The 57,671-nt window shown below is 46.1% G+C and carries 46 protein-coding genes (2 of these 46 only partly in view); 29 read left to right on the top strand and 17 right to left on the bottom strand.

Translation table 11 applies throughout. The features are described 5' to 3' along the window. Positions 1-1,556, bottom strand: the 5' portion of a protein-coding gene (locus MHI12_RS06585; RefSeq protein WP_405171904.1) for a helix-turn-helix domain-containing protein. 499 nt of this gene lie to the left of the window's left edge; the window shows 1,556 of its 2,055 coding nt (coding positions 1-1,556); it begins with the start codon at positions 1,554-1,556; its stop codon lies off the left edge, out of view. Positions 1,557-1,818: 262 nt separating this feature from the next. On the opposite strand from MHI12_RS06585, the gene MHI12_RS06590 reads away from it, so the two are divergent. The 7 genes from MHI12_RS06590 to MHI12_RS06620 all read left to right on the top strand — a co-directional run bounded on the left by MHI12_RS06590 (position 1,819) and on the right by MHI12_RS06620 (position 7,961). Beyond that, positions 1,819-3,039 (top strand): amidohydrolase family protein, encoded by a 1,221-nt coding sequence (locus tag MHI12_RS06590; RefSeq protein ID WP_405171905.1) that lies wholly within the window; start codon positions 1,819-1,821, stop codon positions 3,037-3,039. 61 nt (positions 3,040-3,100) lie between these two features. Next, positions 3,101-4,267, top strand: coding sequence for a hypothetical protein (locus MHI12_RS06595; RefSeq protein WP_339785611.1), 1,167 nt, complete (start codon positions 3,101-3,103; stop codon positions 4,265-4,267). A 256-nt stretch (positions 4,268-4,523) separates the two neighbouring features. Beyond that, positions 4,524-5,459, top strand: a complete 936-nt coding sequence (locus MHI12_RS06600) for a helix-turn-helix domain-containing protein (protein ID WP_405171906.1) — start codon at positions 4,524-4,526, stop codon at positions 5,457-5,459. Between the two features lie 27 nt (positions 5,460-5,486). Next, a complete protein-coding gene (locus MHI12_RS06605; RefSeq protein ID WP_036668991.1) occupies positions 5,487-5,975 on the top strand; it encodes a DinB family protein in 489 nt (162 codons plus the stop codon). A 188-nt stretch (positions 5,976-6,163) separates the two neighbouring features. Continuing rightward, entirely contained in the window at positions 6,164-6,451 is a 288-nt protein-coding gene (locus MHI12_RS06610; RefSeq protein ID WP_339785605.1) for a hypothetical protein, read from the top strand. 176 nt (positions 6,452-6,627) lie between these two features. Further along, complete coding sequence (locus tag MHI12_RS06615; protein ID WP_405171907.1) at positions 6,628-7,320, top strand: hypothetical protein; 693 nt, start codon at positions 6,628-6,630, stop codon at positions 7,318-7,320. Positions 7,321-7,439: 119 nt separating this feature from the next. Then, positions 7,440-7,961 carry a GNAT family N-acetyltransferase gene (locus MHI12_RS06620; RefSeq protein ID WP_405171908.1) on the top strand — a complete coding sequence of 174 codons (522 nt, stop codon included), beginning with the start codon at positions 7,440-7,442 and terminating at the stop codon, positions 7,959-7,961. 35 nt (positions 7,962-7,996) lie between these two features. Here the strand turns inward: MHI12_RS06620 and MHI12_RS06625 are convergent, their stop codons facing one another. The 3 genes from MHI12_RS06625 to MHI12_RS06635 are packed head-to-tail and all read right to left on the bottom strand — an operon-like array spanning position 7,997 to position 9,607. Beyond that, complete coding sequence (locus MHI12_RS06625; protein WP_405171909.1) at positions 7,997-9,025, bottom strand: hypothetical protein; 1,029 nt, start codon at positions 9,023-9,025, stop codon at positions 7,997-7,999. Between the two features lie 53 nt (positions 9,026-9,078). After that, the gene (locus MHI12_RS06630; protein ID WP_405171910.1) at positions 9,079-9,240 is read right to left on the bottom strand and encodes a hypothetical protein; all 162 of its coding nucleotides are present in this window, start codon (positions 9,238-9,240) and stop codon (positions 9,079-9,081) included. Positions 9,241-9,256: 16 nt separating this feature from the next. After that, positions 9,257-9,607 (bottom strand): hypothetical protein, encoded by a 351-nt coding sequence (locus MHI12_RS06635; protein ID WP_341010113.1) that lies wholly within the window; start codon positions 9,605-9,607, stop codon positions 9,257-9,259. Between the two features lie 437 nt (positions 9,608-10,044). Between MHI12_RS06635 and rhaD the strand changes: the two genes are divergently transcribed. From rhaD to MHI12_RS06670, 7 genes are all read left to right on the top strand, one after another. Continuing rightward, entirely contained in the window at positions 10,045-10,890 is an 846-nt protein-coding gene (gene rhaD / locus MHI12_RS06640) for a rhamnulose-1-phosphate aldolase (protein ID WP_405171911.1), read from the top strand. Positions 10,891-11,151: 261 nt separating this feature from the next. Continuing rightward, a complete protein-coding gene (locus tag MHI12_RS06645; RefSeq protein ID WP_076216918.1) occupies positions 11,152-12,969 on the top strand; it encodes an APC family permease in 1,818 nt (605 codons plus the stop codon). A 344-nt stretch (positions 12,970-13,313) separates the two neighbouring features. Next, positions 13,314-14,276 (top strand): carbohydrate ABC transporter permease, encoded by a 963-nt coding sequence (locus MHI12_RS06650; RefSeq protein WP_405171912.1) that lies wholly within the window; start codon positions 13,314-13,316, stop codon positions 14,274-14,276. After that, a complete protein-coding gene (locus MHI12_RS06655) occupies positions 14,273-15,094 on the top strand; it encodes a carbohydrate ABC transporter permease (RefSeq protein WP_036669010.1) in 822 nt (273 codons plus the stop codon). The genes MHI12_RS06650 and MHI12_RS06655 overlap by 4 nt, the downstream gene beginning before the upstream one ends. Before the next feature lie 425 nt (positions 15,095-15,519). Beyond that, positions 15,520-16,878: an ABC transporter substrate-binding protein gene (locus tag MHI12_RS06660; RefSeq protein ID WP_405171913.1), complete on the top strand. Its 1,359-nt coding sequence runs from the start codon at positions 15,520-15,522 to the stop codon at positions 16,876-16,878. A gap of 429 nt (positions 16,879-17,307) precedes the next feature. Further along, positions 17,308-22,473, top strand: coding sequence for an S-layer homology domain-containing protein (locus tag MHI12_RS06665; RefSeq protein WP_405171914.1), 5,166 nt, complete (start codon positions 17,308-17,310; stop codon positions 22,471-22,473). A 192-nt stretch (positions 22,474-22,665) separates the two neighbouring features. After that, a complete protein-coding gene (locus MHI12_RS06670) occupies positions 22,666-22,884 on the top strand; it encodes an immunity 17 family protein (protein ID WP_405171915.1) in 219 nt (72 codons plus the stop codon). 610 nt (positions 22,885-23,494) lie between these two features. Here the strand turns inward: MHI12_RS06670 and MHI12_RS06675 are convergent. Both MHI12_RS06675 and MHI12_RS06680 read right to left on the bottom strand, forming a co-directional pair. Further along, the gene (locus tag MHI12_RS06675; RefSeq protein WP_405171916.1) at positions 23,495-26,083 is read right to left on the bottom strand and encodes a glycine betaine ABC transporter substrate-binding protein; all 2,589 of its coding nucleotides are present in this window, start codon (positions 26,081-26,083) and stop codon (positions 23,495-23,497) included. Continuing rightward, a complete protein-coding gene (locus MHI12_RS06680; RefSeq protein ID WP_341010098.1) occupies positions 26,049-27,278 on the bottom strand; it encodes a glycine betaine/L-proline ABC transporter ATP-binding protein in 1,230 nt (409 codons plus the stop codon). Before MHI12_RS06680 ends, MHI12_RS06675 begins: the two co-directional genes overlap by 35 nt. A gap of 501 nt (positions 27,279-27,779) precedes the next feature. Between MHI12_RS06680 and MHI12_RS06685 the strand changes: the two genes are divergently transcribed. Beyond that, positions 27,780-28,355, top strand: a complete 576-nt coding sequence (locus MHI12_RS06685; RefSeq protein WP_036611216.1) for a GbsR/MarR family transcriptional regulator — start codon at positions 27,780-27,782, stop codon at positions 28,353-28,355. 128 nt (positions 28,356-28,483) lie between these two features. Here MHI12_RS06685 and MHI12_RS06690 read toward each other — a convergent pair whose 3' ends face one another. Both MHI12_RS06690 and MHI12_RS06695 read right to left on the bottom strand, forming a co-directional pair. Then, the gene (locus MHI12_RS06690; protein WP_405171917.1) at positions 28,484-30,115 is read right to left on the bottom strand and encodes a helix-turn-helix domain-containing protein; all 1,632 of its coding nucleotides are present in this window, start codon (positions 30,113-30,115) and stop codon (positions 28,484-28,486) included. Between the two features lie 186 nt (positions 30,116-30,301). Further along, complete coding sequence (locus MHI12_RS06695; RefSeq protein WP_405171918.1) at positions 30,302-31,588, bottom strand: DUF5050 domain-containing protein; 1,287 nt, start codon at positions 31,586-31,588, stop codon at positions 30,302-30,304. A 242-nt stretch (positions 31,589-31,830) separates the two neighbouring features. On the opposite strand from MHI12_RS06695, the gene MHI12_RS06700 reads away from it, so the two are divergent. Together MHI12_RS06700 and MHI12_RS06705 are read left to right on the top strand one after the other, a co-directional pair. Beyond that, positions 31,831-32,844, top strand: coding sequence for a Gfo/Idh/MocA family oxidoreductase (locus MHI12_RS06700; RefSeq protein ID WP_405171919.1), 1,014 nt, complete (start codon positions 31,831-31,833; stop codon positions 32,842-32,844). A 32-nt stretch (positions 32,845-32,876) separates the two neighbouring features. Next, positions 32,877-33,863 carry a Gfo/Idh/MocA family protein gene (locus MHI12_RS06705; RefSeq protein WP_405172947.1) on the top strand — a complete coding sequence of 329 codons (987 nt, stop codon included), beginning with the start codon at positions 32,877-32,879 and terminating at the stop codon, positions 33,861-33,863. Positions 33,864-33,866: 3 nt separating this feature from the next. Here the strand turns inward: MHI12_RS06705 and MHI12_RS06710 are convergent, their stop codons facing one another. The 3 genes from MHI12_RS06710 to MHI12_RS06720 all read right to left on the bottom strand — a co-directional run bounded on the left by MHI12_RS06710 (position 33,867) and on the right by MHI12_RS06720 (position 36,529). Then, positions 33,867-34,661: a MurR/RpiR family transcriptional regulator gene (locus tag MHI12_RS06710; protein ID WP_405171920.1), complete on the bottom strand. Its 795-nt coding sequence runs from the start codon at positions 34,659-34,661 to the stop codon at positions 33,867-33,869. 136 nt (positions 34,662-34,797) lie between these two features. Further along, entirely contained in the window at positions 34,798-35,631 is an 834-nt protein-coding gene (locus MHI12_RS06715; protein ID WP_405171921.1) for an ABC transporter permease, read from the bottom strand. Beyond that, positions 35,624-36,529, bottom strand: a complete 906-nt coding sequence (locus MHI12_RS06720; RefSeq protein WP_405171922.1) for an ABC transporter ATP-binding protein — start codon at positions 36,527-36,529, stop codon at positions 35,624-35,626. The genes MHI12_RS06715 and MHI12_RS06720 overlap by 8 nt, the downstream gene beginning before the upstream one ends. 444 nt (positions 36,530-36,973) lie before the next feature. Here MHI12_RS06720 and MHI12_RS06725 point away from each other — a divergent pair, with 444 nt between their 5' ends. Continuing rightward, complete coding sequence (locus tag MHI12_RS06725) at positions 36,974-38,809, top strand: HSP90 family protein (RefSeq protein WP_405171923.1); 1,836 nt, start codon at positions 36,974-36,976, stop codon at positions 38,807-38,809. After that, a complete protein-coding gene (locus tag MHI12_RS06730; protein WP_341010088.1) occupies positions 38,809-39,858 on the top strand; it encodes a hypothetical protein in 1,050 nt (349 codons plus the stop codon). The genes MHI12_RS06725 and MHI12_RS06730 overlap by 1 nt, the downstream gene beginning before the upstream one ends. Positions 39,859-40,009: 151 nt before the next feature. On the opposite strand, the gene MHI12_RS06735 is transcribed toward MHI12_RS06730, so the two are convergent. From MHI12_RS06735 to MHI12_RS06745, 3 genes are read right to left on the bottom strand one after another with little or no spacing between them, the layout of a single operon-like run. Next, positions 40,010-42,217: a serine hydrolase gene (locus MHI12_RS06735; protein WP_405171924.1), complete on the bottom strand. Its 2,208-nt coding sequence runs from the start codon at positions 42,215-42,217 to the stop codon at positions 40,010-40,012. 50 nt (positions 42,218-42,267) lie between these two features. Continuing rightward, entirely contained in the window at positions 42,268-43,038 is a 771-nt protein-coding gene (locus MHI12_RS06740) for a DUF3169 family protein (protein WP_405171925.1), read from the bottom strand. A 1-nt stretch (position 43,039) separates the two neighbouring features. After that, a complete protein-coding gene (locus MHI12_RS06745; RefSeq protein ID WP_017690042.1) occupies positions 43,040-43,249 on the bottom strand; it encodes a helix-turn-helix transcriptional regulator in 210 nt (69 codons plus the stop codon). 257 nt (positions 43,250-43,506) lie between these two features. Here MHI12_RS06745 and MHI12_RS06750 point away from each other — a divergent pair, with 257 nt between their 5' ends. Beyond that, on the top strand, positions 43,507-43,746 hold the full coding sequence (locus MHI12_RS06750; protein WP_405171926.1) for a hypothetical protein: 240 nt from the start codon (positions 43,507-43,509) through the stop codon (positions 43,744-43,746). Positions 43,747-43,800: 54 nt separating this feature from the next. Here MHI12_RS06750 and MHI12_RS06755 read toward each other — a convergent pair whose 3' ends face one another. Then, positions 43,801-45,285 carry a serine hydrolase gene (locus MHI12_RS06755; protein WP_405171927.1) on the bottom strand — a complete coding sequence of 495 codons (1,485 nt, stop codon included), beginning with the start codon at positions 45,283-45,285 and terminating at the stop codon, positions 43,801-43,803. A gap of 248 nt (positions 45,286-45,533) precedes the next feature. On the opposite strand from MHI12_RS06755, the gene MHI12_RS06760 reads away from it, so the two are divergent. The 6 genes from MHI12_RS06760 (at position 45,534) to MHI12_RS06785 (ending at position 54,398) form a co-directional block, all read left to right on the top strand. Next, positions 45,534-46,733, top strand: coding sequence for a DUF4367 domain-containing protein (locus tag MHI12_RS06760; protein ID WP_405171928.1), 1,200 nt, complete (start codon positions 45,534-45,536; stop codon positions 46,731-46,733). A gap of 393 nt (positions 46,734-47,126) precedes the next feature. Beyond that, positions 47,127-48,314 (top strand): alanine racemase, encoded by a 1,188-nt coding sequence (gene alr / locus MHI12_RS06765; protein ID WP_405171929.1) that lies wholly within the window; start codon positions 47,127-47,129, stop codon positions 48,312-48,314. A 260-nt stretch (positions 48,315-48,574) separates the two neighbouring features. Next, positions 48,575-48,856 carry a CopG family ribbon-helix-helix protein gene (locus tag MHI12_RS06770; RefSeq protein WP_017690037.1) on the top strand — a complete coding sequence of 94 codons (282 nt, stop codon included), beginning with the start codon at positions 48,575-48,577 and terminating at the stop codon, positions 48,854-48,856. 3 nt (positions 48,857-48,859) lie between these two features. After that, the gene (locus MHI12_RS06775; RefSeq protein ID WP_024630714.1) at positions 48,860-49,210 is read left to right on the top strand and encodes a type II toxin-antitoxin system PemK/MazF family toxin; all 351 of its coding nucleotides are present in this window, start codon (positions 48,860-48,862) and stop codon (positions 49,208-49,210) included. 235 nt (positions 49,211-49,445) lie between these two features. Beyond that, entirely contained in the window at positions 49,446-51,635 is a 2,190-nt protein-coding gene (locus MHI12_RS06780) for an alpha-galactosidase (protein WP_405171930.1), read from the top strand. Positions 51,636-52,175: 540 nt separating this feature from the next. Then, complete coding sequence (locus MHI12_RS06785) at positions 52,176-54,398, top strand: Tex family protein (protein ID WP_260632584.1); 2,223 nt, start codon at positions 52,176-52,178, stop codon at positions 54,396-54,398. Positions 54,399-54,578: 180 nt separating this feature from the next. On the opposite strand, the gene cmpA is transcribed toward MHI12_RS06785, so the two are convergent. Together cmpA and MHI12_RS06795 are read right to left on the bottom strand one after the other, a co-directional pair. After that, positions 54,579-54,722, bottom strand: a complete 144-nt coding sequence (gene cmpA, locus MHI12_RS06790; RefSeq protein WP_017690033.1) for a cortex morphogenetic protein CmpA — start codon at positions 54,720-54,722, stop codon at positions 54,579-54,581. A 182-nt stretch (positions 54,723-54,904) separates the two neighbouring features. After that, positions 54,905-55,261, bottom strand: a complete 357-nt coding sequence (locus MHI12_RS06795; protein ID WP_036669053.1) for a hypothetical protein — start codon at positions 55,259-55,261, stop codon at positions 54,905-54,907. A gap of 119 nt (positions 55,262-55,380) precedes the next feature. Between MHI12_RS06795 and MHI12_RS06800 the strand changes: the two genes are divergently transcribed. From MHI12_RS06800 to MHI12_RS06810, 3 genes are all read left to right on the top strand, one after another. Then, complete coding sequence (locus tag MHI12_RS06800; protein ID WP_017690031.1) at positions 55,381-55,842, top strand: SprT family protein; 462 nt, start codon at positions 55,381-55,383, stop codon at positions 55,840-55,842. A gap of 137 nt (positions 55,843-55,979) precedes the next feature. After that, a complete protein-coding gene (locus MHI12_RS06805; RefSeq protein ID WP_127551303.1) occupies positions 55,980-56,687 on the top strand; it encodes a response regulator transcription factor in 708 nt (235 codons plus the stop codon). After that, on the top strand, positions 56,665-57,671 hold the 5' portion of the coding sequence (locus MHI12_RS06810) for a sensor histidine kinase (RefSeq protein ID WP_405171931.1). 610 nt of this gene lie beyond the right edge of the window; only the first 1,007 of its 1,617 coding nucleotides appear in the window; its start codon is at positions 56,665-56,667; its stop codon lies off the right edge, out of view. The genes MHI12_RS06805 and MHI12_RS06810 overlap by 23 nt, the downstream gene beginning before the upstream one ends.

Below are 57,671 nucleotides of genomic sequence, written 5' to 3' on the forward strand. Positions count from 1 at the left end.
CTGCTGATGATCCAGTGTCTGACCTTGGGCTCGGATGCAGCAGCCAGAATCGTAATTTTGTGATGTGCACTGAACAATAGATGTTCGCGGGTGCCCAGCTCCTTTTCGATAAATCCAATCAACTTGCGCACCCAATTTTCAGTTGTTTTCATATCGGGATGTTCCCCATAGAGCTGCAATTGAGCGACGAACAAGGACTGATGGGCTGGCAACCGAAAGCTGGAAAGTCGTGCCTCCAACTGCTGTGGTTCTCTATATTGCACGAGATCGCTGAAGAAATCATGGTTTTTCCGATAGGACATCTCGGTGATTGAGTAGGTATTCACCATCTCCAGCATCACAATAGCTCCGCCTTGTTCCAAAATCACATGATCCAACTGACCTAACGGATGATCTAATTGGATGGCAAAACAGCCAAGCACCAGAGATCCGTTCACAATGGGATAGAGGTAATAATCGCTATGATCCGTTCCACTGGATAAGGTGATGGGGTTAAACTGACTGTCCAGAGCGGTATAGATATCGAGCTCACTTAGCAAGACACTTTCCGGGATGAGCGGGTACCAGTCATTTCTCGCCATGTCCACATAATAGGTGGGAAGTTTCAGCATCGACCCAACCGTCTCAATGATATGTCCGAGGCTCACATGTTCAATGGAAAGTGCCGTGAATTGATTATGAATTTCATTGCGGCTAACGAGATATCGGTTCGTTTCCAGCAGTTCTGAATACATGGTGGCGTTAGAGATGGCAATGGCTGCCTGATCTGCAAATCCCTGCATCACATTCAGATCATGTGGGGCAAATCGTCTGTTTTGTTCAAATTGGTATACCAACATTACCCCGATTTTGTGGGTGTTCATTGTCACGGGAACGGCGATAAGTCCTTTTGCCATAATACCGTCAGGCAGTGAACTTACAATGATATTCGCATTCTCCTGACTAACATTGCCCATATCTTTAAAGGCATCATCCGGTGTGCTATACATTCGGCCAATGCCTTCCTCGTATACTTTTCCCGTAATGCCCTCATCCAGCTCGCCCTGATATTGATACACGCTATCCTGAAAACCAACTTTGGCTCTAGGAATCATCTTGCCAGAGTCCGGATCAACCATCATGAACAGTCCGCAGGAAAGGGAGGGGATGACATGGAGCGCATTTTCCATGATTTTGAGTAACAAATCGTTCAGCTCTAGGGAACAGGTCAGCTCCCGCAGTCCGGTCAACCATCGATCATTGTGTGCACGTTCCTTCTCAATCTGTTGCTTCAGCAGTCCTTCCCGAATCAAAGACTCCAGACGTTCACTCTGTAGCAGGGTAAGTTGCTTCTGGGTATCGATAACCACACGAATGTTGATGTTAGACAAAAAAACAAACGTATACCTGAGAATCTTCCAGGATGACTCAATCTGTTCTTGATCTATATATTCAGGTAACTCTCCTTCACGCAGCCAGTTATTCCACTGGAAATCATATTCATCCTTGATCCAGATTCCGTACGGAACAGACCCAAAGACTTGAACCATAAATGAGCGAACCGCTTCATGAATCATAGCAAACGTACTCCTTTTGTGTTCACATGGCAAAATGCTTACATATATAACATGATCTTCACTATGCTGTGTGATTTATATTTTATATTGTGTATATCACCATAATTAATATCAAAATGCTGTTGTTATCAACAATGACATTATACATTTGCAACTTATATAATGTCATTAACTTTAACACGATACAATTTCATCGTAGTACAACAGTAGAGCTGTAAATAGTTGAACTTGCAACCAAGTCTGAAAATGAGGTGGAGTACAGATGAGTCAAATTACTGCTTTTGTAGGTGCATTGTTGATTGATGGACAAGGTGGAGAGCCTGTTTCCGATAGTGTGGTCCTGGTTGAGAACGGGAAATTCATAGCTGCGGGTGCGAAAGCAACCGTTCCAATTCCGGAACATGCCGAGCTTGTTGATGTATCAGGCAAAACGGTGATGCCAGGATTAATCGATGCCCATGTCCATGTACACGGGGCCAAAAATCTAAATATGGCTGCGGTGGCGCTGGAAGCCAATGAACTCCAGATGGGGAGAGCACTTCAGGATCTGCCGAAGCTGATCAACGCAGGATTTACAACCGTCAGGGATGTCGGTAGCCATGTTGCTGTATACATTCGTGATCTGATCAAGGAAGGTGTGGTGAAGGGGCCGCGGGTTAAAACTTCCCGTCATATGCTCTCTCAGACGGGTGGGCATGCAGATATCCATATGATTCCAACGGAACTGAATATCTTCACCGTGTGTGACGGGGTTCCGGAAGTCATTAAGGCAACACGCACGCAGTTCCGTGAAGGGGCGGATTTCATTAAAGTGTGTTCCACAGGCGGGGTACTTTCGGAGAAAGATGACCCTCGCTGGTCGCAATTCCGCATGGATGAGCTGAAGGCGATCGTATATGAAGCGGAAGCGGTACAGTCTTATGTGGCTGCACATGCGCAAGGTGCACAGGGGATCAAAAATGCGTTGGAAGCGGGCGTACGCACCATTGAACACGGGATCTACATTGATGAAGAAGGCATTGGCATGATGCTGGATCAAAAGGCGGTTCTGGTTCCAACGCTGGCCATTGTACATCGGATCATCAAAGAAGGGCATAAATACGGTGTTCCCGAATTTGGCATCCGCAAAGCCAAAAGTGTATATCAGGAGCATATTGAGAACATGATTATCGCGCGTGAGGCAGGCGTAACCATTGCAGTAGGGACAGACTTCTGCACGTGTGCACCTGTTGAGCATGGCGGGAATGCACTCGAACTTCGATTGCTTGTTGAAGATGTTGGATTTACGCCGATGGAAGCGATCGTAGCCGCAACAAGAGATGCGGCGAGAGCGATGCAGATGGAAGCGGAGATCGGTACGATTGAGCCTGGCAAAGCTGCTGATCTGCTGGTACTGAATGTGAATCCATTGACGGATATTGGGCTGCTCGAAAACACAGAGAATATCGAACAGGTCTATTTATCAGGTGAACGCTTGAAATAAGAAAGATGGTTCTACGTGAACTGAACTGCACTGACAACATAGAGAATGGGGAGAAGTCACCATGTTTAGTCAACCGATATATATCGCCACAGTATTACTAGTTATTTTAGCTATAGGGGAACTGGTTTCGATCTGGTCCAAAGCGCGAATTCCTTCCTTGCTTGTTATTCTGATCGGATATTTGCTGCTGAACTGGGCGGGGTTATTTCCTAAAGGAGTGGTATCCAGCTCTGCTCTGACGGCGTTCGGGGCTCTCATGGTGGCTCCGCTGATTGTACACATGGGAACATTAATACCGCTGAAATTAATACGTTCCCAATATAAAGCAATACTGATCTCATTGTTCGCATCACTCACGGCGACAGGTCTTATCCTGTTAATCGTATCACCGTTCTATGGTTATCCTACGGCTGTTGCAGGATCAAGTCCGGTTGTCGGTGGCATTATCTCTTATCTGATCACAACAACGAAGCTGCAAGAGATGAACCTGGGTCATCTGATTACAATTCCGGCTGTTATTCTGGGTATTCATTCCCTCGTGGGGATGCCGATTGCAACCAATATGTTGCGCAGATATGCGCTGAAACTGCAGAAGCAGGGTGCTTTTGAGAACAAGGTTGCAGGGGAAGGACATGTGAACATTAAAGAAGAGAATGCCAAAACATTCCTTCCACAGCGATTCCAGACCGCACCTATCCTGCTGTTGCTCTTGTTCATTATGGGTAGTCTCTCCATTTATCTAGGCAATGTAACCGGACTTAGCTACAGTATCTGGGCTCTGTTGCTCGGGGTTCTGGGACATCTGATCGGACTGTTCCCATCTCGTATTCTGGATAAAGCAAGTACATCGGGAATTGCCATGATAGGTCTGATCGTAGTCGTTATGACAAGTATGGAGTCGATCACTTTTGATGCGGTGGTTAGTTCCATTATTCCAGTGTTGTTCATTATCGCAATCGGTGTAATCGGGGTGCTGATCGGTGGATTTGTTGGCTCCAAGCTGTTCAAATGGGACCCGCTTAAAGGTCTGCCTGTGGCACTGACTGCACTATTCGGTTTTCCGGGGGACTACATTATCTGTGAGGAAGTAAGCCGTTCAGTTGGACGTGATGAAAATGAACGCAAAGCCATCCTCGATGAGATTTTAACGCCGATGCTGGTAGGTGGATTCACAACGGTCACAACAGCATCCGTGTTAATTGCGTCCATACTGATCAAGACACTTTAAGAGGTTGTTCAAAAACGTTCTTTTCGGACATGCACTATAAGAAAAATTGATGTTTTTTTCATCCCAATTTCAGTTTCCATTAAGGTTGGGAAGGTAAGATAAGTCTTGTAAACCCCTTCTCGTGTTAAATAGATGTGTGACTGGCCCTATCGGATTGTCCTCCGGTAGGGCACTTTTTTTCTTCATTTCCTCGGTTGATGGTATGATAGATAAATACATAATGTGTAACCAACTCTAGTGACCGGAGGATGGAATTGTGGATCACAGTTTGCACCCGTTGTTTAAACCTATTCAGATGAATGGAACGTACCCTAACAGTTATTATGTTGAGAAAATACCTGTTGCCGGTCTGATGGCTTACGTGGCCTGTTATTGGGAATCAGGATCTCTTCCGAACACATATGCGGATGTTGCTAAGAGAGAATGTCCAGAGCGATCGATGACGACTGTACCTGCCCGGGTATTGCCGGATGGTTGCACGGACATGCTGATTACATACGACCCAGTCTGTTCAGAGCACTCCTATGCTTACTGTGGCAATTATACACAGCCGTTCGCTGTACCTGAGCCATCCGATGATGGTTCCCCTGCTGGAGACTACACCTTTGGTGTCCGGTTTTTCCCGGGTGGAGCGCATGTCTTCCATGGCATGCCTCTGGAGTGGTTTACGGATAAGCGAATTGCACTTCAGGAATGTTGGCCGGAGAAGCTGAACGCGCTTCAGGAACGGATGGCCGAAACGAATAGTTTTGCAGAGCGAGTAGAGGTTATGAATGCGTACTTGAGTCCGTTTCCCGTGCAGGCAAGCACATCTGAGAACAATTTGATGAAAAACGTGCTGCACCGCATCTTTATAGATGGGGGACGTATGAGTGTCCAGGAGCTGGCGATGCGTGAAGTGATCAGTGAACGGCAGCTGCATCGCAAGTTCTCGGAATGGGTAGGAATCAGCCCCAAGCGATTCAGTGAGGTGGTTCGTTTTCATCGTGTGCTGAGCGATATTCATCAGGGGAACACGGCAGACTGGGCAATGCTTGCCCAGAATCATGGATTTTTTGACCAAGCCCATCTAATTCGGCAATTTCGCAAGTTTTATGGAGAGACTCCGTTGACGGCAGCCAGGGAGCATGGCAGGATGTTGTCCGATTTGTACAATAGATCTGCAGCACCTTCGGTTATACTGAAGTCGTGAGAATAAAAGATAAGGGAGACATCATATATGAATGGAACATTGCAGATTCGGGATCACTTGTTAAATGAATTGGAAACAGGCGTACGGACGGGGGCTTCGTTAATTCGCTTGATCCGTTCGGAGGATTGGTCGTATCGTCCACAGGAGAATATGCGTTCATTGGTGGAGCTTGTGCATCATTTTATCCAGATTACCGCATCCGATCTTGCCATTATGCAGGAAAAAGGTGAAGCTGAGGTTGGGCTGGTAGAGAATAGCCTGTCGGGGATTGAGGATATCGAGAAGCTTGAAGCAACATTATGGAGCAATTTCGAATCCTACAAAGCGTATATCAAAGGATTGAGCGAAGACGACTTTTTGAATCGTTCAACAAAAGCTTTTTATATGGAACATGGTCACTTGCAGGTTCAATGGCAGATTGAAACGGTAACGCATGTATTCCATCACCGTTCGCAGCTGTATAACTATCTCAAGCAGCAGGGCCATGAACTAAACTTTTTCATGCTGTATGCGTAATTAAATCTGTAATACTAAAGTAAGCTTAGTTGGCTTCACCGGATGGTCCGGTGGGGCTTTTTTGCGTACATTCGTCTATCAATCTATGGAGTCTATCAAAATTGGACATTATGACGCTGGTAATTCACCGTTGCTTTAATAGATTTCAAGCATAGAATACCGTATCACAGCAAAAGGAGGTGATTTCGATGGCCATCCTTTTACCGCAACAGTTTTACAATCTTCCAGCAGGTGTAGGTAAGTCTTACTACGAAAACTTGGCTGGAGGCACCAATGCCAGCGCTACAGTGAACAACTTTGGACCTTTTCCGGTATCTCTCGTGATTACACGTGTTAATGCACCAGTAGTCACTTACGTTGTTCCTGTAAACAGCAGTCTTACCATTTCTGCAGGTGGAGTTCTGGTGTTTGCCTTGTTAGCTAACCTTGGAGGCGCAGCTTCCGGAACAATTCAATTTGCCACAGCAGATTTGTAATTGATGTGGACTGGATTGGAATGGCCTCTGTCGGACATCTTGTCGACGGGGGTCTTCTTTTTTTATGTGGAACCTTCTGGATTGAAAGTGATATTATACTAGAGTCTTATTATTTGATTTATTAATAGGTTGTTATAAGAATGAATTTCTTATACAGCGAGAGAAAGGGAGATTTGATGTTTAGAAAGATGTTCATCTGTATTTTGGGGATAACCTTAGGGTTGTCTGTAATTCTGTTACCACATGTTGCTCAGGCTGCGACTGAGTTGGCTACTCTGGAGTATGGCAATGGGGCTACATATTATGGAGAGACCAAAGATGGAAAACCTCACGGGAATGGAACCATGACCTGGGGGAAAACCAAAACCTACAAAGGAAGCTGGGCACAGGGGAAACGTTCGGGACATGGTGTATATAAAGTTATAACACGCAGTGAGGACAGAATTACAGAGTCCAAGTATGATGGGAACTGGAAGAATGACAAGAAAGATGGTAAAGGTAAACTTCATGTTAACGAAATAGCTTTGACTGGATATATGCTGGAATCGCGAATCCAAACAGGGACATTTGCAAAAGATCAGTGGATTGCAGGCTATGATGTACGAAATGGAGAATATGATCCGCCATATTCGTTTCTTTACAAAGATTCGAAATTGAGACTCGAAATTTGGGGAGATATCGGAAATATTTTGAATGGATTAAAGAATAACTATTTTTTCTTGTTTACATACCAAAAGGGAAAAGTATATAAAAGTGTTGGTGTTGGAGATGAGTATAATCCTAAGCAATTTAGTTCCTTCATAAAAAGTGTAGAGAAAGAGATCAAGCCTCACATCAATCAATTTGAGGAATTGGCTAAGCAATTATAAGTGTAATTAGAAGGTATGAACGTATACAGATTATAAATGTTGTTTATCCTGACGGTCATTCGATTAATTTAAGGTATAGGCGGCACGCAGATTGGTGTTGGCATACAGGAGGTTAGTGGATGATGAATAGAACAATCTTATTTGAAACAGAACGGTTGGAATGTGCGACTTGGAACGAAGGAGATCGTGCGCTGGCGTTTGCATTGTGGGGCGATCACGAGGTTGCAAAATGGATTAGCAGCAAGGGATTTCTGAGTGAGGATGAAGTAGAAGCGCGATTAACACAGGAGATTCAAAGGCAGAAGGAAGCGGGAGTGCAATATTGGCCCCTTTTTGAGAAAGAGTCGGAGGTGTTTGTCGGTTGCTGTGGCCTGCGTCCGTATTCTTCAGAAGAGGATATGTATGAATTGGGATTTCATCTAACCCGGGATCACTGGGGCAAAGGGTATGCGCAGGAAGCGGCACGGGCGGTAATTGGTTATGCCTTTGACACAATGAATGTGAAGGCACTGTTTGCCGGGCATCATCCGGATAATGAAGTGTCACGTCACATCTTGATCAAGCTGGGATTTGAGTATACAGGTGATGAACGTTATGAACCGACAGGAAAGATGCATCCATCGTATGTGCTGCGAAAATAAGAAACCCCCGACCAGTGAAGGACAGGGATTACATGTTAGGCGATACTGAATAATACGGTTTTGGTTCCCACAAGTATAGATCCGCTGTTAACAAAATAATAGTTGGAGGCGGCATCCAGCGTTAAAGGTCCTGTCCAGGTGATCGTAGCAAACTGACTACTGAATATGCCTGTTGGAGGGACGTCACTTAAGGCGAGTGTAACGGTCACATTGCCATTAATCGTGGAATTGGTAATGTGGGAGTATCCTCTTACATTAATGGTACTGTCTGAAGTACTATCTACCATCCGTTGAATATTCAAACCGTTATGAACCATGGTGTTGATGCGACTGTGATACAGGTACGTATTCAGATTACCCATATGACCCGATTGTACAATATTTCCTACGACTCTGGCATTGAGCAGTTGAAATTCAATGGTCGTGAACGGGTCACCCACAGCCACGTTCTGAAAAGTGACGTCACCGCTTATAATGGCGCCGTCCGTGTAGTTGGTATGCGTACTGACGGACGTGCCGTCATTAAACGTTCCTATAACCGTAACAGGACGAGCATCAAATGCAGGTCCCTGAACCAGATAGACATCTTCTGCAGCCTGGCTTGTCTGGATCGTGACATTGCGGGGAATGGAAGAAGCGAAGTTGGCCAGATCCGAATTTCCGAGTTGCCAGGGGCCAAGTCCCAAAATTTGCACATGTCTTGCGGGAGGAATAACAATGTCTTCATTGAAGGATGAATTGCCGGCAATTAGAATAATCAACCGGGCTCTCATGCCAAAAGTAACCGCAAGAGGGCTGTTCGTGGCTGCGTCGATAGCAGCCTGCAGAGAATTAAATGGATCAAAGGGTGATCCGGTACCCGGTCCAGGAGCACTGGAATCCGCCCAGTAAATTGTCTGTCCCCACTCGAAGTCGGGAGTGCCACCTTCAGCACCCAGCAACTCAGAAGTCACTAGTCGATGGGCAGCGACCAATTGTCCTGTGGCATTTTTGCCCCACATGGAAACGTCGGTTAAGCTCTCCGCCAAGCCACTGGTAGTGAAAATAAATTCGAAGCCATCCAAGTTTGCAAAATAACTCTTGGTGAAGACTTCATTGGGCGCAAGCGAGATAGATTCTAGTACATAAAGGTCCGCGTTCCGTTCAGCGCATATCCTTCGATAAGAACATTTGAGGCGTTGATTGGATCTTCGTTATCTATTTTGACAGTAACCGATTGGGTGAGTCTTGATCCGGATACCAGATTGTTCTCAATGGGTCCGGATGAGATTGTGGCCATCTTTGTTTCCCTCCTTTTATAGAACTAGTTCATTCGAAACAATGCGATGTGCGGTGACGATTTGCCCGTTACTGTCTTTTCCCCACACTGAAATTTCAGTTGATGCAGCTGCGCCTCCACCCGTTGTGAATACATATTCGTATCCATCCAGGTTGGCAAAGTAGGTTTGAGAGAAGACTTGCCCGGGGGTCAGATTAACGGATTGAAGCACATATAAGGTCCTCGTTCCATTCAGGAAATAACCTTGAATGAGTACATTGGACGTATTGATGGAATCGGTGTTGACCATTTTGATGGTGACTTGTTGTGTAGGCCTGCTGCCACCGGAGAGATTGTTCTCGATCGGGCCTGTAGAAAGGACTGCCATAGGTTCATCTCCTTTTTTATGAATGTCTTTTCCTGAGAAAAGCTAGAATAGCATATGTTAGAATTGACGAAAGCGTTTGGACAGAGAGATATATGTACTGACGGAAAAGAAGGCACTCAAATTTCTGTCCAGAGGGGATATATGTTTTCATGCTTTTTTTATTTCGCTTTCAGCTTCTATTAAGGTAGCGGAGGTATGATAACTCTTGTAAACCCCTTCTCGTGTTAAATAGATGTGTGACTGACCCCGCCGGACGCCGGTGGGGTATTTTTTTGTTTTATTTTCAAATAAACAAAACTAAACAAAAATAAATAAAAGTGTATTTCTGTGTTTTTTATTGACTATCAAAGATAAACAAAGGTATAATGAATGTGAAATAAAGAACTTACTATGTACGTGGCAAGCCATATGATTTTCAATATAAGGAGAGATTGATCATGAACGTGACCCTTACGAATGACACAACACAGGTTGCAGGTTTCCATATTCCATTTGTCCGTGAGATGGCTGAGATTACACAACATATGTGGAAAAATGGCTGGGATGAGCGTAATGGTGGTAATGTCAGCTATCTGCTGGAGGAAGAGGAAGTTGCCCAATATATTGATATCAATCATGTGATTCGCAAGATCAAACCGGCATTTTCGGTGCAGGAGCTGGCAGGCAAGTATGTTATCGTGACCGCATCGGGCAAATATTTCAAAAATGTACTCGCTGATCCCGAGAGTAATCTGGGGGTGCTGCGTGTATCGCAAGATGGACAGGAGTTGGAAGTGCTCTGGGGATTGAAGTCGGGCGCGAATCCAACAAGTGAGTTGCCTACACATTTCATGAGCCATATCGAACGTCTGAAATTGGACCCCAACCACCGGGTTGTCATGCACAACCATGCCACTCATGTATTGGCGATGACGTTTATACACGAATTGGATGAAGCAAAATTCACCAAGACCCTCTGGCAGATGTGCACGGAGTGTGTGGTTGTATTCCCGGATGGGATCGGTATTATTCCATGGATGATTCCTGGATCGAACGAGATTGGCCGCGAAACGGCTGAGAAAATGAAAGAATATCACGCGGTCATCTGGCCGCAACATGGCATCTTTGGAACAGGTACAACGATTGATGAAGCTTTTGGTCTGATTGAGACGATTGAGAAGGCAGCCCAGGTGTTTATGCTGGTTGCCGGTCACGAGATCCGGCAGAGAATTACGGATGAGCAGCTGACCACACTGGCGCAAGCGTTTGGTGTTACCCCTCGTCCCGGCATTCTGGGCAGTTAATATAGTCAACGCATAGATCAAGGAAGTGGTCTTTGGTTCACTGAACCAAAGGCCATTTTCTGTTTTTCGGCTAACAAACGTCGTTTTGGTTCAAAATAGTTCAAAATACTAAACAAGAATGGCTTTGTTATCGATTATTGAATCGTAGAATGCATTATCACGCGCTGGCGAAATTCGGGTGAAATGACGTATTGTCAACGGCTCTGCGATTTTGCATAATAACAATGCTTCACAGATGAGAGACGGAAGGAAGTTATGATCATGCTTGGCAAAATGAAGAGAATCTTAATAGGCAAGCCAATGAAATCGGCTGAACTGGATGGAGAAAAATTGGGGAAATGGAAGGCACTCGCCATCCTGTCCTCGGATGCCCTATCCTCCGTTGCCTACGGTACGGAACAGATTTTGCTGGTGCTCGTTGCGGCCGGATTCGCCGCCCTGTGGTACTCCGTTCCGATTTCCATCGCCGTGCTGGGATTACTCGTCATTTTAATTTTTTCTTATCGCCAGACGATATTTGCTTATCCAACAGGGGGCGGCGCTTATATCGTAGCCAAGGATAATCTAGGTACAACATCCAGTCTGATTGCCGGAGGATCTCTGCTGGTCGATTATATTTTGACCGTTGCGGTAAGTTCGTCCGCAGGGACGGATGCGATTACGTCGGCTTTTCCTATGCTGCATGACTACAGTGTTGTGATTGCTCTGATTATGATTGTTTTTCTAACGATTATGAATTTGCGGGGAGTGACGGAGTCAGCATCTGTGCTGGCGATCCCCATCTATCTGTTTATCTTTTCGATTGCGGTTCTGATTATCTCGGGCGGAATCAAATTTCTTGCCGGGGGAATGGAAGCAGCTGCACCTGAATTCGGAACAAGTCTATCCCATGTGAGTATGTTTCTGTTATTAAAAGCATTCAGCTCCGGATGTTCGGCCTTGACCGGTGTGGAAGCGGTAAGTAACGCGATCCCGAACTTCAAGCAGCCTGCCGAGAAAAATGCCGCGGGTACATTACTGCTCATGGGTTGTATATTGGGAGCCATGTTCATCGGTATCACCTTACTGGCTTATGGATACGGAGTGAAGCCTGATCCCAAAGCAACGGTCATTTCCCAGATTGCTGAAGCAACGTTTGGCAGGGGCACGATGTATTTTATTATCCAGGGTGTAACGGCACTGATCCTGTTCCTGGCAGCCAACACAGCGTATTCGGCTTTTCCACTATTATCCTTCATGATGGCAAAGGATAAATACATGCCGCATGCATTTATGGTCAGAGGAGACCGCCTTGGTTTCTCGAACGGGATCATTTTCCTCAGTGTGATGTCTGCGCTGCTGGTGGTCGGGTTCAAAGGCAATACGGAAAGCCTGATTCCGCTCTATGCGGTAGGGGTGTTCATTCCATTTACCCTGTCACAGCTTGGCATGATGATTCGCTGGATCAAAGTCAAACCGTCTGGCTGGCAGATGAAATTGCTGGTCAATACCGTCGGTATGCTGACTACATTATCGATTACCCTGATCTTTATTTTCACCAAGTTCACACAGACATGGGTCATCTTTATCTTTTTACCACTCGTTGTTTATGTGTTCATGCGTATTCACCGTCACTATTGCAACATTGCCGATGAGCTGCGGATTGATATTCAGGTTGATAAGCCAGCCAAAAAAGGCAATACGATAGTCATTCCTGTTGCGGGCATTACCCGGGTCGTTATGAATACGATCAGTTACGCCCAGACGATGTCGGATCACGTGGTCGCGCTGTACATTGGCTTCGATGATGAGGCGATACGCAAGATGGAGCAGAAGTGGGAAGAGTGGAATCCAGGCGTTCGTCTGGTCGTGATCAAATCGAGATACCGTAGCATTATGGGGCCGCTGAAGAAATTCATTGATACCGTAGAGTGGAAAACGGCCGAGACCGATCACATCACCGTATTGATTCCACAATTCATCACCAAGCACTGGTGGCAAAATGTACTGCACAACCAGACCAGCTTCATGATCCGGGCCTATCTGATCAATTACAAAGATGTGATTGTCACCACGGTACCTTATCATCTTAATCGTTAACTCGAACGGTTAATCGCTTCACCTTGTTTGGAAGATTTACTGATTATTGTAAAATGAGTCGCGTTTATTAATAGGCAAACGTTCATATTCCATTTACACATCGAACCGCAGGGATATCTCCAAAAAGGGGAGTTCTTGCGGTTTTTTTGTTTTGAAATCCGGTCTGGATACCGCTTTCGAATAGATACACATTTGCGTAAAGTCCCTTGTCCATGATTAACGTTACGTTGATTCAGAATGAATTTTGCTGTGACATTCGACTCTTACACTAGATAACGTGGTGCTGAAGTTGATGTAACATTTCACACACACTGAATGCGTGAAACAAGGGGGAAGAAAATCCGATGAGTGAGCTTGATAACCGGATCAGCTTGCCCGCCGCCAAACGGCGCGTATCCGGTACGAGTGAGCGCCGGACAGCCTCGCTGCGTGTGCAGCGAATGCGGGAGAATCTGCTGGCCTATGGTTTCCTGGCACCATCGCTGCTTTTGTTTGCAGTGTTTCTGTTTTACCCGATGTTTAAGTCCGTGTATCTCAGTCTGCATTCCACAGATCCGACGGGGCAGATTGCGGCTTATGTAGGACTGGATAACTTCAAGGCGGTGTTCCAATCAGGACTGTTTATGCAAGGGATGAAAGTGACAGTACTATTTGTCCTGTTTACAGTGCCTACGGGTATGCTGGCTGCTCTGATTCTGGCTGCACTGACTCACAACCGGTTCAAGGGAATGCGTGTGTTCCAATTTGTATTCTCTCTGCCCGTGGTGTTATCCGTGGGTTCGTCCGCGGTCATCTGGAAGTTTCTGTTCCATCCGACCCTGGGCATGCTGAATTATCTGCTTGGCAAAGTAGGCATCGAACCAGTTCCTTGGCTTACCAGCCCGGATTGGGCATTGATCTCGATCTCCATCATGACAATCTGGATGAATCTTGGATTCAACTACATTATTCTATCCAGTGGTTTGGCAGGCATCCCGGATGAGATCTACGAGAGCGCCAAGATTGACGGTGCAGGACCCTTGCTGACGTTTCGCAAAATTTCGATGCCGCTACTGTCACCAACGTTATTCTTTGTTACGGTCGTATCGATCATTGGTGCTTTTCAATCGTTCGGTCAGATCAACATTCTAACCCGGGGTGGTCCGATGGACAGTACAAATGTTTTTGTATATTCCATCTATCAGGAAGCCTTCGTTAATTTCCGCTTTGGTACAGGTAGTGCACAGGCACTGATCCTATTTGTGGTGATTATGCTGCTGACCCTGATCCAGTTCAAATGGGTAGAAAGGAAAGTGCATTACCAATGAGTGCGACATGGACCAAAACGCTGTTGTATGTATTACTGACGATCTGTGCAGCACTTGTGTTGTATCCGGTGATGTACACCTTTTTCATGGCCGTCATGACGCCGGAAGATGCGAGCGCTTATCCGCCGCATATCATTCCAAATTCAATCGATCTGTCCAACTTTAGCGAAGTATTTGATATTGTTCCGATCGGTCGATTTATCGGCAATACCTTTCTTGTCGCAGGACTGACAACGCTTGGTCAATTGATTACAGCGAGTATGGCAGCCTATGCTTTTGCAAAAATGCAGTTCAAAGGCAAAAACGTCATCTTCAGCATGTTTGTCGCAACGATGATGATTCCATGGGAAGTAACGATGATCCCCAACTACCTCACGGTTCGTAGCTGGGGCTGGCTGGATAGTTATCAAGGGCTTACAGTGCCGTTTCTGGCAACGGCATTTGGTACATTCCTGCTGAGACAGTTCTTCATGCAGCTACCCAAGGAACTATTCGAGGCAGCTAGGATCGACGGTTGTGGTCATATTCGCTATTTTATATCGCACGTCTTGCCATTGTCCCGTCCGGCACTTGGAACACTGGCAATCTATTCATTCTTAAGCATGTACAATTCGTATCTCTGGCCGCTGCTGGTGACAAATACACCGGAAATGAGAACCGCACAGATCGGGATCTCAATGCTGGAGTTCCAGGAATCCACAGCGTGGAATCTGGTATTTGCCGGAACAGCCATGGTCATTCTACCATCCTTACTGTTATTGATTTTCGGGTTGAAACAGCTTGTCCGCGGAATGGCCGCAGGCGCGCTGAAGGGGTAAGAAGAGAAAGTTTTACAAGTGTTTAAGTGAAATGGAAGCTCTGAAGGTTTTGATCTAAAGATTTTGATCTAAAGATTTTGATCTAAAGATTTTGATCTAAAGATTTTGATCTAAAGATTTTGATTTAGAGGTTTTGAATAAACCATGTATCAGGTCTTAAGGTCTGGATACCAGGAGCGAATAAAATGAGGCTCGTGCTTCAAATAAGATGTTGAAATGAACGACGGTAGTAGTGGAGGGGACGAAATCGATTCTGCAGAAGCAAAGCGTTCGCCTTTATCCCCGGATTTCCCCCTTTGAAAGGGGATGAAAAGAAATCCGGGGATAACAGCGATCAAAAGAACGATTCGTAACCGTAACGGCCACACCGCGTCATCCCCAAGATTTTATTGTACGCGAGCCATATAAAAGGAGAGCGATTTCGTTTGAAAAAAAGAGGAACATTCGCATTAATGCTGGCTGCACTCATGTTGGTCATCTCCGCTTGCGGAACAAAAGCTGAAACAAGCAGCCCGGCAAGTGGAGCTCAAGCAGAAGCAGCCGCAGTCGAAACAACACAATTGACGTGGTGGCATTCCATGTCTGGCGCTGGGGAGAAAGCCATTAACCAACTCGCTTCCGACTTTAACGCTAGCCATCCGGACATTCAAGTGAAGCCCATCTATCAAGGGAAGTATGATGAGAGTCTGAATAAACTCAAAGCATCCATGGGCTCAGACAGCGGTCCTGACATTATCCAGGTTTACGAGATTGGCAGCAAGTTCATGATCGATTCGGGCATGATTACGCCAGTACAACAGTTCATCGACAAGGACAAGTTTGACCTGTCCCAACTGGAGCCAAACATCATCCGATACTACACCATCGATGGCAAGTTGAACGCGATGCCGTTTAACACATCCAACCCGATCCTGTACTACAACAAGGATATGTTCAAAGCAGCAGGTCTGGACCCGGAGAACCCGCCAAAGACGTATGAAGAGTTTGAGCAAGCGGCAAAAGCACTGGCGAAAGACGGTAAGCCAGGTGCATCCATGGCGATCTATGGCTGGTTTATGGAACAGTTCTTTGCAAACCAGAATGCAGATTATGTAAACAATGGAAACGGAAGAACTGAAGCAGCTACAGAGTCTCTGCTGAACTCCGAAGCTGGAGTGAAGACATTAACGTGGTGGAAAAAGATGATTGACGAGAAAACCCTCTCCAATCTGGGGCGTAGCACAGACGATACAACGGCAGCATTTACCGCTCAGCAAATCGGTATGACCCTGGATTCCACGGCTGGCCTGCGTAAAATCGTAGAAGGTTCAGGTGGCAAGTTTGAACTGGGAACAGGCTTCCTGCCTCGTCCAGCGGATGCCAAAGAAGGCGGCGTTGTAGTTGGTGGAGCAAGCTTGTACATCATGAATAACAAATCGGAAGCACAACAACAAGCGGCATGGGAATTCATCAAGTACTTGGCTACACCAGAGGTACAAGCGAACTGGAGTGTTGCGACAGGATACTTCCCTATTACGACAGCAGCCTACAATGAGCAAGTATTAAAGGATAATATGGCGAAGTACCCGCAATTCCAGACAGCAGTCGACCAATTGCACGCTTCCGCAGATTCGACAGCAACATCCGGGGCATTAATGGGTGTATTCCCGGAAGCCAGACAACTTGTCGAAGGAGCGATTGAAACGGTCTTGAATGGACAAGGTACACCACAGGAAGCATTGGATGCAGCAGCTAAACAAATTACAGACAAGATTGCGCAATATAACAGCACGGTGAAGAAGTAATTGTAGGCTAAACTCAAAATAAAGATGCGGCGATCAATCCTGATCGTCGTATTGTTATGCCTTTGTCTTGAAATTCTATAAGACTTAAGTCTGATTTTTCTTAAAAAGGGATAGATAGATGCTGTTATTAAATGTCGAAATAATAAACGATTCATATCTTTTATGTTAGTTTATGTGACGTATATGGTTTAATGTGCACATAAATGTGACTCAAAAAGATCAAAAAGACATGATTTTGATCTGAAATTAGTCCTAATTAGCTTTAGATAATAGAAAATGATTTCTTTTTGTAATGTATGTGTTCTATTTTATTTCATAACGAAGAAATATTGTTTACACAATTCTGTTATTCAGTTATCTTATATTTGAACTAATGTACAAGCTGGCTGAACAAATGATTGCCAAGTTGAAAACATGGGGGTAGGACGAATGAACAACAAGCAAGTGAAACGTTGGGCACAAGGGTTTCTGGTTTTCGTTCTTGTCGTTACAGGTGCGGCACCAATAGGTGGATTAAGTAGCACCGCATATGCTGATGAGAAAAGTGTAGTAACGGAAGAGCCGCACACAAGTGATCAGGAGACTTCCATACCGAATACTGTCCCAACTGAAGAATCGTCAGACCTGGAGGGGACAGAGTCGCCGAGCAACGAAGATGGTGTTCTTGATGGAACTGAAAGTGAAGAACCAGCTGAGACGGATAATGCAGAAGCGCAGGAAGCAGACGGGACTGGAATCATAACCATTGCTGATGCGAGAGTCCTTGCACCAAATACAAATGTAGCCGTTTCAGGTGTCGTAACGTACAGTGAACTCTCCGGAGAATTCACGAATTATTATATTCAAGACGAAGAAGCTGGCATTGTAGTCCGAGCGAAGAATCAAGTTGATGTGGGGGATCGCATTGAAGTGTATGGTCCAATTACCCACTACAGCGGACTCGTCCAGATCGAGAAGGATAAGTCAGGTTTTACCGAAGGATACATGAAGGTAACTGAGCAAAATGTAACACTCCCCGGACCCAAAAATATGGTGTCCACAGACTTTGTCAGACCAGCAGACCAAAGTAACAAAGGTCCGGGCGAAAAGTATGAGGGAATGTTTGTCGAAGTAAGAGATATTCAGGTAACACGGGGCAGTAGTTCGACGTTTTACGCTACGGATAGTCATGGTGCTGAGATGACGATTTATGCCAAAAACTCTCCTACCGCGCTAACTGTTGGCAAAACCTACGAATATGTGCAGGGTGTTCTGACCTTCAACAGTAATTACGGATTAGAGATTTTGCCTAGAACAGCCGCAGATGTTGTAGAAAATAGCCTGTCTGTGATGGCAAGTGTTCCATCTGGCGGGATTCCCCGGAACAATGAAGTCACATTAACCTCTCCAGCCAAGGATGCAATTGTACATTACACAACGGATAATACAGAGCCTACTTCTTCTTCCACCGTGTACAGTAGTCCAATAGTGATTGATCAAGACATTGTAATCAAAGCTGTTGCCATTTTTAATGGACAATCAAGTGCAGTTTACACCTTTACGTATAAAATACTTCCTGATAAAGAAAACGTGCGTATCCATGATATTCAGGGCGCAGGACATACCTCTGTTTTTAACGGCTACGATGTTAAGGATATCGAAGGTATAGTTACCTCCGTCAGTACAAGCAGTTTTTACATGCAAGAGCTTCCGGATAAAGTCGATGCGGATGAACGCACCTCCGAAGCCATTCAGGTATATAAACCGAGTCATGGAGTTATCGTTGGCAACCAGGTGAAGGTATCTGGCAAAGTTACGGAATATGGGGCGGTTAACGAATTAGCCACCACGCAAATTACGGCGAGTACCATTTTAAAAGTGTTAGATAAAGTCGATCTACCTGCACCTGTGAAGTTGGGTGTCAATGGACGAATCATTCCTACAGTCATTGACTCGGACTCTTTTGCAGAATTTAATCCCGAGACGGATGCTATAGACTTCTATGAAAGTCTGGAAGGCATGCGTGTTGAACTGGAAAAGCCTGAAATTATAGGTCCTTACTCCAGTCAACCGGGTCTGGCCGTTGTTGTGGATAATGGTGAGAACAATCCACTTCGCACACCTCATGGTGGTGTTATTCTGACCGATAACAAGAAAGGTATGAAAGAGAGTGATCTCAATCCGCAGCGTCTATTTATCAGCAAGAAACCTTCCAAAGCAGTTAAAACAGGCGATAAGTTGGATGGGAATGTAATCGGAGTAATGACATACTCTAGCGGCAATTTTAAGGTGAGTCCTGAAGGGAATTTGCCAGCAGTTATCCCTGGAGAAACGAAACAAGCGACTACTTCCATTGAACAAGCGGCAGATAAACTGACCATTGCTACGTTTAATGTGGAGAACTTCAGCAAAAAAGATGCAACACGAGCCAATAAAATCGGTAAAATCATCGTGGATAATCTGAACACGCCAGACATCATTGGTATCATGGAAGTTCAGGATAACGATGGCGATGCCGACACGGGCTCAACAGCGGCCAATGAGAGTTTTCAGACGCTAATTGATGCAATCAAAACGAACAACGGACCAACATATCGATATAGTGAGATTTCTCCGGAAAATAACAAGGATGGCGGGGCACCTGGTGCCAATATTCGTGTAGGATTTCTGTATCAACCGAACCGTGTATCGTTGGCTACTGGTATCGGAAAAGGAAATGCTACGACAGCGATCACAGTCAAAGCTGACGGCAGTCTCTCCAATAATCCGGGTCGTATTGCACCAGGGGATGAGGCGTTCGCGAGCTCCCGCAAACCACTCGCCGCTGAATTCGAATTCAATGGTGAACGTGTAGTGGTGATTGCCAATCACTTCAATTCCAAAGGTGGAGACCTGAAACCTTTTGGAAGCATACAACCTGCGACTCGAAGCAGTGAAGTTCAACGTGCGAAGCAAGCTGCATTGGTGAATGGGTTTGTGAAAGAGTTACTGAACAAAGACCCTGAGGTGAATGTCGCTGTTCTTGGTGATTTCAATGACTTCCAATTCTCAAATACATTGAACATTGTTGAAGGTAATGAACTGGACAACCTGGTAAACGAACTACCAGAAAATCAGCGTTACTCCTACATCTATGATGGAAACTCTCAGACACTGGATCACATTTTGGTGAGTAAAAATCTAACTGAGACAGCAGCTATCGAAGTGGTACATGTGAATGCCGATTTTGAGACAGCGGATGGACGGGTGAGCGACCATGATCCACTACTCGCACAATTAAGTATTGGAGATTCAGTGGAAGAAGGGGACTTCAACCTGCGCGTACTGCACACGAATGATACGCATGCGCATCTGGATAACATCCCGCGCCGAGTAACGGCAATTAAGGAAACACGCAATGATAATACCCTGGTGCTGGATGCAGGGGATGTATTCTCTGGTACATTGTACTTCAATCTATTTAATGGTTTGGCTGACCTGGAGTTCATGAACATGATTGGATATGATGCCATGACTTTTGGTAACCATGAGTTTGATAAAGGTCCAAGCGTACTGAAATCATTTATTGAAAAAGCAGAGTTCCCGTTTGTAAGTGCTAATATTGATTATTCAAAGGATGCGAGTTTGAGTGGTTTGTACAACAATAGCATCGGTGATCCGGGTGAGAAAGCCGAAATCTATCCGGCGATTATTACGGAGGTGAATGGTGAGCGAGTCGGTATTTTCGGACTGACGACACCGGACACGGTATCTCTTTCCTCACCAGGGGATGACTTGAAGTTTGTGGATTACAAAGCAAGTGCACAGGCAACTGTAGAGATGCTGCAAAATGAAGGCATCAATAAAATCATTGCTTTGACTCACCTGGGCTACTCAGAGGATCTCAAATTGGCTGAAGCCGTAGAAGGAATCGACATTGTGGTTGGTGGTCATTCACACACCATTCTGAACGCACCAGTTTTGGTGGATACCCATGCGGACCCAACTTTGGTTGTGCAGACTGGGGAATATGATGTTTCTCTTGGTCAATTGGATGTTACGTTTGATGAAGCAGGCGTATTGAAAAAGTGGAACGGCAAATTGCTGAGTCTGGATGCCAAAGATGCAAACGGCCAATTCGTCTATGCTGATGATGTGGAAGCCGCAAACAAGCTGAAAGAATATGCGCCTCAGCTGGAACAATTCAAGAAAAAAGTTATTGGTAAAACGAATGTCTTCCTGGATGGAGAACGTGGCACTGTGCGGAAACAGGAAACCAATTTAGGAAACCTGATGACAGACGGTATGCTGGAGAAAGTGAAATCCATTGTGCAGGAAAATGACGTCAAAGGATACGTGGCGATCCAGAACGGCGGTGGCATTCGAGCTTCATTCCAGACAGGGGATATTACGCTGGGCAATCTCCTGTCTGTGATGCCATTCGGTAATAATCTGTCTGCTTTGAAAATGACAGGTAAAGAAATCACAGCCGCGCTGGAAAATGGCGTTAGTGGTGTGGAAACGGGAGAAGGGCGCTTCCCGCAAGTGGCAGGCATGCGGTTCTACTACGATTCCACGAAACCAGGCGAGAAAATTGATGCAACAACCAACACCGTAACCCAAGTTGGTCAACGTGTAGTCAAAGTTCAGATTAAGAATGCAGATGGTACGTACACGGATATCGATCCGAATGGGTATTATATCGTCGCTACCAATTCATTCATGGCTAACGGTGGAGACTTCTATCGTGCTATGAGAATGGCGAAAGATGATAATCGATTCTACGAATTAAATCTGGTCGATTATGAAATCTTCCATGAACATCTGGACCGTGTAGGTACAGTTGATCAAAAGACGGAAGGACGTAGTACGGATCTGAAGGGAGCGCCACTTCCGGGGGACGGTAATGGAAGCAATCCTGGTAATGGTGGCGGCAATAATGGAAGTAATCCGGGCAGTGGTAACAGTGGTGGAGGTTCTACAACACCTACTACGCCTGTAACCCCAACCACACCGACTACACCAACCAATCCTACGAACCCAACTACGCCAACCGTTCCTGGTAATGGAGGAGGTACTAATCCAACCACTCCGGTCGTAGACCTGAAGGACATCGGAAATCACTGGGCAGCTGCTGCCATTGAGCAAGCCATTTCCCGGGGAATTGTGAACGGGTATCAGGATGGTAATTTCCGTCCAAATGCACCAGCCACACGCGCCGAATTCATTGTGATGTTGGGCAGAGCATTTGAACTTCCAGCCGGCAACAAAGCATTGACGTTTAAGGATGCTGCGGGAATACCTGCATGGGCACAATCCTTTATTGCTCAAGCAGTCGATCAAGGCATCATCAGTGGGTATACGGATGATACGTTCCGTTCATCAGGCAAAGTATCACGGGTAGAGATGACAGTTATGTTTGTCAGAGCACTCGGTCTCCCGGTACAGTCGAATCCGGTACTGAGTTTCGCGGACGCAGATAAAGTACCGGCGTGGGCTGCTCCATATATCGCTGCTGCATATGATGCAGGATTGGTGAAGGGAACAGGAAAAAATATGTTTAACCCCCTCGCCGAAGCAACACGTGCTGAAGTGGTGACCCTGTTGATGTCAGCAAATGAATTTCAGTCGAAGTAATAAAGACTATTCAATCTTCCTATGAAAAGGAAGCCAAAACCAGTTTTAACCTGAAACACTAAACTCCTTTACTCTAATGAAAACAGCTTGTAGACTTCCATCTACAAGCTGTTTTTTTACTAATTAATGCCTGTTAATTTACACCAAGTGAAGGTATAGTAGACAGGATTATATTGAAGGAGTGTTGACGAAATGCAAGATCAACCCGTTTTAATCGCACTATTTGCCATAGCGGCAGGAATTTTTAGTTTGCTCGGTGGTATCAACAATTGGGACTGGTTTATGAAGAGTTTTAGAGCAGGGATTTTTGTGAAAACCATTGGACGGCAGGGTGCAAGAGTGGTATATGGTATTCTCGGTGTTGTCATGATTACCATTGGGGTACTATTGTTGCTGATTGGTGAAGTGTAGGAAAAGAGAAAAAAAATTGCAGAGCGTGAGTACATAATTCAATTTTACAGCCTTTAATGTAGAAGGTAACGATTAGTACGTTTAGCTTTATGCTTGAGATTTTCGAGGTTAGTTCGGGTGTGGAGATTAGCATTTTAAAATGTCTTGAAGCCCAAGCCTTTATACCCTGGGGAAAGGGAGAAATTTTCCAAGGAACTCAGGACGCCTTATTTCGCCTTCAGCTCTTCTTTTTACAAAGTAAGGAACATTAGACACGTTATTTACTGGAATCCCTAACAAAAACACTGCAAACGACTGTTTTATTCTGATATAACGTGTCTCAGGTTCTTTAGATTTCTGGAATCCCTTTATATCCTTGAATAAGACGTCTCCGATTCGTTAGCGCTTGTACTTGCTCTGCTCCAACCGTGGGTGAGTAGCTGACTCTTGATCCTATCCAGAGCGAAGCTTTTCATTAAAAGGGAGATAATCCACTTTAACGGCACTTCAGGTACATTCAGGCTTTGATTAGGTTTGAAGACATTCCCAAGTAAAAGTTACACTCAAAAAGACCACCGAAAAATTTCGGTGGTCTTTTTACCAAATTCAGGTTTAATCATCTCAATCTGGTTTAATTATCTTTTAAATCTTCAATAGAGTTGATGTCCATATAGGCTGGTACAACTAGGCCCGTTTTGGCACCGTCCATATTCGGACCCAGATCATCGATCTGATCCTTGTACTTGTTATAATAATCTGCTGAAGTAAGTGGTAACCATGCGGCTGGTGTAGCATCTACATCACCGTTGGCGATGCCGGTCCACATTGGACCGATTTCAACTTGAAGGGAAGTCACATTGTAACCGAGTTTTTCCTTCAGAACATACTCCAGCAAGTTGGTACTTGCAATTTCGGAGTCCCACGCCACATAACTTAGTTTGATGGGTTCACCATTCACCGGGGTCAGACCTTTAGTCCACTCAGCTACTTGGTCACTATGCTTCTCTGCATAAGCTGCAGCAGCTTGTTGAGCATCTTCTCCATTTTGAATAGCTACCATAATTTCACCCATATCTTCAGCTGTCCACGAGAAGCGATCCAGGAATTCATAAGCGACAGGTTTGTCTTCCTTTAACCCTTTACGGGCAATAGTATGAATCTGTTCAGCTTCACCATAGACCCCTTCCGGGTCCTCCAGGTATTTCAGGTCGTATGCGTTGAACATCCAATGCGGTGTCCAACCAGTAACGATAACCGGTTCCTTATTCTTAACAGCTTTATCCAGCGTAGCTGTCATTGCAGCTCCTGAACCTTCAAGCAGTTTCCAGTCAGACAAACCGTATTTCTCAATGGCACTTGCTGTGGATTTCATAATTCCGGCACCCGGATCAATACCAACGATTTGGTGATTAACCTCTTCGCCCACATTGGCACTTGCCGATGGAGTGGAAGAAGCGGCACCTGTCTCCAAATCTGCAATCGAATTTACTTCAGTCATGTACTTAGGAACCACGAGGCCTGTACGTACACCTGTCATATTGGCACCCAGATCGTCCACCTGGTCTTTGTAACGTTCCCAGTAGTCTGCGTGTGTCAATGGCAGCCAAGCTGCTGGAGAGGCATCTACGTCGCCTGAGGCAACACCCGTCCACATTGGTCCGGCTTCGACTTGCAGAGCGTTAACTTTATAACCCAATTCGTTTTCCATCACATATTTCAGCAAGTTTGTACTTGCGATTTCGGAATCCCAAGCCACATAGCTTAGTTTGAATGCATCACCGTTCACTGGAGTCAGACCTTTGGTCCACTCAGCAATCTGATCGGCATGTTTCTCCGCATAAGCTTTAGCTGCTTCTTCTGCGGATGTGCCATCCTGGATAGCAGTCATCATTTCACCCATTTCATCCGATGTCCATTGGAAACGGGACAGGAATTCAAACGCAACAGGGTGATCTTCTTTCAGACCTTTACGGGCGATGGTATGAATTTCTTCAGCATCACCGAAAGATTTTTCTGGATCTTCCAAATATTTTAGATCATATTTGTTGAACATCCAGTGCGGAGTCCAACCTGTAATAATGATTGGATCTTCATTTTTGATCGCTTTGTCCAGTGTGGCAGTCATGGCTGCACCAGAGCCTTCAATCAGAGTCCAGTCAGTTAATTTATAGTCTTCGATCGCTTTTGCAGCAGACTTCATGATACCAGCCCCTGGATCGATACCAATAATCTGATAGTTCACTTCTTGACCTACAGCATTGGCTGCTGAATTGTTGCCACCAGCCGAAGTTGTGCCACCAACGAAGTATTGTGAGAAACCAGCTACAAGCACAAGGAATGTTGCCGCAGCAGTGATCCATGCTTTTTGCTTGGCTGTAATGCGTGAGGTCTTTTTGCGACCTGGCATAAATACATTTTGTGTAAAACGGTCCAGTACAATCGCGAGTACAACAACGGCCAGACCGGCTTCGAAACCTTTACCAATTTGAAGCTGTGTTACAGCACGATAGACTTCCGCACCAATACCTTGTGCACCGATCATGGATGCAATAACAACCATGGACAGTGATAGCATGATGGTCTGGTTAATACCGGACATCACGGTAGGCAAAGCGAGTGGAAGTTGTACTTTGAACAACTTTTGCATGGAAGTTGAGCCGAATGCATCAGCTGCTTCAACCAATTCGCCAGATACCTGTCTGATACCCAGGTGAGTCAGACGAATCGTTGGCGGGATCGCAAATATAACGGACGCGATAACACCTGGAACGACACCGAGGCTAAAGAATGTAACCGCAGGCAGCAAGTAGACAAATGCAGGCATCGTCTGCATGAAGTCAAGCAGCGGTGTAATGATACGTGCCGCAGTTTTACTGTATGCGAGCCAGATTCCGACAGGTACACCAAGCAGGATCGAAACCAATCCTGAAGTGATAACCAGACCAAGTGTGTCCATCGATTGGGACCAGTATCCCAAGTTATCGACGAGCAAGAACCCGATAACCGTGAATAGTGTCAGAGGGAGTCGACCTACGAGGAACGCAAGAACACCCAATATGGCAATGAACAGGAGTGGATGGGGCAGCATAAACAGCCCGGAGAAGAATCCAACCACTGCCTGAATAACAATAGAGATTACATTAAACAATCCGGAGAGCGAGGAGCTCATCCAGTCAACGATGGATTCAATCCACGATGCGAGTGGTATTTTGGGAATCATTCACAAGTTCCTCCTTTACTGCAACTTCACCGCTAAGTGCACCCAGCAGGGCACCGCGGACGATAACACCTTGCAGACGGCCATTCTCACCAACAACAGCGAGCGGCACATGGGCAGAACTTACGATCTCGAACAATTCATGAATCAGGGTCTCAGGCGACACCGTCGGCCCGTCCGTGATCAGAATATCTTTCAATAATTTGTTTTCGCGCATGGCACGGGTTGCATCTTCAGCTGTAATAACACCAAGCAGTTTGATCGAACGGTCAATGACAAACAGGTTGGAAATACCACGTTCGCGCATTAATTCGAGGGCAACACGAGGACCACGATCAAGCGTAATTGTTTCAGGGCGACGCATTACGTGAGATGCTGTAAGGACCTTGGACAGATCCACGTCTTCGACGAAGCGGGCCACATATGAGTTGGCCGGTTGAATCATGATTTCTTCCGGTGTACCGATCTGCACAACTGCGCCGTCTTTCATGAGGGCAATACGATCGCCGATGCGCAGCGCTTCGTCCAAGTCATGGGTAATGAAAATAATCGTCTTTTTCATTTTATCCTGAAGCTCGATCAACTCATCTTGCATATCACGACGAATTAATGGATCAAGTGCACTGAAGGCTTCATCCATTAGCAATACTTCCGGGTCATTGGCAAGTGCACGCGCCAAGCCGACACGTTGCTGCATCCCGCCACTAAGTTCATCCGGCATTTTGTCTTCCCAGCCCTTCAGGCCAACCAGCTCAAGTGAGGTTTTTGCTTTCTCCCGGCGTACTTCCTTATCTACTTTTTGTATTTCCAATCCATACTCCACATTATCAAGAACGGTACGGTGCGGGAACAACGCAAACTTCTGGAAGACCATGCTGATCGTTTTCCGGCGCACTTCGCGCAATTGTTCTTTGTTCATCTTGCGTAGATCCTTACCATGGACCAGAATTTCTCCGGATGTTGGTTCAATCAGACGATTGAACATCCGAACCAGTGTGGATTTACCACTCCCGGACAGACCCATAATAACGAAAATCTCGCCTTCTTTAATGTCCATGTTGACCCGGTTGACGCCAACCGTTATCTGTTTTTCTTTGGCCAACTTTTCTTTACCCCAACCTTGCTCCAGTAATTGCAGACCTTGCTCGGTTTGGGGGCCAAACAATTTACTTACGTTTTTCACTTCAAGTATGGTCATGTTTTCACCCCTTCTGATGTGTTGTGCACTTCGAACGGCTTTCAGCATCCATAAGCCCATACACTTATGCGCCCAGCCACGAAATCCGGTAGTTGTTGCTTCGCTTCCCGTCTTTCTGGGTAACGTTTTTAAGTCTAACAATACTTAACCAGTATATCAACCGAATAAACAGTACATAATGTTTGTACAGTAAAAACTGTACAAAGTTTTCCTCGCATATGCTCCATCATTCTCCTTATTCTGCCTAATAAGGTTCCTTTACATTTGATATCGCTTTTCCTACAATAGAAAATGAGCTGAATTGAAGCTGAATTTTTTGGTTAAAAGATAGTCATAGGCAATTGTAGCCTGGTAAAGTTCCCATTTTCATACATTGGGTGAATGAAAGCCCTCTGGCATATATGATGTCCGGCCGAGTGCTTTCCCATGTAAGCAGGACTTTTAAAGTGTTGCAATTATTTCGCCAAAGACTGTGGAATGTTCAGAATGGAGGTTGCAAGCATGGGCTTGGACCATTTACAAGAGGAACAGCAGGCAACCGTGCTGAAGATTCGTAAGCGCGTCATTGAAGCCATTGGACGTAATATGGATCTTTACGGGGTTACGCTGTCTACGGGACACTTATATGGATTGCTATTTTTTGCAGACAAACCAATGACCCTTGACGATATGGGACGGGAAATGGAAATGAGCAAAACGAGTATGAGTACAGGTGTACGAACACTGCTGGATTTGAAAATGGTAAATAAAGTGTGGAGCAAGGGCTCCAGAAAAGACCTATATGAAGTGGAATACGACTGGCATCAGACGTTTACGGATTATTTTGCGATTAAATGGAGAAAAGCCGTGGAGAGTAACCTTCAGATTCTACGCAAATCAATTGAAGAACTGAATCGGTTAGTCGAAGGTCTGGATGAGCAGGCAGACGCTGAACTTATCCACATTCTGATGGAAGACAAACACAAAGTTTTGCAAGCGGAAGCATATTACAAATGGTTGGATCGGTTGATTGATACCATGGAAAATGAAGAGATATACAAGCTTGTTCCGAAGGAAGAGATCAAGGAACATTCATAATTACATGCAAAGGGCCCTTCCCGTTATAGGAGAGGGCCCTTTGGCCTGTGCGATATCTTACTGAATTATTAATGAAGGAACACGATGTAAAAGATAATCTTGCCCATCGTATCGACCTATGTTCACATCTAATGTCCGATCAGACCTGCCTGAGGAAAGACTACAGACTGCTGAGTAATCTGTTCCAGTTCGTTCAGAATCTGCAACCGGCCACCCGGGGTCCAGCATAACCGTTGCCAGTTCGATATATCGTGAACGTTACCATACAATACAGCAGGGGATCGATTCCATGATGCCGTTTGTTTCATGCGTCGGAATACCTTTTCACTGGCAGGCTGAAGCGAAGCACGATGGATCAACAGGTAATCCGTATCCAGCACGGGGATACTATCCGCAACATACTCATTTCTGGAACTTTCGGGAGATACAAGCTGAGCAGGCTGAAGTCCCAATTCAGCATACAACAAGTGATTTAATGGATGCTCGCCAGTCCCTTGTAAGCGAATGAACTGATTCGTAACCTCCATCAGAGCCAACCGTTTTTGTCTGAAATAGGGTTGCAGGTTCAGGCTTGCTTCAAGCTTGCGAAACTCAAGTTCTTTGAAATTCAGCAACGCTTGTTTCTCACGTCCGACTAGTTCGGCTATGCGAATATGGTTCTCTTTCCAGTCATCAGTGGACTCCAAGATGATGGTGGGTGCAATATTTTTCAGGCGATCGTAATAGGGCTTATGGTAAAAATCACCAATGATCAAGTCTGGCTTCGCCTGCCGAAGTTGATCGAATTGTCTGGTTAATCGGCGTTCTTGTTCATATTCATCCGTTTCTCGGTCAAACACACCTTCACCTTCCAGCACAGCTACCGGACGCAGTCCAAGCGAGGCCAAGTTCTCATGAAATCCCATAATAGATGCCGTAGCTATGCGAAGTTGATCTCTTTTCATATATACGCTTGGGGCAATCCCCAAGGTTTGTTTGAATTTGCGGCTAAAATAATACTCATTGCCATACCCGACAGATACCGCGACGTCTTTGAGGACACATGTTTCCGCGGTCAGCTGTTTTTTGGCTTCGTCTATACGTAAACGATTCAGATAATCGGTCGGTGACATGCCCTTAGCTTTCTTGAAACTGCGAGAGTAGGAGCTGGGTGTGAGGCCAGCAATCTTGGCAAGCTGATCCATGCTGATTCCTTCACTCATGAAGCGTCGCATATACATAATGCTGCGCTCCAAGGCAGGGTCCACTTTCTCATGATTGGCTTCCAGCCGGTTCTCCGAGAGAAACTGCAGCAGTTCATGCAGCTGGCTATGTATGCTGATAAAGTGGTCCGGTTGAAGACCGCGATAGGTTTCATACAGTTGTTCTATACGTGATACAGCCTGCTGCTCGTGACGAACCAGCAATCTGCCTGTCTGCCAATCCAGCGGGAAGGCGGGTGAAGAGGTCATTTTCCATTCACCTTGCACTTGCTGCAATTGAACTGTATCCATGCTTAGCAATACAAATTCGGTCACATTCGAGCGTGCAGCGGCCTCAATGGTTGTTCCTGGCTTCAGGACAAACAAGTTGCCCGCTTGTGCCGTATAGACTGTATCATTCAGGACCAGAACACCGTCTCCTTGCAAAATAAGACAGAGCATGGGCCGTGACACCGTCTTGCCTTGCAGACGGAAATTCTCCCCACGACGCACACGGCACATGGAGGAGAGGAGCGGTAGAGATGAGTTTTCAGCAATGAAGGGAAACTGTTCAGTCATACGGACCATCCTTTTGTCTTATTTTCTTAATGATAACAATTATCATTCTCATATGGAAGATGTTTTTGAAAAATAGTTTTCGACAACCAAAAAAGGACTACCAAGAGCCGTTATGGCTGCATGGTAATCCTTTTTGTTATGGACAAGTCCGTTGAATGGGCTATACGCCTGAATCAACAGGATATGTTAGTACGGTGTCACCAATAGAATATTGTCGAGGAAAACGTCACTCATTACTTTTTTCCCTGTTCCACCCGTTTGCACGTGATACAAGCGATATTGATCTTTGGCATTGATGTAGAAGAGGCCCGCAACATCATCTCTGATATGGAATGCATCCCATTCGTCCCCGGTAAGTTTGGTTACCTTGAGGGCTGTATTAACCGAATAGAGTCCGTTGTTGCCCGAGATGTATGCTGCCGTAGATGTACCATTGGTCAATTGATTCGCCACATACGTTACATTTGTCAGGTTCAGGTTGGCAGACTTGGTCACTTTGTTGCCCGAGACCGTTTTGGCATAAGCTTTTTTGTCTGCATCAATAAGGACAACCTTGTCTGTACCTAAGGCACTTACTTCACGAACGCTTTTGTTATGAAGCTGAAGTGTTTTAGCTGAAGTTGTTAACGCAAACGCTTTGCCTTTGGCATAATTGTAATCCTTATTGCTGTCGAGAACGATTCCTTTGTTATACACGTAAAGATTGTTTCCCCAACCACCGGAATATACAGCATTCACATCCAGTTTGGCTTTGGGATTAACCGCAGTTGCTTTGCCAGTGTTGTAATTCACCTTATACATGACAACAGCATTGGTGGAGTAAAACTCCTCGTACGGGTCTGTATTTACCATCAGTTGCAGTTCGTTTTTGGCTTGATTCGTAAAATAACGACCTTCCACTGCGCCTGCGGCAATCCGCTGCACAGCTCCAGAACCGTTGGACGTTTTGGACACGATCCACGTGTTTCCATTAACCAACGCATTATAGTAGGCACGCCCTTTGGTTACCAGGAGGAATGGGAAGTCGGTATCAGCCTTGTCAGCAATCTTGGTGACAGCTGAAGCGTCACTATTGCCATTCGCGCGATAAATGGTACCTGTAGCATCCAGATAATAGATGAATCCGTTATCTGTATAATAGCTGAGTACATCTGTAGCAAATGGCTCTGCCGCATCGCTGGATCCGTCATTTGGAACCCGAAGCAAGGTTGTGGAAGAAGCAGTCTGCGTGTAGTAGAGATAAGAGCCTGCCGCGAGCAAGTCTACACCTTGGAAATCAATTAATACTTCTGTTGTACTGCTGCCATCCGCGGAAACTTTGTACAAAACTCCGTCGGACTCATAATACACTGTGGATTGGCTAAGTGAAGCTGCCTCGGCTGCGGTTCCACCTCCCAATGTCACTGCTGCAATGAGTGTAAATAACAGCAATGCACAGATGGTGCGTTGTAAGTATGTATACCCTGTTTTCATTCGTTCATCGTCCCCTTCGTTTTTCTATATGTATGTCGTTAATTCCTTATGTTATATCGGTAAACTATGGAAGATATGTTAGCTCTCAAACATGAAAAAAGAAGAGAATGAAATTGAATTTCATACACAATCCAACCTGAAATCGAATTGCGCATGATGCTGCCAATCCCGTCCCAAAGCATTCTCCGCCTGACTTGATCGTGATAACATAATTCTCAACCAGAGCAGAGGAGTGAGCGATCATGGTATTGAATATGGCGATCATCGGATTTGGGAATGCAGTAGTGAATTATCATTTGCCTTATCTGGACAAAAAAGCAAATATCAAGGTGAAGACGATATACCGTCGCGAGGAAGATCGGGTTGGCGATACAGAGCGTGAATTACTTTATCCCGAGATTACTTTTACGACGAATATCGAAGACATATTGCAGGAAGATGAGATTGAGTTAATTGTTGTTGCCACCCATGTGGATAGCCATGTTGAGTACGCCAAGCTGGCCTTGGAACACGGAAAACATGTGCTGGTGGAGAAACCTTTTGCCTCCACTTCTGCGGCAGCCAAAGATATTTTTGAACTAGCCAATCGTAAAAATCTCATCGCTATGGCGAATCAAAATCGCAGATTTGATGGTGACTTTCTGACATTGAAAAAAGTGATTGAGAGCGGCAAACTGGGGAATATTGTTGAAATCCAGTCCCACTATGATTATTTTCACCCACAGTACGCGAGAAGTGGATTTGGATTGCTGCATGGCTTGGCCGTGCATACGATCGATCAGTTAATCTCCATATATGGCGTAGCTGACCGAATGGATTATGATGTTCGGAGTTTGATCGCGCCGGGTGAATCCGATGATTACATCGATATTGATTTTCGATATGGACGAATGAAGGCTACGATTAAGTGCAGTCTGCTCGTGAAGATCGAACATCCAAAATTCATTGTACACGGGGATCGAGGGAGCTTTGTTAAATATAGCAGTGGGCATCAAACGAAAAATGGAGATGGGCGAACGAGGGTATCCATTGAAGCTGAACCGGAGGATAAATGGGGTACGATTAGTTATGTGGACGATGAGGGAACATCACATACGGAGAAAGTTCCTTCGGAAGCGACGGACTATGGCATTTTATATGATCAACTGCTTCAAGCCATTCGACATAACGGTGATAAACCGGTCAAGGATGAAGAGGTTTTATATGTATTGGATATTTTACATGACGGAATCGAAGCAGCGAAGAGAGCCAACTGACAAACAACCAACGACAGGAGCGAAACGATATGATGAATATAGCAACGATTGGTACAGGGTCCATTGTGGATGCCATTTTATCTGCGATCAATGAACTGGAAGATATTACGTGTACAGCGATGTACTCCCGGAAGAGAGAGACAGCACAGGAGCTTGCGGGTAAGTATGGGGTCGGTACCATCTATACGGACCTGGAATCCCTATTTTCAGATACAAATGTAGATCTCGTATATATTGCTTCACCAAACAGCGTGCACTATGAACAGGCCTATCAGGCACTTCAACATGGCAAACATGTCGTCTGCGAAAAACCGTTCACGTCCACGCTTCAGGAAGCAGAAACGCTGATTGCACTTGCAAAAGAAAAGAATCTGTTGTTGTTTGAAGCCATCTCCAACATTCATCTGCCCAATATTAAAGTTATACAGGAGCAACTACCGAAGCTTGGTCCGATCAAACTCATCCAGTGTAACTACAGTCAATACTCGCGCAAATACAATGATCTGCTTGCAGGGCAAACACCAAATGTATTTAATCCACAATTCTCTGGTGGAGCGCTGATGGATATCAATATTTATAATCTGCATCTGGTCATGAATCTGTTTGGCAGTCCGAATACCGTATCGTATACCGCGAACCAGCATGCAAACGGTATTGATACGTCAGGTGTTGTGGTTCTCCAATATCCGGAGTTTATTGCGGAATGTGTAGGTGCCAAAGACACAAACAGCATGAACTTTGTGCTCATTCAGGGCGAGAAAGGTTATGTTCAGGTTGCGGGAGGAGCAAACGGTTGCCGGGAGATCAAGCTTCAGATCGGGAATGAGCCTGCTGAGGAGTATAATGCCCAGAGCCAATCCAATTGGCTGTACTATGAGTGGGAAGCGTTCAGGGACATCCATGCAAATGGGGATCACAAACGGTGTTACGAACTACTCGAACACAGCCAGTCTGTGATGAGTATACTTATGAGTGCACGTAAAGATGCCGGAATTGTATTTGCAGCAGATCAGCTTTAGACGTTAATACGTGTCGCTAATGCTTCCCATGTACAACATGTCGAAAATGTAGAGTACCGAGACCATCGAAGACATTTTGGATAGCCTTAATTGTTCATTGTATCCGTAAGTCAGTAACGTTTCATCACAATGTCTGGACAGGGTTGAATGGTTGCTGCCCGTGATTGCGATGACTTTCATCTGTTTGTTGCTCAGCACTTTGGCGGCTTCAATCATGGATTGGTTCTCACCTGTGTGCGATATAACAAAAGAGAGCGTCAGGCTATTGGGATTCATCGTGTTTAGATAATGCATGTTTGGACTATTGTGAGCAATCGCAGATATACCGAGTTCATTCCACTTGGCACAAGCCTGTTGAGCCAGATAATAATTCATATCACTGCCATAGACATCAATGCGTCCGGATTCTTTGACCCAGTTCGAGATTCGTAGCAAAACAGGAGCGTTTAACATCCGGCGGGTATCCTCCAGCGCCTGCTGGTACAGGTAAGGAACCGAGTCGATGGCAGCCAGCACGTTGCCTTGTTCTGCAAATGGATGATCCTGCGTCTGCAACGCGGAAGGCATCTGTTGATATTCAAGAGCAAGCTTGAGCTGAAAGTCTGGGTACCCCTTGGTACCCAGCTTTTTGCATAAGCGAACAATGGTGGAAGAGCTTGTATAAGTCTGCTGAGCCAGTTCATGGGCTGTAGAATCAAATACAACTTCGGGGTTGCTCAGGATATAGTCCACAATATGTTTCTCCTGTGCCGTTAATTGAGAAGCATATTTTAATTTTTGAAGTAGTTTGGGTTCCATACAGTTGTTCCATTCCTCTCTAAAATCATCCCATAGCATATATCTCCACATCATAACCTGCGTTTATTTATTTCTCAATCTGCATAGCGGAGCGACAGTGTAGTTTGTTGAATTTCGTCGCTACACTCCACATCATTCAGATCTGACTTTCCGCCAGTTGCTGACGGCTATTCCACGACGTGACCAGACGAAGAAGAACCACACTTATGAGCAGGAGCACTGCTCCAATTATGAGTAACATCCAAGGACCAATCAGCAGCATGCCACTGGCTTGACCAGCGACTAAGGCGATGAGGGGAAGGACAATTAATCCGCCGAGCTGATAGGCTTCCTGGAACCCACGGACCTTGGCCGAGATCAGAACGTTCAATAAAATGACCATAAGACTACAAGCGGGAACAACCCACACGACAAGTATTATCCAGTTCAGATTGGGAAACATCAACGTTCCAAACATGGGGTACATCAGAATATTGGCAATGATTCCATAGATCAGGAAAGTAACCCAGGATAATAGAATGGAAGGGATCAGGGCAGCTAGCACTTTGCCTTTAAAAAGAGTGTTCATACTGATCGGTGTGAACAACAATCCTTCCAGCGTCTTGCGTTCCTTCTCACCAGCGAAACTATTGGCCGTAAGAATACTGGAGGCCATCACCGGAATGATGAGAAACAAGGGAGCGAACATATACATGGCCAAGTAATAGACAATACGATGATTATCTGTAGGCATGGAAGCAAGCTGAGGAATCTGTCCACTATGGGTTAACGCATCCAATGATTCGAGTAGAAAGCTGATGTTGCCCAGAGAACGAAGTTCCATTCTGGAGGCCGCCCACAGGAGAGCAGAGGGCATAATGATTCCGATAATCAGTGGAACGATCAACATGGGCAACCAGAGCTGAACGCTGGCTGTGACGGACCGGATATCTTTACGTACCAGTGCACGTATGGCTTGGCGGTTATTCATGGTGGTGTGCCTCCCTTATGGCAAAATAGATACTTTCCAGATCACTGCCCGTGATGCGGGCCTGATAGACTTGACCATGCTCCGTTAATTGCCTTAGCAGTAACGGAATATCTTCACGTGATGTAAGCTGAAACGTCGCTTTATGTGCGGAGATGATTTCAGGTGTGTAGTTGGTTGCTGTGTGCCATCCATTCGGCATGTCGGCTTCTACTTCGAGCTTCGGCGTGGACAGGTACCGGCTAACAATCTCCTGTTCCGTGCCATCCTCCACGATACGGCCCTTTTCCAGGAAAATATAACGATCACAGACGGCGGACAGCTGGGACAGCACGTGGGATGAGACCAGAATCGTCATTTTTTCTTCCTGATTTAATTGACGGATGATACGCAGTACCATCTGAATTCCATCCGGATCCAGGCCATTGGTGGGCTCATCCAGAAACAGGATGGAAGGACGGTGAAGCAGTACTCGTGCAAGCCCCAGGCGTTTCTTCATGCCTGTGCTATAGGTGCCGACTTTTCGATGCTGATAATCCTGCAACTCGAACAGCGTTACAAGCTCGTCGATTCGTTTCTTGGCATGCTTCAGGCCAAAAACATCTGCGAAGAAAGTCAGATTGTCACGCCCACTCATATTTTCATATAATCCACTTTGTTCGGTAAGGGTGCCACACATGGCCAGTACTTTCTCCGCCTCACGAGCGGCGTCCAATCCGTTAATGGTTACCTGTCCACCGGAAGCGCCCAAAACACCATTCATGATACGGATCAGTGTGGTTTTGCCCGAACCGTTGGGTCCAATCAACCCGGTGACACTGCCTTGTTTAACTGTGAAACTGACATCATGCAGTGCTTGATGCACCTTGAATTGCTTGGATATGTTACGTACTTCGATCATGTATATTCACCGTCCGATCTGAGTTTGGAGATTATACGTGTGGTAGGCTGATATCGTTCAAATGGACGACAAAAAAGATATTTTCCTCCTTCAATAGTCCCGAATGGAGGATGCACAATTACCCTGAAGTCTGCCTGAAATCGGGTCTCAGGTTTGTTTTCACTCTGTCTTGTAACATGTATCCTTATTTTAGGGTAGAACATCCGTTTCATTGCTATTCATAACGTGGTAATGAAAGATAAGGCCTTACGTCTCATGAATGCCTTTAATATTCATATAACGCCGGTCTTGGTTATCCAGGGGCGGCTTGACGTGATGTTTAGGCGTGCCTGTCACGGGAACGTCTGTTTTTAACGATTACATAATGAATTCGTCTAACACATCCATATGATTACATCGTATGGGTACATATTGTGTTTGGACTTAGAGGAAGGTGAGTGAGTCATGACAGCATCCAATGAATATCGTTTTCAAGTGAACCTGAGCGGGATGATCCAGATTTTATCCAACCATCTATATAGCAGTCCGAAAGTGTTCTTGCGAGAACTGATGCAGAATGCGACGGATGCGATTACCGCACGAACGGAGGCGGAGCCAGGGTATCAGGGTGAAGTGCGTGTTGAACTGACGGGAACAGGTGAGCAATTGACCATGATGGTGGAGGACAACGGCATCGGCTTGACTGAAGCTGACATCCATGAGTTCCTGGCGATGATCGGACAATCCTCGAAGAGGGGACAGCAAGCGCTGCTGGATGGAGAGACTTCGTTTATCGGGCGTTTCGGGATCGGGTTATTATCCTGTTTCATGGTGAGTCACGAAATTGTCATGCTGACGCAATCCGCGAAGGGCGGCCCTTCGATGGAGTGGCGGGGCAAGCCGGATGGCACCTATACGATTCGACAGTTGGATACACAGTTGTCCCCGGGGACCAAAGTATATCTGCGTTGTACACCGGACGCAGCGCACTACTTTGAACCAGAGTATGTGAAAGAAGCTCTGTTCTATTACGGAGCGTTATTGCCGTATCGGGTCATGCTGGATCATGACGGAGCCCAACATGTAGTGAATAGCGAGACACCGATCTGGCTGATTGACCCTGCACTCGCACGTTCACGCAGATCAGAGGTATTGGCATTTGGTGAACGTCTGCTTGGGGAGCAGTTCCAAGAATTCATTCCGTTGACGACAGCTTCAGGCCGTACCGGGGGTATTGCTTTTGTACTGCCACACGCGGTTAATCTGAATGCCAAGCGTTCTCACCGGGTTTACCTGAAGCGAATGCTGATTTCGGAGAAGGCTGAGAACATTTTGCCAGAATGGGCTTTCTTCGTGAAATGCCTGATCTGGACAGATGAGCTTCAACCGACGGCATCACGGGAACATTTTTATGAAAATGAAAAGCTGGAGGAAGTTCGCTCCGAACTCGGAGACGCACTTCGCAAGGGGCTGGCCGATATGGCTGAGAGCCAGACGGAACGGCTACAGAAACTGATTCGCCTGCATGCCTTGTCCATGAAGGCACTGGCTGTACAGGATCAGGCATTCTATGCCATGATTCATCGCTGGCTGCCATTTGAGAGCACGAGGGGTCACCGTGAACTGGGTGAGCTAATCGATGAAGGAGAGAAGTTGTATTTCACGTCTTCTGTCGATGAGTACCGTCAGATTCACCATGTAGCATCCGCACAATCGATGTTGGTGATTAACGGTGGTTACATCTATGACGGCGAGTTGATGGAGACATTGCCGATGGCTGTGCATAATGTACAGACGGAGCGTCTACAACCGGACCAGGTTTCGATGAGTTTTACCGACGTACCTCCTGCTGAACGTAATCAATATTATGATGCATTGCGACTGGCAGATTTTGCCTTACAGCGCTTCCGTTGTCGGGCTGAGGTGAAAGGTTTTAAGCCATCGGATCTGCCGGTGTTGTTCACGCTGTCTCAGGAATCCTCAACGCTTCGTGCGCTGGAAAAAGCAAGCGAGGAGAGCACGGAATTGTTCTCGTCTGTTCTGGGGTCATTGTCTTCTGGCATGAGTTCAGCAGGGTACTCAACCTTGTATCTGAACGTGAGTAATCCGATCATTCAGCGGGTACTGACATCACCGGATGATCAGATGACGCCGATTGCCATCGAAATGTTATACGTCAATGCACTGATGATGGGGCATTATGCCATGAGCAAACAGGAGCTTGAAGTGTTAAATCAGGGCATTGTTCGTTTTATTGATTGGGGTTTGCGTGCAAATACAGATCGTAAGGGGGATGCCTGATGAAGACAGAGATGGATTTTGAAGAACTGATGGACGAGGCCTATGGTTTGCCCAATGGTCCGGCGAAGCTCGGTATGCTGGAGGAAGCGGCAAGAGTTGCCGATGTGAACGGCATGGAGGAAGAGGCATATGAAGCAAGATCGGAGATTGTGGAGACAGCAACATTTTGCGGTTATCCGATGAAAGCACTGATTGCTTTTTCCTGGCAGCTGGGCAAGTTCGACCAACAACCCGAAGAATATGATGAAGAAACGTTAATGTGGTCGTACAAATGGATATTGGGCAAGATGCCCGACTTCCCGGAAATATCACGCGAGAAGATATTGGAGCTGTTGGAGGATTTCGGACGGCGTTTCAAGTCCTACGGTTACAGCGAACGCTCCTACTGGTATTATCGGTTCCGGATCTTTATGGATTTTGGGGAGCTGGAGGAAGCGGGACGCAGTTATGATCGATTCAGAACGATGGATCGTGACTTTATGAGTGACTGCGAAGCCTGTGAGCAGGATGAGATTATGCGATATTTCTTGTTAAAAGGAGACGATGAGAAGGTGTTGGAGGCGGCACAGCCTATCCTGAAAGGGCGTATGAGCTGTGCAGAGATTCCGCATCTGACTTTGTCTGAAATTTTGATGCCGCTATATCGGTTGGGACGGACTGCGGAAGCAGATAAACATCAGACCAAGGGATATCGCCTGATTAAAGGACAGAACGATTTTGTGCAGAGTTTTGCGGAGCAGATGGATTATCTCACACGTACAAATCCGGCAAAAGGCATTGATGTGCTGGAGGAAACACTGGTGTTTGCTGCGGATCATGAAGATCCTTACGCCAAAATGTTGTTTTACGCCAGAGCAGCATCGTTGCTTCGCCGCTGGGCGGAAGAATCTCCAGAATACCGATTGCGTCTGCCGGCGTCCTTCCCGTATGAAGGTGATCCAGGCGACCTGCTCAAGCTGGCCGATTACTTTGCGGAGCATGCTCAGACCGCTTCAGCCAAGTTTGATCAGCGCAACGGGAACCACCATGTATCTTCGTTGATCGAATAGAGACGGATATCACTCAGTAACAGATCGCTATAATAAGTTATGAAAAGTAACGAAACAGGCTTGTTCAAGAAGGATCGTACCCTTCTGAACAAGCCTGTTTTTCTTGCATTATGAGCATCATAAATCTAATCGGTATGAAGATGCTTTATTTTTATTGTGCTGAAGTCGCAGAAGGGACCGGCGCTGGTACTGGAACCGGTGCAGTTTCAGATGTCTCCTCTGCAGCTTCGGCTTCTTCAGCAGGTTCTGCTTGCGGCTGCCTAGCAGCCATCAATTCAGCGACGATTTGATCTGTTGGTTGGGTAAGCAACGCATACATAATCGCAGCCTCTTCCTGACGAATCAGAGGTTTGCGGGAAAGTAAATCAATGGATCCATCTTCCAGCACTTTTACCTCAGGTCCATGGATACCAAGCTTCGCCATCATCTGAACGGCTGGTACAGCCCATGGGTCCGTGTGTCCCGCAAGTTTGACATCCGTGAACAGTTCACTAGGATATTGCAGTTGCAGAATTCTCCACATCATGACCATGGCTTCCTGTCGGATAATTACTTGATCCGGCTTAAACTGCTGTTCATCCTTGCCAGTGAACATACCCATTTCATATCCAAGTTGAATATATCCGGCTGCTGCATGGTCTGCCCAGTCGGTGCCTGCAGGAGGCGTTGTTTTGCTAGGCTTCAATCCACTCAGTTTAAGCGTGTTCTCAATAAATTCAGCTCGTGTCACAGCTGATTTCGGTTGGAAAGACTTGTTAGCATCATTCTCATAATATCCAAGAGATTGTATGGCATAGATTGCTTCAGCATAAGGACTGTTCTCACGAACATCCCGGAAGCCCATAGGCTTTTGTCCTTTTTTCTCATAACCCATAGGGTTGAGGTAAGGTTCTTTCATATAGATGGTTCCATCAGCATTTTTCTTGAATGCTGTGAATTGACCGGTCAATTCATCTTTGAAGAGATTATCTTCCACTTGAATCAGGTTGCGTTGACCCAGAAAAACGTCCGAAATGCTCAGTTGTCCAGGCTCTGTACCAGCATTTTTCAAAGAGCTGACGATCGTGCTAATTCGTAGATCCGCGTACAATCCGGTGAAGCGTTGCAGCTCAGCTGCGGATTGCGGCGTGTATTCCTTAAACTGTACAGGCTCTGCATACTGCGGGAAGAAGTTCTGAATGAATGCAGGGTAGAACAGATTACGAAGTGCTCCATTTTGATTATACGTCAGGAAAACGCCTGTATTTTGCTCGGGAATAAGGAAGAGATAAGAGCTGAATCCGGTCAGGTCGCCTCCTTTTGTAATGATACTTGGACTACTTCCTGCTCCGGGAAGCTGAAATGCAGCTTCGAATCCATATGTGGTGTTTGGTAACAGTGGATGAATGGAAGAACGGTACTGTTCCATGCTTTTCACCGTGGATTCCTTGAAAATCCGCTTGTTGTCTTTCACGCCATCATTCAGGAACGCAATCATGAACTTCCCGATGTCCTCAGCGGTAGACAACATGCCACCTTGAGGCATTGGTGTTGGAGAGATGGTGTACAGATCAAGCGCATTGTGTGCCGCATCATAGCCTGTAGCCAGCTGCTTTTGGAACTTTTTGTCCAGCATGAAACTGCTGTTATCCATTCCTAGCGGTTTGAAGATATGTTGTTGCATGTAGGATTCAAAGGGTTCACCGCTTACATTCTCGACAATCATGCCAAGCAGCAAAAACGAGAAGTTATCGTACATGTAGGCGCTACCAGGCTCTCGAACGACAGGAGGCATGTGTTGCTGTGCGTAATCCTCCATCGCTATGTACTTATCAAAATCAGTATGGATGTCTTCCTGCTGCGGATCACGGATCTCGAATCCGGTCGTGTGTGTGAGCAGGTTCTCCACAGTTACAGGTTTGTCAAAAGGATTATCAAATTCGAGCCCTTTCACATAGGTCTGAAAATCAGCTTGCAGATCAACCTTGCCTTGCTCCACCAGCTGCATTACAGCAGCTGACGTGAACGTTTTGGAGACAGAGGCTACACGGAAGGCCGTATTTTTCGGATCGATCGCTGTTTTACTCTCCACATCGGAGAAGCCATATCCTTTTTCCGCCAGAACTTTGCCATCCTTCACAACAACAACGGAGGCTCCCACATAATGAGGTTTTGCCTCAGGTGAATCGAAGAATGAATCCAGAAAAGCTGTAGCCGATTCAGTTGTCAGCGCTTTCGTCTTTCCTTGTTCAGCAGCTACTGGAGTCGCGGTCTCCGCCTGAACTGCGGGTACCCACAGACTGAGAGACAGAACCGCAGCCATAAAAGCTCCTGTTAGGGAGGTGAACCTGAAACGGGTCTTTCGTTTGGATAAATGCATGCAAACACTCCTTTATGAAAATATTTACAAAATAGTTACCTACCCATGTATTACTGATTACTCGCACGATAGGTTTCACGATAATAGATTCCGATGTTGGCAATCCAGATCACAGAGAGCATTACAATTGGGAATGGGGCAAAGGTAAAGAGCATCGAATATAGAACCATAGAGACCATTCCGACACCAAGAAGTACATTCATCATCTGAAAAGAACGATAGGCTGCGCGATACACAAGCCATTTCTCGCCTTCATCCAGCTTCTCAAAATGATCCTTCTTCATATTGCGCGAGTTCAGATCCAGAGTGCGTTCAGGATAATAACGGTTGTATCGCTTCACAGTCAGAGTTTGCACGACCACAACGATGATAATGGAGATACATGAAGCAACGAGATTCAAGAGGTTAAACAGTTCTGGAGAATTCGGCATGGTTCGATTGGATGCATACAAGGACAAGGCAAGTGCTGCCCAGGTAAACGTAAGAATAACACTGAATCCGCTGAGAATCATCGCTTTTCCGAGGGAGCGCTCTGCGGGAGATATGAGTGAATCGGAGTCTCCATAAGCTTCATCTTCCATGGGAGGGACAGATGGCGTGCGGGAGAGACTGAAGATGTTCCACACCGTCATAACTACCACAAGAGCCGCCAGGATTGCGAATAAAAGATCATAGTCATAATACACGGACAGCGTCCAGTTCAAGTCAGAAGGGAGTTTACTTACTCCGCTAGCTCCGAGAAAACCAACTACAGCGCCACCTGCTGCATACAAGGGAAGACGCAACCGCTTCTTAATGGACGAGGGTGATGAATTTTTCATTTTAATCTCCACCTTTCAGTTCAAAGATTTTTTCGACAGGTTCACGAAATACATGTGCTATTTTTAGTGCCAGAACGACCGACGGAGAGTAATCTCCACGCTCAATCAGGGCAATGGTTTGACGGGATGCACCAATGAGTTTGGCCAGTTCTGCTTGGGATAGCCGGTCTCTGGCTCGTAACTCCCGAACGTGATTGTGTAATTCTTCCACTTGCTCACCTCCATGAACCTAATGTACATGATATTTGACTAAATGTAAACTATAATATACAAAATGTTAAAGATAATTTACTTCTAAACGTTGATAATGGACACGGAAAAGAGAGCCAGCTGGGCTCCCTAGGATTTTTATTTTGTTGTCGGAAAAGTTGCCTGAAAAGTGAAATCAAGATGCATCTGCACACGCCAGATGTTGATTCTGTTCCTCTGCCTTCCGAAGTAACATTCGGAGGAATATGGACGCGTGTCATGATTAAGGAATCCGCGGAGCGTTTGAATAGATTGATTCGGCTAGAAGATCGACTGATTCAGGAGGCGTTGCTTCTGCCCACATACAGCTTCAAGGAAGAACACGCCCATTATGATTCGTTAAGAGATTATCGTCTTGCGGGGTATGGTCTGCCTGATCTGCGCAGATTGTGGGTGAAGAGAAACCCTGGGGCCGCTGAAGAGAATACGAGTTATCCGGTGTATATTCCGTTGTGGTAGGTAGGAACGACTACCACAACGGGAATGAATCGGGCGTTCACCAGTTCAGATCATTTACGAAACCCTGATGAATTCAATAGGCTTTGTACCCGGTTCAAGCAACAAAGGAATGGAGATGGATTGAGCAACTTCTGAAGATTCATTGAGGGTAAACGTATACGTGATCTTCAGACCGAATAACACAAATTCGACGGAAAACGTATCTTTTCCGGTGTATTCCATAGGCATTTCGATGGCGTTAAAGGTTGCTTGTAACCCGTCCGATGTTTCCTTAATAGACATCTCGCCATAACCAGGATGCGTGTAAATACCCGCATAAGTGGTGAGAGGACGATCGACATGAGGTTCTTCAACTTTTTCCTCAACGGCAGTGTCTGGCTGAATAGGTACTTCCAGAGGATTTTCCGGATTAGCCTCCGTTTCTGCTGATTCTTTCCCCATTAATTTGCTCAATTTGGAACTCCAATTGACGGGCTCAAGTCCAAGCAGTCGATCCATGATATGAAAAGCAACCGTATACGGAATTATACTTCCGTTGGTATTGCTCAGAACCACGATTCCAATTTGCTCCTCTGGCAAAAAGGCAACTTGTGATGCAAAGCCATCAATAGCCCCACCATGATGAATCATGGCATGTCCACGATAAGGCTCAATCATCCAACCCAGACCATATGTACTCACAGGCAGTTCTTGGCTTATGAACGGCGAATCACTGGGCATCTGAGGACTATGCATAATCTTCATCTGTTCCTTAGATATCAATGACGTTCCTTCCCATTGACCTTGATGCAACTGGAATTGAAGCCATGCAATCATATCGACTAGATTGCTGTTAATGGAACCAGCAGGTCCTATGGCATCAATGGCTCGAAAAGGAGTTCTAATATTCTGACCATCTTTCTCTATATAAGGACAGGCATAGTCAGTCTGAAGCTGCATCTCATCGACAGAGAATAGGCTTGAGTTCATACCTAGTGGGTCAAATAGAGACTTTTGAACAACCTCTTCCCACGAATTTTCTTTCAATTGTCCAACCAGATAACCTGCCGTCATGTACATCAGGTTCTGATACTGCCATTTGTTTCGGAAATCTTGATTCGGCTCCAGATACTGTAATGTTCGAACAAGTTCTTCTCTTGTACGTGGGGAGTTGTACCATACCAACTCATGCCTTGGAAGACCGGAACGATGACACAGCATGTCGCGAATAGTTATACGTTCTGTTGCGATCGGATCAAACATCTTGAAGTCTTTCATATACGACTTTACAGGGGTATCCCAGTCGAGTATCCCCTGATCCACAAGCAGAGCAGCGGTTGCTGAGGTAAAGGCTTTGGTACTTGAACCGATGGCAAACAACGTATTAGGGGTAACTTCAAGTTTGGACTCCAGGTCACGATAACCGTAGCCTTTTTGCCAGACGACTTCATCCTTATGAACCACAGCCACCGCTGTGCCGACACCATTCCATAATTGAAGCTGCTCGTCGATGAATTCATCCAGTCCTTCCAGTGATGTGCGAAGCTTTGTTTTCGTCATACCTTTTCCTCCTAATATCCAATAAAAAGAATAATCTCCTACAATTCACTATGCCTTTTCTGGATAAAGTTAACATCCTCCCCGAGACTGATTTTGCGTAGCAATGCCGTATTAACGGACTTCCCCGATTGCTTGTCAAACTAGTCCGCATATATCGAACAAGTCCCTCATAACATGTACTAATCAAGTAGGGGTTCTGCTGCAAGCACAATCCTGAAGTGAAAACATGTGCTAAAGGGGATGATGTCATGCGCCGAATATCATGGATGCTTGCCATGGTATTGGTCTTATCGGCCTTACTTGCCGCCTGCGGGAAGAAGGATGCGGCAGCTGTGGTCAAAGATCTGAACGAAGTCGTAGGAGAGATGGAAAGTTACCAGGGGGCAGGCGTGATGACGCTGCATACCGGAGATACGCCGCAGCAGTACAAGGTCGAGGTATGGCATCAGAAGCCTTCCTATTATCGTATTGCGTTAACGAATGCCAAAAAGGATGTAACACAGATTGTACTGCGTAACGATGAAGGCGTGTTTGTTTTGACACCGAGCCAGAACAAAAGCTTCCGATTCCAGAGCAATTGGCCAGATAATCAGGGACAGGTATATCTCTATGAAACATTGATTCGGAGCATTACGGGGGATACAACCCGCCAGTTTGCGGACGAGAAGGAGAGCTATGTATTTGATGTAGCTGCCAATTATAATACACATGCACTTGTCAGACAGAAAATCTGGCTGAACAAAAGTGATTATGCACCTAAACAGGTGGAGGTATCCGACTCCAATGCCAATGTTGTGGTCGATGTGAAATTTGATTCCTTCAAATTCGGGACTGAATTTGAGAAAGATGCCTTTGACATGCAACGTAACATGACTGCTGCTACAAAAGAAGGCGGCCAAACAGGAACGGATTCCGGTGTGACTCCTGCGGAGCAAACCGGTAATGAGAGCGGTAAAGAACCTGCCAATCCTCAGACTGCGCCGGAACCTGACGGAGCTGTCACTGATGGACAGACAGGTGTAGGTGGGGACACAGAGCAGCAAGGTACAGAAGGTGCTGCAACAGGTCAGGAGGGCGAAGAGCCAACACTCGCAGAACCGAAAGGGGCAGACAGCTTCGGCGTAATTCAGCCGACCTATGCGCCAGAAGGTGTGCAGCTTAAGGATGATCAGATTTTGGAGGAAGCAGGAGACTATTCCGTTATGCTTCGTTATGAAGGAACATACAATTACACGATATTCGAAGCCAGACCACAGGATCGTGCTGTGTCGCTTGCCCCATCCCGTGTACTGGATCTGGGATTCACACTGGGGATGGTCAGCGGAGATGCACTGCAGACACTGACATGGACGACAGATGGCATAGAATATCGGATCACCAGTGCCGACCTGCCTGATAACGAAATGGTACGCATTGCAACATCGATGCAAGAAGAGTCAGGCAAATGATTTTTGAACAAATGAACGAATAGTAGCATAAACATAAGGAATGCTAAGAAGCATCGGAGACCCGTTCTCCGGTGCTTTGCTTTGATGTAAGACAGTATTCATCTGGCGCCGGTTTTCTTACTCGATATACCCAATAATGCAAAATGCGCTTCTACGCAGAGGGAACCGGGTAAATAATCGATATAAGCAAATTTTGCTTGGGTGGAAAGTGGAATTTTGCCCTGCTAATCTCGCTTATCGGTCTTCTTCTGTGTTCGCATTTGTTCTTCAAACGGCGCGCCTTACATCTGTTTTTGAATGCGAAACTTCGGTTCATTTGACAGTCACATGCTGGAGCATTACGATGGAGTCTGACGTGAGCCGGATTAAGATGATTAGAGAAGGTGACTTAACGTGCAAGGACAATATCGGCCGACCCAAGCGGACATCAATTTGGATCATTTGTGTACTAACGTAGAAGCTTTCCGCGAGGCATTGCCTCAGGGCATGAAATTCCTCGCCTGTGTGAAGGCCAATGCCTATGGACACGGAGCGGTGGAGACGGCTAGAGAACTGGAACGAGTGGGTGTGGATTACTTAAGTGTGGCTTTTCTTGACGAAGCTCTGGAACTGCGACAACATGGGATTACGATTCCAATCCTGGTATTGGGTTATACGCCGTCTGAAGGAATCGCTGTTGCATGGCAACATGATGTGACCGTCACACTGTTCAGCAGGGAAGTGCTCGACGCCATCCGACATCTGGATGCGAGCACATTCGCTAACCAACTGAAGGTTCATATTAAAATCGACAGCGGCATGGGCCGATTAGGTCTGTTGCCTGGCGATGAGGCATTGGCTTTCATTCAGGAAGTAGCTTCGCTCAATCAGGTGATGCTCGAAGGCATGTTTACCCATTTTGCCAGAGCAGATGAAGAAGACAAAACCTATACACTGGAGCAGTATAGACGGTTCCAAAGCGTAGTTCATGCGCTCAGGAATCAGGGATGTTCCATCCCGATTATACATACGGCGAACAGCGCCGCTACCATTGATACACCGGAATTGTCCTATGACATGGTACGTGTGGGAATAAGCCTATACGGACTGTATCCTTCGGCTGAGGTGAATCATCAGGTGGTGAAGCTGTCCCCGGTATTGACGCTGAAGACAAAAGCGGTTCTGGTCAAAACACTGCCACCCCATTGGGGGATCAGTTACGGAACCCGTTATTTTACGCAAGGGTACGAACGAATAGCGACACTGCCGCTCGGATATGCAGACGGATTCTCCAGAATGCTGACAGGTAAAGCACAAGTGCTTGTACGCGGCCGCCGCGTCCCTGTCGTCGGTACAATCTGCATGGATCAGTGTATGGTGTCGTTACAATCTTTCGCGGAAGAGGCGGAAGAAATTCAAGTCGGCGAAGAGGTTGTCCTCATCGGTCATCAGTCTGGTGGCGTAATAACCGCAGACGAGGTGGCAATCCAGCTCGGTACGATTGCTTATGAAGTGATCTGCATGATGGCGCACCGCATTCCACGGGTATATACCCGTGGGGAAGCAGTAGTCGCCAAAATTAATCCACTTTTGACATCCTGACAGGTAAACTGGACGTCATTACCAATAAACTTTTTTTCAGAACAGAAGGAAAACTGTCGGAGCATCTCGAATTATGTACGACAGTAAGGATTTAATTCCTGAATTGAGATGTTTGGTCTGTACGAATATTGTTCCCCGTGTTTATAATGGAGTACAGCATACTTGATATACTCGGGGCATATATATTCCTTTGTATAAAAGTTCTGGAAAAACGTAATACTGGTTCACAATGGCGAAAGGTTTGTGGGGGTGGAAGAAAGGTGGCCAACTTGCAGAACACCAAGCGGATCATGATCAGTTTACCTGATTATCTTTTGCAGGAAGTGGATGGCATCGTAGCGCTGGAGAATTCCAACCGCAGTGAATTGATTAGGCAGGCTATGAAGCTGTATTTAACGGAGCGTAAGAAACGTTACATCCGTGAAACGATGCAGCGAGGGTACATGGAGATGGCAAAAATTAATCTGACCATGGCATCCGAAGCCTTTCATGCGGAGGAAGATGCGGACAGCACTCTGGACCGCTTAGTTAGCGGGGTGTAGACATTGATCGTAAAACGTGGTGACGTTTTTTTTGCGGATCTTTCTCCCGTTGTCGGTTCCGAGCAAGGTGGAGTCAGGCCGGTTCTGGTGATCCAGAATGATATCGGCAACCGGTTTAGTCCAACTTGTATTGTGGCGGCTATCACCGCCCAAATCCAGAAGGCAAAGCTGCCAACGCATGTTGAAATTGATGCGGCGGCACACGGCTTTGACCGGGACTCGGTTATTTTGCTCGAACAAATACGGACGATTGATAAACAGAGGCTGACTGACAAGATTACCCATCTGGACGAGGAGACCATGAAATTGGTCAACGAAGCCTTACAGATCAGCCTTGGTTTAATCGATTTTTAAGGCAGCAACCAGCGTCTTGTACGCTGCCCTGCCGTCCGTTGGCAATGGATGTTCCTGTAAGGGAACACACTGAATTCAGACTGTAACCAAAAGAGCGTATGACATCCTTCGGGCTGTTATGCGCTCTTTTGATTAAAGCTTGATGAAAGCGTAGAACATTGGCGATCTTTTCGCTATAATGAAACCTGAGAAACCGTTTACCCGAAAGACCTATATATAGAGGTGGAGGAGACATATGAGTATTTACATCAATCAGGAGAAACTTCAATTTCATTTACAGACCCGTGAGGCCAGTTACGTATTTCAGGTACTGCCTTCAGGATATTTGGTGCATTTGTACTATGGCAAAAAATTACGCGACACCGATCTGAGCTGGTTGCATGTTCGTACAGAACGAGCATCTTTCAGTCCGAACCCGGTACCAGAGGACCGTACGATTTCATTTGATACATTGGCAGTGGAACTACCCGTGTATGGCACAAGTGATTTCCGTAATCCGGCTATCCAACTGGAACTTGAGAATGGCTCGACGGTTTCGGAGTTTACGTATACAGGCCATCGATTGGTCAAAGGAAAGACAGCGCTTACTGGATTGCCAGCAACGTATGTTGAATCCGATGAAGAAGCAGAGACGCTGGTTATTGAGTTGGAAGACCGCGTTGCTGGCATCAAAATCGAGCTTTCCTATACAGCCTTTACGGCATTTAATGCGATTACACGCTCCATGCGTATCGTTAATGAGAGCGCTACCTCAGTGAATGTGGTGCGTGCGCTCAGTTCTTCTGTTGATTTCCCGCATGCAGATTATGAATTGTTGCAATTGTCAGGAGCTTGGACACGGGAACGTGATATCGTTCGCAGACCGCTTGCTTCAGGCCTGCAAGGAATTGAGAGCCGTCGTGGTTCAAGTAGTCACCAGCAGAATCCATTTATTGCGCTGATGACACCAGGCACGGATGAAGATCAGGGTGAAGTCTACGGATTCAGTCTCGTCTATAGCGGTAGCTTCACTGCACAGGCTGAAGTGGATCAGTTCCACACCACCCGTGTATCGCTCGGGATCAACCCGTTCGAGTTCAGCTGGAAGCTGGATCCACAGGAAGCGTTCCAGACACCTGAGACGGTTATGGTATATTCGGATGCAGGTCTGGATGGTATGTCTCAGTCGTACCATGAACTGTATCGGGAGCGTCTTGCGCGTGGTAAGTTCCGTAATGCGGAACGTCCGGTTCTGGTCAATAACTGGGAAGCAACCTACTTTGGATTTAATGCAGACAAGATTGAACAGATCGCTCGTGCTGGACAGAAGCTGGGTATTGAGCTGTTTGTCTTGGATGATGGCTGGTTTGGACACCGGGACAGTGACAACTCCTCGCTGGGTGACTGGATTGTAGATAAGAACAAATTGCCACAGGGACTGGATGATCTGGCTAACCGCGTAACAGGTCTGGATATGCAGTTCGGATTGTGGTTTGAGCCTGAGATGATCTCGCCAGACAGCGAGCTGTACCGAGCGCACCCGGACTGGTGTCTGCATGTGCCTGATCGTCGCCGGACAGAAGGACGTCAACAACTGGTACTCGATTTCTCTCGTCAGGATGTACGTGATGAGATTGTACGCATGTTAACAGACGTACTTGGTTCTGCCCCAATCACTTATGTGAAATGGGACATGAACCGGAATATGACGGAAGTGGGTTCCGCATTGCTTCCGGCAGACAGACAGCGTGAGACCGCGCATCGTTACATGCTGGGGTTGTATGACGTGATGGAACGAATCACTTCGGCGTTCCCGAACATTCTGTTCGAGAGCTGTTCAGGTGGTGGTGGCCGCTTCGATCCAGGTATGCTGTATTACATGCCACAGACGTGGACAAGTGATAACACGGATGCGATATCTCGTCTGCGGATTCAATACGGTACGAGTCTTGTATACCCGGTAAGTTCGATGGGGTCGCATATCTCAGCGGTACCGAATCATCAGGTCAACCGGATCACTTCGCTTGAGATTCGGGGACATGTTGCGATGTCGGGCAACTTCGGGTACGAGCTAGACCTGACGAAATTCACGGAGGAAGAGAACGACATCGTGAAAGCCCAGGTTGAGCTGTACAAAGAGATTCGTGGAACGGTTCAATATGGAACATTCCGTCGCTTGCTCAGTCCGTTTGAAGGCAATGAGACAGCGTGGATGTTTATTGCACCAGACGGAAGCGAAGCAGTTGTATTCTACTTCCGCGTGCTCTCTGAGCCTAATGCGCCACTTCAACGCTTGAAGCTGAAAGGATTAGATCCTAATGCGGATTATCGTCTGAAAGGCGGATCGGAGACCTTTACCGGCGATGCCTTGATGTATGGCGGTATTTCGGTAGGCAGCACATCAGGAGACTATCTGAGCGAGATGTTCCGGTTCGAGCGCGTCTAGATAAGTGAACTGCATTTTATTTACACGGATACTACGATGACAGAACAACCTTCCAATCGCTGTTATCCCCGAATTTTTTGATTCCCTTTTCTCAAAGGGAAAATCCGGAGATAGCGTATGCTTCCGATGTAGCTTTCTTTCAGAAAGCTTTTAGGTGAGTGTATGCTTTCGAAGTAGCTTTCTGCAGAAAGCTTGTAGCTTCGCTTTTTCAGGTTTTTTCTGTCCTCTCCGTTATTGTGTAAATGAGCAGTTTCACTTATTAGATTGCCTATTTTATTTAAAGTTTTAAAAAAAGGGAGGACCGAGGAGCGTCGTGATGACGTTTTTCGGTCTTTTTTTGACGTAATGGGGAAGGCTGGAGGATGACATCATTCTGTCAGAACTTGTATGCTTGCGGATTGATGGAAATCTGGACGTGATTCTGTGATAATATAGGGTAGAGTGGAAGAAACAAATGGTTTAACTATACTGTAATTACAGCAGCAAAGCTGCCCTGAAATGATTGTAACGAACGATTCAGGAAGGAAAGAGGGATTTATTTTGTCTGAACAGGAAACGGTTCTGGAACCCAATGAAGAAACAATAAAGGCAGAACGCCATGAACGAATCATCAAACAGGTAGCCAAGGAACTGTCACTGTCCTTGAAGCAGGTCCGCACAACGTCGGAGCTTCTGGACGAAGGCAATACGATTCCATTTATCGCCCGCTACCGTAAGGAAATGACTGGAGAGCTGGATGAGAACCAGCTGCGATCGATTGAAGAACGCATTGTTTATCTGCGCAATCTTGAGGATCGCAAATTGGAAGTCATCCGTATTATAGAGGAACAGGGCAAACTGACCGGAGAACTTAAGCAATCCATTACGCAGGCTGTGAAGTTGCAGGAAGTGGAAGATTTGTATCGACCTTACCGTCAGAAGCGGAAAACGCGTGCCAGCGTGGCAAAAGAAAAAGGTCTTGAACCCCTTGCGGTATGGATCTGGGGTCAACCGAAACAAGGAGATGCACTCCAGGAAGCTGCGAAATATATCAATGCTGAACTGGGTGTAGAAGATGCGGAGTCGGCGCTTCAGGGAGCCAAAGACATTCTCGCGGAGAATATCGCAGACGATGCTGCCATTCGTGCCTGGATTCGTCGGTACACCTTGGATCACGGGATGCTGACTTCGGAAGCGAAGGATGCTCAAGAGGAGTCCGTGTACGAGAATTATTATGATTACCGCGAATTAGCCAAAAAGATGCCTCCACACCGTATTCTCGCAATTAATCGCGGTGAACGTGAGAGTATTCTGAAAGTCGGCTTGGACGTACAGGCAGAACCGGCTCATCGCCATATGGAAGGACAGATCATTCGTGGTGCTTCTGCCGTGCAGGATATCCTGCGTGATGTGATTGAAGATGCATACAAGCGGCTGATTGCGCCTTCCATCGAGCGTGAAGTTCGTGGAGAGCTCACGGAAAAAGGTGAAAATCAGGCCATTTCAGTATTCTCGGCCAATCTGCGTAACCTGTTACTTCAACCGCCGATTCATGGCAAACGTGTGTTGGGGGTCGATCCGGCCTACCGTACAGGTTGTAAACTGGCTGTAGTAGATGATACGGGCAAGTTGCTGGAAGTGGCTGTGACCTACCCAACGCCACCACACAACAAGAAACGTGAAGCTGCGGAAGTATTCCACCGGATGATCAAGCAATATGATATTGGACTGATCGTTATCGGTAACGGTACGGGATCGCGTGAAACGGAGCAGTTTGTTGCCGAGATTATTCAGGAGAACGGTGATGAAAGTCTCGTATATCTGATTGTTAACGAAGCAGGCGCGAGTGTATATTCTGCATCCAAACTGGCCCAGGAAGAGTTCCCGGATCTGGATGTTGCGGAGCGCAGTGCAGCTTCCATTGCACGTCGTGTACAAGACCCGCTGGCGGAGTTGGTTAAGATTGATCCAAAAGCCATTGGCGTGGGTCAATATCAGCATGACGTCTCCCAGAAGATTCTCGAAGAAAGCCTGAAGGCTGTCGTGGAATCCGCAGTTAACCATGTGGGTGTGGACGTGAATACGGCATCACCTTCGTTGCTGTCATATGTTGCCGGAGTTAACGCTACGATTGCCAAAAACATCGTGAAGTACCGCGAAGAAAATGGCCGGTTTACGAACCGGCGTCAGCTTCAGAAGGTGCCACGTCTGGGTGCGAAGACTTATGAGCAGTGCGTAGGCTTCATGCGTATTGGTGAGGGCGAGAACCCGCTGGACCGTACACCGATTCACCCTGAGTCTTACAAGGTAGTGGATCAGCTGTTCAAGGAGCTTCAGGTTGCACTGGACAAGCTAGGCAGCAAGGAACTGTCGGTATTACTGTCAGAGCAACAGCCAGAACAATTGGCTGTGAAACTGGACGTAGGTGTGCCTACATTGCGTGACATTCTGGACAGCTTGCAGCGTCCGGGGCGTGACCCGCGTGAAGAAATGCCGTTGCCAATCTTCCGTACAGATGTATTGAAAATTGAGGATCTGGTGGAAGGCATGGAGCTGCAAGGTACGGTTCGGAACGTTATTGATTTTGGTGCCTTTGTTGATATTGGGATCAAGAGTGATGGGCTTGTCCATATCTCACAGCTCAGCAACGGATATGTTAAACACCCGATGGATGTTGTATCTGTAGGTGATAATGTAACGGTCTGGGTTATGAATGTGGATACCAAAAAAGGCCGTGTCGGCCTTACGATGAAGAAGCCTGCTTCTGCGCAGCAGTCTTCTTAAATAGTAGGATTGGAGAACAGCCTTCCCTGACTAGGAAGGCTGTTTGTTGTCGACAGTAATAGTCCCGTTATCCGTTCTAATTCCTCAAGTAAGTACGGTGGGCAATATGTGCATTTTCTTAAAGTGCGTGTTCAAAAGACCATCCTTCGTAATCCGTTGCAGACTTTTATGAACTACCTCTTAAAGTTCGTTCTCCGCGCTGCGTGGTGTGCCATTTGCTGGTTTGTTACGATAAAAGAACCAGCATTCGTTCAGCAACTTGATTTGCCGGCTGTCCTTTTTGTGAAATGCACGCATCAGTTGATTGCAAAGCCATTGAGGCAAGGGTATCTCCTCCTCTTGCATAATTCATCTGTACGTTAGCATATGTGGCAATAGCCTGGACTGTGCGGGATAAGTGGAGGCCTCCGGCAAATCAATCTTGTTCACTCAAAAAAAAGCACAAATCCCAATTCAGGGAAATGTGCTTTTTGTTCTCATCATTATAAAATGATAACTGCGGTGAATTAGAGAGCTTCCATCTCTTCTTCATACCATTGTTCCAATTGGGCCTGAAGAGCCCGGATTTCGGTAAGCAGAGAAATCAAGGGATAATGGCTTTCACGTAATACTGCAAAAGATTCTTCAAGCGCATTGATATAATCAAGGCCACCGATGATAGTAAGATTTTCGTTTAGGAGATCGAGGCTGTCACATTCGGCGATCGCCCAAGGCAGGACAGGGACATCTGCTGCAGTGAGTTTATCAATTTCCTTGTGCAGGCGCAGGTTGAGCGCACTGAGTTGATAGGCGTAATCTGCCGGCATTTCCACGAACTGCAATTGTTGTTCCTGCTGCAGGATGACATAGCGCATTGTAGGCATAACGAGTAATAATCTCCCCTCATACATTCTACTTGACAGTGTAGCCTACGAAACGGTTAAAATTCAAGTATTATACCGGAAAAACAAATGCTCCGAGGGGGTGCAAGGAGAGGATATCGATGGAAAATGAGGAATTGCAACAATGGATTGAACAGGTATCACTGGATCATTTCGGAGTGCCGTTCACCCATGAGGCTTTGTTTAATAGTCGCCTGACCACGACGGGTGGGCGTTATATGCTCAAAAGTCACCGGATTGAGATCAATCCGCATCAACTCGAAGCCTACGGGCGAGATGAGGTTGAGAAAATCATCAAACATGAGTTGTGTCACTATCATCTGCATATTCGTGGGCGCGGCTATCAGCATCGCGACCCGGAATTCAAGGCTTTATTGCAGAAGGTGGGCGGCTCGCGTTACTGCCAATCACTTCCTGATGGCAAAGGCAGAAAGCCGCTGCCATATCGTTATAAGCTGGTGTGTAAGAGCTGTGGTACGGAATATTTGCGCAAGCGGAAAATAGATCCGAAGCGTTACCGTTGTGGTCGTTGCGCGGGAAAACTGGGGCTTCACGACATATAGTAATTTTGTTTTGGAGTATAGAGCGGATGGATCTTAAGAAATTTGTAAATCTTTTGTTGGATTTCCTGTCATTTATCTGATGTAAACTGTTCATCAGTCCACATAATCCAGTTTAAATGAAAAGGAGGAGTGACCCTTTGAAGGCCCACAGTGTATTGGTTGTTGATGATGATCCCGATATCAGCAATGCGATCGAAATTTTTTTGCGTAGTGAAGGAATCGGGGTCTACAAGGCGTCGAATGGGGAAGAGGCATTGCAAAAGCTCCAGGCTCATTCTGTTCAGCTCATTATTATGGATATTATGATGCCTGGATTGGATGGACTGCAGACGACACTGGAAATTCGTGAAACCTCTAATGTGCCAATTATAATGTTGTCTGCCAGAACAGAGGATTATGATAAAATCGTAGGTTTGAACATCGGTGCGGATGATTACATAGCCAAGCCATTTAATCCATTGGAACTTATGGCAAGGGTAAAGTCCCAGTTACGACGTTTCACCGGCCTGGGTGCGCAGATACATCAAAGTTCCGAAGATGCAGAACAGGAGATTCAGGTTCGTGGCCTGGTATATAACAAACAGAAGAAAACAATGACCTTGGAAGGAGAAGATGTTAGGCTGACGCCAACCGAATTTCACATACTTAGGCTTTTTATGGAGAATAAGGGCCGGATCTTTGCTATTGATGAAATCTATGAACGTGTATGGAAAGAGCCTGCCTTTCAACCGGAAAATACAGTCGCTGTTCACATCCGCAGAATCCGTGAGAAGATTGAATTTAATCCCAGAGAACCCAAATATATAAAGGTGGTGTGGGGTATTGGTTACAAACTGGAAGAATAATATGCTGGCTTACGGAGTTCGGATAGTAGCGATGATTTGTTTTACACTGGTGTTTATGAAGCTTGCTTCATTGAGGTATGAGATGCGATTCATTTATAAAGATTGGAATGTATCTGGTGTTATACCTTTGATCCTGCTCTTAGTCATTGGTACGGCGTTACTTGTGACTGCAAATCGTATTCCTTTGCCTGAGAATAGCAAATATCGGAAGGTGACAATCTGGTGGAGTGAAAAACTTTCCTTGGATGCACATTTTATTACCTTATGTATAGGGTCCTTTCTACTGTTAAAAGTACTAAACGGGGTGACTTCAGATTATGGGATAACTCCTTACTTTTTCACTCGTCGATGGATAAATGATATTTTTGTTTATTTTATAGGCATGTTCATCGCTGGTCTCGGAGTGTGGTTTGTTGGTGTGCATGTAAGGGGGGCTGTCCGGTATATCGGGAATATGTCCAGCCATAGGCCAATACGAAACGAGATATGGGTATGGAAATGGTACAGTTTGGTGAAAAAGATTTTGGAGCAAGGCGAGCCGACTGACAAAAAAAGAATTCAGCGTTTAATCTTATTATGTATGGTGCAATGTCTTATGCAATTAGCGGTTATTTCTCTCGCGTCCATTAAGTCTTCAATGGTCACTCCATTTGTGTTTTTGACAGTTCTGATTAGTGTTTTCTTGGTATATAGTATGTTTCAACTGATTCATGTGGCGCAGCAACTTACGCAAGCGGCTAAGGAAATGGGAGAAGGCCGGTTCAATGTGCAGTTCCCAGAGCATGTAACAGACATAATGCAACCATTGGTGACACAGATGAGCGGAATGAGACAAGGGCTCCAGAATGCAATGAAAGAACAGGTTACGAGCCAGCGTATGAAATCCGAGTTGATCGCTAACGTTTCTCATGATCTGAAAACACCTGTAACCTCTTTGGTTAGTTATATCGATCTGCTTAAGCGCGATGAGGGCACAGAGGAGGA

It is taken from the genome of Paenibacillus sp. FSL H8-0280 (genome assembly GCF_045040665.1).
Taxonomy (GTDB): Bacteria; Bacillota; Bacilli; order Paenibacillales; family Paenibacillaceae; genus Paenibacillus; species Paenibacillus xylanexedens_A.

Excerpts from the sequence above, each read along its gene's own strand:
- MHI12_RS06590 (WP_405171905.1), top strand. The coding sequence starts at position 1,819 with ATGAGTCAAATTACTGCTTTTGTAGGTGCATTGTTGATTGATGGACAA.
- MHI12_RS06595 (WP_339785611.1), top strand. The coding sequence starts at position 3,101 with ATGTTTAGTCAACCGATATATATCGCCACAGTATTACTAGTTATTTTA.
- MHI12_RS06605 (WP_036668991.1), top strand. The coding sequence starts at position 5,487 with ATGAATGGAACATTGCAGATTCGGGATCACTTGTTAAATGAATTGGAA.
- MHI12_RS06610 (WP_339785605.1), top strand. The coding sequence starts at position 6,164 with ATGGCCATCCTTTTACCGCAACAGTTTTACAATCTTCCAGCAGGTGTA.
- MHI12_RS06615 (WP_405171907.1), top strand. The coding sequence starts at position 6,628 with ATGTTTAGAAAGATGTTCATCTGTATTTTGGGGATAACCTTAGGGTTG.
- MHI12_RS06620 (WP_405171908.1), top strand. The coding sequence starts at position 7,440 with ATGATGAATAGAACAATCTTATTTGAAACAGAACGGTTGGAATGTGCG.
- MHI12_RS06630 (WP_405171910.1), bottom strand. The coding sequence starts at position 9,240 with ATGGCCACAATCTCATCCGGACCCATTGAGAACAATCTGGTATCCGGA.
- MHI12_RS06635 (WP_341010113.1), bottom strand. The coding sequence starts at position 9,607 with ATGGCAGTCCTTTCTACAGGCCCGATCGAGAACAATCTCTCCGGTGGC.
- rhaD (WP_405171911.1), top strand. The coding sequence starts at position 10,045 with ATGAACGTGACCCTTACGAATGACACAACACAGGTTGCAGGTTTCCAT.
- MHI12_RS06645 (WP_076216918.1), top strand. The coding sequence starts at position 11,152 with ATGCTTGGCAAAATGAAGAGAATCTTAATAGGCAAGCCAATGAAATCG.
- MHI12_RS06650 (WP_405171912.1), top strand. The coding sequence starts at position 13,314 with ATGAGTGAGCTTGATAACCGGATCAGCTTGCCCGCCGCCAAACGGCGC.
- MHI12_RS06655 (WP_036669010.1), top strand. The coding sequence starts at position 14,273 with ATGAGTGCGACATGGACCAAAACGCTGTTGTATGTATTACTGACGATC.
- MHI12_RS06665 (WP_405171914.1), top strand. The coding sequence starts at position 17,308 with ATGAACAACAAGCAAGTGAAACGTTGGGCACAAGGGTTTCTGGTTTTC.
- MHI12_RS06670 (WP_405171915.1), top strand. The coding sequence starts at position 22,666 with ATGCAAGATCAACCCGTTTTAATCGCACTATTTGCCATAGCGGCAGGA.
- MHI12_RS06675 (WP_405171916.1), bottom strand. The coding sequence starts at position 26,083 with ATGATTCCCAAAATACCACTCGCATCGTGGATTGAATCCATCGTTGAC.
- MHI12_RS06680 (WP_341010098.1), bottom strand. The coding sequence starts at position 27,278 with ATGACCATACTTGAAGTGAAAAACGTAAGTAAATTGTTTGGCCCCCAA.
- MHI12_RS06685 (WP_036611216.1), top strand. The coding sequence starts at position 27,780 with ATGGGCTTGGACCATTTACAAGAGGAACAGCAGGCAACCGTGCTGAAG.
- MHI12_RS06690 (WP_405171917.1), bottom strand. The coding sequence starts at position 30,115 with ATGACTGAACAGTTTCCCTTCATTGCTGAAAACTCATCTCTACCGCTC.
- MHI12_RS06695 (WP_405171918.1), bottom strand. The coding sequence starts at position 31,588 with ATGAAAACAGGGTATACATACTTACAACGCACCATCTGTGCATTGCTG.
- MHI12_RS06700 (WP_405171919.1), top strand. The coding sequence starts at position 31,831 with ATGGTATTGAATATGGCGATCATCGGATTTGGGAATGCAGTAGTGAAT.
- MHI12_RS06705 (WP_405172947.1), top strand. The coding sequence starts at position 32,877 with ATGAATATAGCAACGATTGGTACAGGGTCCATTGTGGATGCCATTTTA.
- MHI12_RS06710 (WP_405171920.1), bottom strand. The coding sequence starts at position 34,661 with ATGGAACCCAAACTACTTCAAAAATTAAAATATGCTTCTCAATTAACG.
- MHI12_RS06715 (WP_405171921.1), bottom strand. The coding sequence starts at position 35,631 with ATGAATAACCGCCAAGCCATACGTGCACTGGTACGTAAAGATATCCGG.
- MHI12_RS06720 (WP_405171922.1), bottom strand. The coding sequence starts at position 36,529 with ATGATCGAAGTACGTAACATATCCAAGCAATTCAAGGTGCATCAAGCA.
- MHI12_RS06725 (WP_405171923.1), top strand. The coding sequence starts at position 36,974 with ATGACAGCATCCAATGAATATCGTTTTCAAGTGAACCTGAGCGGGATG.
- MHI12_RS06730 (WP_341010088.1), top strand. The coding sequence starts at position 38,809 with ATGAAGACAGAGATGGATTTTGAAGAACTGATGGACGAGGCCTATGGT.
- MHI12_RS06735 (WP_405171924.1), bottom strand. The coding sequence starts at position 42,217 with ATGCATTTATCCAAACGAAAGACCCGTTTCAGGTTCACCTCCCTAACA.
- MHI12_RS06740 (WP_405171925.1), bottom strand. The coding sequence starts at position 43,038 with ATGAAAAATTCATCACCCTCGTCCATTAAGAAGCGGTTGCGTCTTCCC.
- MHI12_RS06750 (WP_405171926.1), top strand. The coding sequence starts at position 43,507 with ATGATTAAGGAATCCGCGGAGCGTTTGAATAGATTGATTCGGCTAGAA.
- MHI12_RS06755 (WP_405171927.1), bottom strand. The coding sequence starts at position 45,285 with ATGACGAAAACAAAGCTTCGCACATCACTGGAAGGACTGGATGAATTC.
- MHI12_RS06760 (WP_405171928.1), top strand. The coding sequence starts at position 45,534 with ATGCGCCGAATATCATGGATGCTTGCCATGGTATTGGTCTTATCGGCC.
- MHI12_RS06780 (WP_405171930.1), top strand. The coding sequence starts at position 49,446 with ATGAGTATTTACATCAATCAGGAGAAACTTCAATTTCATTTACAGACC.
- MHI12_RS06795 (WP_036669053.1), bottom strand. The coding sequence starts at position 55,261 with ATGCCTACAATGCGCTATGTCATCCTGCAGCAGGAACAACAATTGCAG.
- MHI12_RS06800 (WP_017690031.1), top strand. The coding sequence starts at position 55,381 with ATGGAAAATGAGGAATTGCAACAATGGATTGAACAGGTATCACTGGAT.